The sequence below is a fragment of the Citrobacter sp. BIDMC107 genome (assembly GCF_001037575.1).
In the GTDB taxonomy this organism is placed as follows: domain Bacteria; phylum Pseudomonadota; class Gammaproteobacteria; order Enterobacterales; family Enterobacteriaceae; genus Citrobacter; species Citrobacter freundii.
This window is the reverse complement of sequence record NZ_KQ089848.1, coordinates 3581091-3638761: the sequence shown is the minus strand read 5'-3', so window position 1 is coordinate 3638761 and position 57671 is coordinate 3581091. Positions and strand designations below refer to the sequence as shown.

The following is a 57671-nucleotide window of genomic DNA, read 5'->3' as shown; positions in this document are numbered from 1 at the left end:
GTAATGCCTCCACAGGTTTGTTAACGCTAGTGGTTTTTCAGACTTAACCACCAATCCCAGATACCTACGTGAAAATTTTGGAACACATCAATACCTAACGCGGATTTGATCATATACAGCGTCAACAATACGCAGCAGGTGACGAACAGCACGGCAATCAGCAGCAAAAAAGTGAGCAACATTCTCGACAGGGTCGATTCCTGGCGGTGCTGGCGGCGTAAATCTCTGCCAAACAAAAAAACCAGATAATAACGCTTACTGAAAAAGGGGAAGCTTCTGCGAATATCGATCTGATGCCGCGAAGCCAGCGTCGAGGCCAGGATCGCATTTTCCACCCCTTCTTTTTGTTCAGGGGTCAACCCCTGCGCAATCGTCTCATCAAGATGAGTATAAAATCGTTCGATGACGGGGGGACGATTTTGAGGACTGGTCAAAATTAACCTATATCTTTATCAATTGAGTGATAGACGTTAACCGTCTTTTTGGCGATTTCATGCCAATTGTAGTTTTGCAAATATACACGATAGTCCACGCTATTTGCTGTTACCCCTTGGCCTAATTTTTCGGCCAGACCGGTTACATCTCCCACCTTAAAATAGGTCTCGGCAGGCAGTTGAACTTCAAGGTTAGCAGGAATATCACTGACGACGGCCGGAAGAGAAAATGACATTGCCTCCAGCAGCGCAATGGGCAATCCTTCATGGTATGAAGGCATCACAAATAGCCTGGCCTGCGAAAACACCGCCTGCAGCTCATCACCACGTAAGAAACCGGTCATCACGACACCAGGCGTGTCGGCGGCAAGCTTTTTGAGGCGAATGCTGTATTCGGTTGGATGATCCGCATCACCAATTAACACTAACGGCATGGTCAAACCACTGTGTTGATAGGCGGCAATGGCATCATGCATCCCTTTTTCTTCCACAAACCGCCCAACCACAACGAGATAATTTTTCGGCTGCAGCCCAAAGCGGGAGAGCGTATTGTCGATGGTGAGCTCTGATAACAACCGCGGCTCATTTACGCCATTGTGAATTAAATGCGCATCATAGCGACCATGTTTTTTCTGGATCAGTTGATTAATAACTTCAGAAATCACAATCACCTCGTTGGCATATCTCACCGCCCAACGTTCGCCCAGCAGCAATATTTTTTTTGCAACGAAACCCCATTTCTGACGATCGTAATCAGGTCCGTGGTGGGTGAAAACCACCTTCTTACCCATCACGCGTAAGAGTGGGATCACAAGACCAGGGCCGATAGCATGGACATGCACAATATCCGAATGGTCGATACGTGTCCTAAACGCCGCTAAAACGGAATGGACAATAGCTTCCAGCGAGCGCTTTTTGGGTGCCCACAGCGCGTAGGTTTCGACTTTTTTATAGACCGATCGTTTGTAATTTACATATGGCGAGCGAGCAATCACGCAAATATCCGCGTCGAACTGCTGCTTAATGGCAGGATAAAGATTCTGACAGTGTGTCTCCACACCGCCCAATACATCGGGAATACCACGCGTTCCAAAAACCGTTATTTTTTTACTCATACTATGGCCTGCTCAGCAGTTCTTTATACAGCGCCTGTAAGGTATCCATATGTTTACTGAGCGCATATTTTTCACTCAACCGCGCACGGCCATGTAAGCCCATATTCCGCGCCTTCTCTTGCGAGTCAGTCAGGGCGTCCATCGCATTTGCCAACTCCTGCGCATTGCCTGGTCCGAATAAAATCCCTTCGATACCGTCACGAATTTGTTCCGGGATGCCGCCAATGCGCGACCCAATAACCGGCTTGCCTAAAGACATCGCTTCCAATATCGCCATAGAACAGTTTTCATAGCATTCAGAAGGAAGGATCACCGCTCGCGCATGCTTAATAAGCTTGTCGAGGGCTTCTCCTTGTTGCACATAACCTAAAAATTCAACATCAGGGTATTTGGCGGCTAATTCATCATGCAACGGACCGTGCCCCACAACTTTCAGCGGCGCGCTGTTCTGCATTTTTTTATGCGCTTCCAACAACGTTGCCACGCCCTTTTCACGGCTCAGACGGCCAAAGTACAGCATATAGCCCTCATCGCTTACTTCGGCCAGGGGACGACTGTCATCAACGCCATTGACGATGACATCAATGCGCGAATTTGGCAGCGTACGCAGCAGGATACCTCGTAAAAAAACACTCGGTGAAATAATCACATCCAGCGCCTGATAGTTTTGTGCAATGTACTGCCAGGTTGCCTCCAGGGAGAGCAGTAAGCTTTTTGAGGCTGAACCTTCCTGGCAACGATACCTGAAGGCATTGAAAACCGTCCCGGTAATACAGGAATCGCACACTTTGCCGTCGCGCAGCATGGAATACGAGGGGCACACAATCTTATAGTCATGCGCAGTCAGCACCGTTTTGCTGCCAAAATTACGCGCAACTTTAATCAACGCCGGTGTTAACTGATGGTAGATGTTGTGAAAGTGGACAATATCCGGGCGCTCTTTTTCTAATAGCGCCAGCATTTTTTTGCAGGCCTGCGAATTATGAATAAAGTTAACCGCCGTTTTGATACCGCCCAGCAGATTGCTCTCTTTGTGGTAGTCCACATTGCTGACGAAATAATCCGCATAGTCCGAGGGGAGATTATTATCATGATGCATAGAGAAATCAATAACCTGCACTCCGGCCTGTTTCAGCATATCGCGCTCTTGAAAATAAACCGTTTCCGCGCCGCCTTTAATGAAAAAAAACTTGTTAACTAATAATACTTTCATGGCGCCTGCCCCGGTTATTCATGAATGATTTTACTGTTGGGTGGAGTCAACGGATCGCGTACTGGTTTAGTCAACCCTTTAACCAGCCCGGCAGAAAGCACGGCCAGGTTCATTACGCTTTGCAGGCCGTTTAATAACGATCGATTCTGTACGGTTTTCAGGGCAATAAATGCAAGTAAGGGCAGAAATGCAATGTCGAAAAGTTCAAGATTGAAGGTCACCGCCGCAATGAACAAGCCAATCAAGTAAACAGAAAAAATCGCCTCGTTCCTGACCATTTTTAACGCTTTGCCGAAATAAGGTTTTCCCCAGGCACAACGTAAAAGCTCGCCAGGGGCCTGATAGTATCCGCTTTTCCAACGGTGCTTGAGCATCTGAAAGGTCGGCATGGTATGCGAAGTATGAATAAAATAAGGAATATCCAGACGCCGCAGTTTATAGCCCGCTTCGATTAAACGCAGACCCAGCTCAGCCTCTTCATACGCGTGCAAATTACGATTAGTCAGATAACCAACTTTCTCAATCGCAGAGCGACGATATAATCCACCACCGCCTAAATGGTCGCTATCCCCGAGCGGATAGATTTTATTAATGCGTTGCTTACGAGACTTAAATTCATAGTTAACGGCATCATCCATTTCAACGGTTCCCGCAACGCCTGCATATTCTGGTTCAGCCTGCAAAAAGGCGACTGCCTGATCCACAAATCCTTCTTCCAGCTCCATGTCGCCGTCCATCAACAACAGATATTCCCCTTCACTATACAGATAACCTAACTGGTGCCCGACGCCACAGCAGCGATCGCCAGGGTCAGTTAAGGACACTACGGTCACCCCTTTATCGATCGCAAGCTGTTGGGTGTTATCCGTTGAGAGACTATCTGCCACAATAATTTTATGTGGATAGTCAATAAGCTGCTTACGGATGCTGTCAATCGTCTTCTCAATACATTCAGATTCATTGAGTGTTTTAATACTCACTGAAATAAACGGTTTATTGTCCATACAATTACCCTACGCAGCGAAGGACGGTTCGACGAATCACTAAACTTGCACCTAGTGATAAATAGAACAGGTATTGTAACATCGGTGTAATCATCAGTATCTGGCTGTAAGGTAAGCTAATTAAGCAACTGATAGCAAAAGCGTTAAACGCCGGTGCAAAACTCAGCAACTGGAGATCCTGCTGGTCCAGTTGTTCAAGTCTCAGTAATGGCTTTGGCTGACAAACTTTCAGGATATAAATGAATAAGCTAACAAAGAGTAATGTACCAATCGCCCCCACTTCCCACAGCAGCATACTCAGGGAAGTCGAGTCGAGAATTAAGTTGTAGATAATATTCAAAAATCCCGGCGACACCGTACTACCACTGTTAGTGGCGTTGAGTCCGTAGCCAAATAACGTTCCTGAAAGCCCCCACAGATCGTTATTTTTCAACCAGAACAGGAACGTCGTAAAGCGCCCTAATTCACCGGTAGACATAATGTAGTTTGGATCAAAGATATAGCTTAAGGAGTCGATAAAAATACTTAACGAGCTTTTCGATGGATCGCCACCGAACGCCGTAGAATAATAGTACGCTAGGATCACAATCGACAGGCTAATGAGCAACAGCATTCCCGCCACAATAACCAATAACGTCTTCAGATTAACCTTACTAACGTCTTTGACGTAGCTCGGTGAGAGCCACACCCACGCCAGGAATATTGGCGATAGCAGGATGACAAACTTCACTTCACCAATTATGCATAACCCGATACCGAGAACAATATGCAGCGCCATGGATTTGAACGTGGTGAGCCCATGCTTATATTCGGAGACTTTTAACAACATAATTAACAGGCAAAACAGCCCCATTGCGGCAGTATTCCCGCCCCCCATGGGGTCACCGCCAAACGTGCCAACCACGGAGTCCCATTTTTCATCTTCGCCGCGCACCGCGACGCGCTGGGGAACGACCAGTAAAACCTGATAAATCATTACCGGGATCTGCGCATAAAAAACCCAGTACAGATAGCGTGTTACACGATAAATCTGCGACTCCCGGCAAAACCCTAGCAGCAAACAGATCATCACCAGCGACAATGCAATTTCGTTTTTGAATGCCACAATCGCGACGGTGATCCCGCCCTGAATCAGCGTCGATGTCCCAGCCAGTACCAGGAACGAGAAATACAACGCCAGAACAATCGTCTCTTGCGCATCCAGTTGCAGCGAGCCATCACGCGTCTGCATCACCAATAATCCCACCATCAATAAGGTGAGGAAAAAAGGTATCCACAGCACTGACTGCATACCGGTAAAGTATTGCACCAAGCCACACAGGATCAGCGTGACAAAAGTATAAACCTGTAAATAGTATCCGGTATTCAGTGTCATATTATCACCGGCTTGTCTTTCAGGAGATTGGCTCGCTTATTCATTTTCAGATAAATGAAGGCGTAGCGAATAAATGTCAGTGAAGAAAACAAGATGACCGACGTTGCATAATCTTTATAAAAATAGGGCGTCACGACAAAAGCGAATAGTACAATCGCCAGCTGTTCCAGTTGGATACGCAGAAAATAGCGATGGGAACCAAAAATAAGTTCTATCACCGTCAGAGGGCTTATCGCCAGCGCAGGGAATAAATAGGGCAACATGTAGCGCGACGTCTCAATGGAGTTAATCCAGTCTTCGCTAAAACCGAGGCGCATCACAATCGGATAGAAAATAAAAACCCCAAGGGTACAGATAACCCCTAGTACCAGCAATAGCATACGTACCCTGGTATATTCCTGATAGTTAAAGGTATTATTTCTGAAGTCGATAGACCACTTGGAGAAAATAGTATTGCGTACCGCGTTGCCGATGATCACCACCGGTGCCAGGCAAAAGCGGCTAACCACGGAAAAATAACCCGCCGTCAGCGCCGAGAACCAAAAGTTAATCAGCATAATCGGCAAATTGCTGCTGGCCATCGCCAGCACTTCCGCACTGCCCACTTTGGTAATGTGATGAATATTCTGTTTGAAAAAATGCCAATTACTGGCGGGTCGCAGATGTCTGGCTGCCACCGAACGAATATCAAACGAATGCAAAATACAGCTTATGGTCAGCGCCATCGTCGCGCAGGCCCACGACCAATAAAACAGCTGTACATAATGCGTAATCAGAACCGAAAGTAATACCACCACTGAAACAGAAATACGCTGGAAAATCAGAAAACGAAAGTTGGCCGTGCGTAGCGACAGGTTTTCCGAGATCAAAACCCACGCCGTTGCCAACGTCAGCAAATAGAGAAACAGGATGTTCTGGTGAAACAGCCACGCGGTGAGCACGGCGTAAGGTAAGGCAATGATCGTGCTTTGGATCAGGCAAAACACAACATTCTGTACCAGTTCGTCATCCTGCTGTTTAGGAATTAACAGCTGTGATGCAAAGGTACACACCTGAGCGCCCACCACGGCGATGCTGTAGTTGAGTGCATAAAGCCCCACCTCAGCCATATCGTACTTGTGTGAAATCAACCAAATAGACAGTGCACCAATCAACTGCGAGATGACTGATGAACCGGCTATTGTGGAAGCGCTCTTCAGTAGACTCATACGCGGCCTGGCGTGGTCATCAGTTGATCGGTACTGAAGTTCAGTGAACGCAGACCTTCTTGCGTCTCAAGATCTTTTTCTTCAACCGCATTGAGTACCGCGCCAATTACCACGCCGTTATTTTCTTCCAGCTTATCCAGCGCGTTGGCGATTTGCCCGGCGGACCCCGTCCCGGCTTTCACGATGAAAATCACCCCATCAACGGCGCGTTTAATCAGTTGAACATCCTGACTCTGATTCACAGCAGCGACATCAATAATAATGCGCTGATAGTGCGATTTCAGTTCGCGCATTAAGGGCTCAACGTGCCCCGACGACAGCATTAGTAGAGAAGAGATGGTTGTCTTGCCGTGCGGAATAAAATCGAGATGATCACTGAGCGTAATCCGCGCCTGTTCAAGCTGAACCTCCCCGCGCAACAGTTCTGCCAAACCTGCGGATGTTGCCGACGCCAGTTCAGAAGAGAGCCCGTCAGTGTTAAAGAAATCCGCATCAATAAGCAGTGTTTTCTGGTCGAAACTAAAAGAGTTAGCTAACAGATTCGCCAACAAAGAACGCCCATCGCCGTGCTCCGTCGACGCCACCGCAAGCGTCTGTAAAGGTCGATTATCCAGCATAATCCGGGTACGGATACCGTGCACAATATCGGCATTCAGCGGGTTCTTCATGATCATGTCCCGCACCTGCGCGCGCCCTGAGGTTCCGCTAAAACGACGGATTTCACCCAGCGGAGCAACATTGAGCCGTTTTTTCATGCGACTGAGAGTACCGATTGAGTTATCCATTGCCGCTTTAACAATGAAATACATGATACTGAACACCACCACCAGCATGACCACCATCAGCAACAGCAAAGATTTATTCGGTTTCGCCGGTTTTAAGGCGGGTACCGCAGGGTCGTATAACACCGCATCAGCATTCACGCCGGACAGAGACAGCTCTTGAGTACGTTGATAAAGCGATTTATACAGGTCTTCCATTTTATCTAACGACAGCTTTTGACTGTTCCAGGCATCCCGTTTTGACGCCATTTTCTGGAAGATCTCTTTCTGCTCAGTCACCTGCTGTTGATAGTTTTTTTCGTCCGCCAGCGCCGCCAGATATTGCTGGCGTAAACCGACTTTCAGCTCACCCAACACTCGTCCAGTCTGGTTTTGGATCGACTGAACATCGGCCTCCGCTTTTAAAATGGCGGGATTTTTTGGCCCGTAGACTTTACGCTGTTCGGACAACGTTCGTTGCGCCTGAATCAACGCAATGCGCAAATCCTGGATCTGAGCATGATTAGAGACCGAAGGCAGCGAGATAACGCTCTCAATGGACTTACCTCCCCCGTTCACCTCGTTATAGACAGATTCAGCGGCAACCCGACGCTGAGTTGCATCGGCCAGGCGATTGGTTACGATACTTAACTGCTCGGTTTCAAAACCATCGATTCCACGGAAGGTCAGCAGCCCGGCATTTTTCAGATAGTTGTCCATCTCGTCTTTTTGCTTAGCTATCGATTTCTGAATCTCTTCCATTTTTTCAAAATTCAGTTCGCGAGCTTTCTCCACCTTCAGACGCTTCTGCTCCACCGTGTAGTTGATGAAAGCCTGCGCGACGCCATTCGCAATGTCAGCCGCAACCTGTGGGGACGTTGATTCATAGGTAATAGACGCCAGGTTCGTCGTACGAATACCAATGACATTCAGATTTTTCGCCAGCGTTTTCAGCGCTTGTTCCATTCTCAGTTGCCGACTTTCATTGCTATCAGCCCCCCGAGCACCGGCTTTTTCCCCGGTAAACTCCGGGTTTTCATCCAGCTTCATATCACGTATGGCTTTCTCCAGCACAATACGTGAATGCATCAACGCATATTGTGTTTCGTAGTAACCACTACGCGTTGAATCGAAACCATCAACCTGTGGAAACGGAGAAACGTTATCAGCTTGCGCCTTAATCAGCACCGTCGCCGTTGAAACATACTTTGAGGACATCATGCTGATTAATGGATACGCGACGACCCCGGCAACGATACCGGCCAGTGCGATTTTCCAGGCGTTCTTTTTCAACTCTTTGGCAAAGCGGGAGAATTCGACACTGCTTTCTCGTTTTTTGCCGTTTTCCACTATAGATAGTTTCATCGTTAGAAGAACCCCATGCCAATAATCACGACATCCCCTGGATGAACAGAGTGCGTTAAATCGACATTCTCAAGCAGCTGATTGCTACCCGACAGACGAATGTTGATATCTTGACGGTCCGCACGGTCTGTAAACCCACCCGCCTGCGCAATAGATTTCTCGACGGTAAGCCCTGGCTCATAGGCGAAGCCATTTGGACTTTTCACCTCGCCTGAAACATAGTATTTGCGGAACTCGGCAATGCTCACCGTCACCATCGGAGTGGTAAAATAATCTCCGGTCAGGCGTTGAGTTAATTCTTTTGTCACTTGATCAACGGTTTTATCTTGTAATTTAAGAGCACCAACAAACGGGAAATTAATTTCCCCACTCTTATCCAAAATAAACCGCATCGTCATATCGGGTTGACCATGAACAGCGATATTGACCGTATCCCCCGCCCCAAGTCGGTAATCCTGCTGAACAGTAGCAGGATCGTCCATTAATCGCGGGCTGGACGTTGTGCATCCGACCAACAGGATACTGAAAAGCAAAACCGCGCACAGTTCTATTATTTTCATTTTAGATCTGAACCTTAGCTTTAAGCATAATCATAGAATTATCATAACCCAACGTTCTAATAACTTCCTGATTGTCGTTGGGACCGATATAAAACGAGTCAGTATCCCTATTCGAATTTAATGTATCTATCTGATATTTAATCTCAAAATTAACCGACGGCGTATAGTCATAGCTCATGGTTACGCTAAACACACCATCTTTATCATGTCGATCCTTGTTCTGTTTTTTATAGTCTTCCGAAGTGAATGAGTAGTCCAATAAAGTAGAAAAACGAGTGCCTAACCAGAAATGCTGGTAAGAAAGGCCATACTGGGTCACTAAAATATATCCCCCAACTTCCGATGGGTCTTTAATGCTTTGCGCAGAGTGGGCCGTGAAAACTGATTGTTGTAATGGCTTCCACTCCGCTTTTATGTCCCAGTTTAGACCATTAAAATCATGCGAGTTTGCGTTGTTTTCAAATGTTTTATACAGCCATGAAATATTCATGTCGACATTGGTTTTCCCCGTCAACTGCGACTTCAGGCCATACAGCAAATAGTACTCATTAGTGTCTTTTTCTGAGTTGTTATCATAGCGACGCTGGTTAGTAATAAAACTATAGCGAAAGCGCGTTCTGGATGTGTACTGGTCAAAAATTTCTGCCACCAAGCTATTTTCGTGCCATTCCTGTTCCTGAATATAATTGTAGAAGTCTTCACTGCTGTCCCGTACATCAGACGTGTTGCCGAAAGTGAGTTTTTTATACAACAACGCCAGTTCCGCTTTCCCACGCCCATCAGGTGCGCCGTAACTGTAACGCAATTCACTGTTGATAAAATTCGTCGTCAGTGGAGATGTAATCCCATACTGCTCGAATTGGCCCGGGAGAAAACCCTCGGTAATACCGCGACCACGGGATTCATGCCCAAGCGTATCCTCCAGATTGAGGGTTAGACCATGCTTGAGCCCGTACCGCCAGGCACCGTTAAAACGGAAAAAATGATCGTTATAGTTATCAGCGGAATCACTGGAGTAGTTACGATAATCTCCGGAATACATCAGTAAATACTTATCCTGACCACGCTCTCCGATCATACTCAGTACAGGCGCTGCGCTCTGAAACGAGGAACCAATAGCATCGCTGCTATGTGGCTGATAAGAAACGTTATCATTATAACCATAATCCACAGCGACCTTGCCCTGGAAGTCGATTCCCGCAAAGCCAATGTGTGATTTCGGGGTTAAATCAGCCCATGCGGGCTGCGATATCACGATTCCGGTAATCACTATCAATTTAGTATGCATTCTTACCGACAAATCCTTTGAAAATAGTTTTAATGATGATTTTTATATCCAGCCATAACGACCAGTTTTGAATGTACTCAATATCGTACTGAACCCGTTTTTCCATCTTATAAAGCGCATCGATTTCCCCGCGGAAACCGTTGATCTGTGCAAGCCCAGTGATCCCAGGCTTCACTTTATGGCGGATCATGTAATTTTCGACCTGTTTGCGGTACTGCTCATTATGCGTTACCGCATGAGGTCTGGGACCGACAATCGACATACTTCCCTGCAAAACGTTAATAAATTGCGGAAGTTCATCCAGCGAAGTGCGGCGTAAAAAGCTCCCGAATTTGGTTACCCGCGGATCGTTTTTCGTGGCCTGAATAACCGTATCGGAATTCTCCATGACGCGCATAGAACGAAACTTCCAGACCTTAATTTTTTGCCCGCTAAGACCATAGCGGTCCTGTTTGAAAAACACCGGCCCGCGGGACGTGAGTTTGATACCAATGGCAATAGCCAGCATCAGCGAGGAAATCATCACCATAATGATGCTGCCAAGAACCAGATCTTCCGCCCGCTTAATAAACGACCCCGCCCCTTCAAACGGTGAACTGAAGATACCGATAGTTTGCAGGTTGTGGATGGAGCGTAACTTGGACATGTTGTTACTATAGGTATAAAAGTCAGGGACAATATAGGTATCTACGGTGGTGTCAGACATCATCGCTAAAAAATGACGAATTCGGTGTAAAGCAACCATCGGTAAAGCGATGTAGATTTCGTCTATATTTCCCTGCCTGGCTTCCTCAACTAAATTGCTCACCGAGCCGCGAAAGGGACTTTTTATTTTCTCCACCATATCGCCGCAACGGGATGGACTGCGTTCATCATAAAATGCCAAGTCTAATTTGATATTGGCATATTCAGTGGTCAATGCGTTTTCCGCCGCCAGACCGTTCTCAGTAAGCCCAATCACAGCAACGCGAATATTTTTTCTGGCGGTGTATTTGAAAAGAAAAAAGCGGATATAGTATAGAAAAGGTAATGGAATGAAGTACCAGTAAATAATGGCTGAATAAAACGGTGAAGGCAGTCTGTCTAAGTAGCCGAGTGATTCAGGCTCAGCCACCGTCATACTGACCAGTTCGTTAAAAAAAATCGCCAGCAGCGTACAAAAAACCAAGCGTTTTTGATTACGCAAACCGATCGTCTTAATCTTTTGCTGGTACATTTTAATGTATTCAGCAAACAGTAAGAAAAAGATCGAGAAGAGAAGACTCAAAATCGCAATGGTGTTAAAGGGCACCAAACCCAGCAGATGGGCGCTAAAAATTAACACCACATTGATAACAATGAAATCGACCAGTTTTAAAAAGACTGGATATCCTTGACTGCTAATTTTTAGCGAATTTTTAAGCATATCTCAACCTATTATCGATTGATCTTTAATTGTTTTTTTCTTATTTCATGAAGTTAATTATATCACAAGCTTAAAAAACACAAGGGTAGATTGTCAGCAAATGTAAAAAGAAAGATGATAAGTTGTGACAAGCACCTCACAAGATATCAGCATCAATATGATTTTATTGACTATTAAAATCAAGCTCGATTTATTTTCCACATTAGAAAATATAATTACCTGCAACAAAAATCGCATTGACAGATAACAGTTCATGAACTAATAGCAAGTGTAATCGTATGATGAATACCCGGGTCACTTACTGGGGTAGGCTCATCGGGAGCCTCTCACTTGCCGCCTTCCCACAACGAGAAATCCGTAGCATATATAAGCGTATATAATATCCTTTAGAAAAATAACACGGGAATATATTAACAAGAAAATGATTAGCAAGCTTATTGTGAGCGTAATGCTTACTGATTGGACCTTAGAATTATCGTCATTCTGATGTACAAAAATGAAGAACAATCAAATTCAGCACAAAAATTTAGTTTAAATAATTGTAGCAACTCCGATGACTGGAGATGACCAACATGACTTTACAGGTATAAAAAACACACTGTAACTGATCAACCCAAAAATGAATATCACATCTCGCTAATATCAACATTCTGCGAATTTATACATCTAACAACAGCAATTTCAACACAGATCAACCCGTTCATTCAAAACACCCAAAAAGAATAAATGACAACATTGATATTTTGTTAAATGTACCACAACGATAATCCCATACGTTATTTATAATCATGTATACACCGTGTTAAAAAACCTGAAAAGATTACTGAAACACCCTTTCATCACACATAAAAAATTATGTTTACTTATTTTTCGCAAATAAATAATATCCGCAGCGGATGACTTGTTGAGCAATTTACAAACGTTAATCGTTTCTTTCAAATGAAGTCCTGCATCATTTTTTGACATTGATGTACTCCGGCTGAATCTGCGCCTCTGACAAGTACTCTTCTGGGTAAATAATAAATTTAACGGAGTTATGATGAAGAAAATTACACTCACCTGCACCGCGCTGGTTGCTTTGTTTGCGGCTAATGTTGGCGCGGCAGGAAGTACTAATTACGCCACCACCGCGGGAGCAGGTTCTAAAGCCACCGCGACGGTCCATTTTACCGGTGAAATTGTTGCCAGCACCTGCGTGGTGAACACCGCCAATCCAACAAATACAAACGTCGTATTACCGCAAGTCACCAACCAGTTATTTGGCGGCGCGGGCTCTACCACCGGCGATACTCAGTTTACGTTGCAATTTACCGGCTGTAGTGGCGCAACGGGAGCACACAGCTATGTGGTGGTCTTTACCGGTAAAAATCCTGGCAGTAATACCACATTGTTGGAAGCAACTCGTACAACAGGAGCAGCCACCGATGTCGGCATTGAAGTGGACAATAAAGGTAACTCAGGTAAAGCCCTCGATTTCTCCGCTAGTCAGAATGAAGTGTCATTGACACCGGACCAAAACGGCGATGCACATATTGATTTGGTCGCCAAATATCAGCAAATAGGCGCAACGCTGCCTGCGGCAGGCACAATTACTGCGGATATGAATTATACCGTCATTTATAAATAACGGACGTTGATTGCTATGGATGGCACTGTTCCCTGAATCTGGAAAGTGCACCTGATGAATAAAGTCTTCTTTTATCTGTTGCTGTGCGTGGTTAGCACCGCACACAGCGCGATTAATTTGGGTCAAACACGCGTTATTTATAATGAGAACGATAAAGCAGCGATGTTTGACGTCAACAATAATACAGACAAGCCATATATGGTACAGACATGGCTGGATAAGGGTAATCCAGATGAGACGCCGGCCAATCTACCAATGATAATTACCCCGCCGATCCTGAAACTCGACGGCCATAAATCCGCCGGGCTACGGGCTATTTACCAGGGCAACGGGTTTCCCCAGGATGTTGAATCAGTATTGTGGATTAACGTGCAGGAAATCCCCACCATTGAAAACGAGGAAAATACCTTACAACTGGCGCAACGAATTCGCATCAAACTCTTTTATCGCCCTGCGGGGTTGAATATGACGCTACCTGAAGCGGTCGAGAAATTACAGTGGCAATGTCACGGAAATACTCTGCGTGCCGTTAATCCGACACCGTTACATATTTCTCTGACGCAATTGCATATTAACGGCCAAAACGTTGATGCCGATATGGTGAATCCTCATGGCGAACGCACGTTTACGCTGTCGCAGCAAAAAGTTAGCCACATAGATTTTAACTGGGTAGATGATTACGGCGGCACTAACGCGGTCAATAACGTCCCGATATCGTGTTATTAAGTCAGGGGTTGCAATGATGATAAAAAATAAGCAACCGCAACGGTTTAAGGAAAAGGTCTTTACGCTGTCAACGTTGGTCCTGTGTATGCCTGCTTACGCCAACAGTGCGCCACAATTTAATACCCGTTTTGTGCACGGTGCGCAAAATATTACCTCCGTGGTGCAAATCGCCCGTAATGATGGGCTTAGCGAAGGGACGTTTGAATACGATATTTATATTGATCATAGCTTCGTTGAGACGCGCAATGTTGCCTTCAAAAGACGTCAGCCAGAAGGCAAGCCACAACCCTGCCTAAGCGCTGACGATCTGCGCAGATACGGGATTAAAATCCCGGATGACCGCAGCGATACCTGCATTGAGCTCACAGCGCTGATAGCAAACAGCCGCCTGACGGCAGATGCAAACTACCAGCGTATTGATATTTCAGTGCCGGAAGCTTTTCTGCTCTCGACCGCACACGATGCAGTCCCGGAGTCTGCCTATGACGATGGGGTTAATGCCGCTTTTGTCGGCTACAACGTCAATACTACCCGCCTGGCCGAACAGGGTCAGGATCATGACTCCGTTTTTGCCAGTTTTGCCAACGGCATCAACCTGGCGGGATGGCATTTCCGTAACCAGTCCACGTTCAGCTACGCCAGCGGTTCAGGCCGCCAGGGGCAGGCGGTTTCTACGTGGGTGGAGCGCAATATTGTTGCGCTACGTAGCCGCTTGCGCATCGGGCAAACCTACACGGATGACAATGTGTTCGACAGCATCCAGTTTACCGGGGCGCAGCTCACCAGCGATGAAAATATGTTGCCTGATAGCCAACGCGATTTTGCCCCGGTCGTTCGCGGCGTCGCCAACAGCAATGCCACAATCGAAATCCGGCAAAATGGCTACCTGATCTACAGTAAAAACGTCGCGCCGGGCGCGTTTGACATCGACGATATTAACCCCAGCAACCAGAGTGGCGATCTGGATGTTAGCGTTATTGAAGCCGATGGCAGCCGTCGCAATTTCAGCGTGCCTTATTCGGCGGTACCGAACATGCTGCGCGCAGGTAACAGCCGTTTTCAGTTTACGGCCGGGGAATACCGTGACGGTTACAGTGGCGGCTGGCGGCCCCGTTTTGTCCAAGGAACGTTGAGCTATGGCCTCAGCTCTGGAACCACGCTGTACGGCGGTTTACTGACGGCGGAAAGTTACAACGCGATTGCCACCGGGGTCGCTCAGGATCTGCATCAGTTTGGCGCGATCTCCTTTGATATCACCACCGCCCGAGCACAGCTTGCCAGCGGAGAAGCGTCCACGGGGCAAAGTTACCGTTTCCTGTATTCTAAATCGCTGAACCAGTACGGCACGGATTTTCGTCTGGTTGGCTACCGCTACAATACATCCGGCTATTACAGCTTTAGCGACACCATTAACGAGCATAACAGCTGGTCCTCGGGTTATTACGACATCGCCTATGACGATCCCAATCAGCAGTTGCGTTACCCTGGCGAGCAGCACAACAAAAAGCATTACTACACCAGTAACTACAATAATCGCCGCCAACGTTTTGAGGTTTCTGTTAATCAGCGTTTGTGGGATAACGCCTCGCTTTACGTCAGCGCCAGCCAGCAAAACTACTGGCACAACGGGAGTCACGACCGCACGATACAGCTGGGTTACAACGATACGCTGGGGAAAATTAACTGGAGCGTATACGTGCAGGACACCCGCAACCAGTACGACTACCAGGACCGCAGTATCAACCTGACGTTATCCATCCCATTTGATTTCATGGACAGCCACGGCTTTGTCTCTGCCAACGTGATGCATAGCCAGCAGAATGGCGACAGCTACTCCACCAGCTACAGCAACACCGCATTTGACGATCGTCTAAGCTGGGGCGTTCAAGGCAGTACCACCGATCGACAGGATTCCGCTGCCGGCGTTAACGCCGCCTGGCAAGGCGACAAGATGAACGTTCAGGGAGGCTATAGCGCCGGGCGCAACTACCAGAATATGAATATGGGCATCAGCGGCGGGGCGATGCTGCACGCAGGCGGCGTTACGCTTATGCACTCTCCGGGTGACACCATGGTGTTGGTCGAGGCTCAAAATGCCGACGGCGTCCATATCCAGCAACAAAACGGCGTGGCGATAGACGGTAACGGCTATGCGGTCCTGACTGCGGCAGATGCCTGGCATTACAACGTGGTGAGTCTGAATACCGCCGATATTGGCGCCGGTCTGGATATTCCCCAGGCACAGAAAAAAATTGTCCCGACAGAGAAAGCCATCGGCAAAGTCGTGTTTGAAACCTTCAGCGGGCGCAACTATCTGGTGAATGCCGTCATACCTGGCAACATAGCCCCGCCGGTTGGTGCGATCGTTCGGGATGCCAAAGGCCGCAATCACGGCCTGGTCGGTTTGCATGGCGCTCTGTATGCCAGCGGCGTGGAAGATAATTCGCGCCTGGAAGTGCGCTGGGGCTCACATACCAATGAACACTGCTTTATTCAAATGCCGGATAACCATCACCAGCCGGTGAAGAAAATCGGATATACACAAATTACTGCCCAGTGCGTCGGTTCGTAAGGTGCAATCAATGAATCCGTTAAAAATAGTTAAACTCGTGGCGCTGTTTTGTTTGCCGATCTTCAGTAGTACAAGCTATGCGGTTACCTGTACAGCAAACAGCGTCTCTGTACACGTTGATCCGATTAAAATTAGCCACAGCACCACCGCCGGAGACACCGTCTGGGTGTCCAATTCACAGACCGTTAGCGTCACCTGCAGCGACACGGACCATATGCCCCAGGGCGAAGCGGCCAGAATCTACATCGATCCCGACCATGAGTTTGCGCATTTTTTGCAGGGAACCAATATGAAACTGGTGGTGAGCATCGATGGTCGTTCTTACGATCAGAGCGCGCAGGCCGTCACCACGCAATATCAGGCAACGCTGCCCCGAACAGGTTCAAACGGCTACTGCAATAGTAACAGCCACAGAAATACCAGTGCCTGCCTGGCACTTCCGCAAACTTTCTCTTTCACCTTTAACCTCAGTCTGGTCGCCACCGGAAAGCTCCCGGATCCTTTGCCCGCACTGGCGGGTCGCACCATCAACAAAGTTTTCGTCGTCGACGGTATTGGCAGCATTAACTCTTGCAGTACGCATTGTTCCGCCAGCAATCCGGCAAAAAACTTTGGCCCCGCGCTGACCGGCCTGAATAACATCAGTTATATCAACTGCGAACCGATCGTCTTGATCGCCTCTGATAAGGGAACGGATACCGTCGAGTTTGGCAGGATCAGCATTACCGAAGCCAAAGCGGGCAAGGATAACAGCCACAGCAAACAGTTTGCCGTTATCGCTGCAGAAGCTGCCGGGAAGCATGAATGTCGCGGCATCAATTACGCGATAACCTTTACCGGCACCACGCACAACAGCGGCACGGTTTTTACCGGTCAGGGTACGCCGGATATCGGCGTTACGCTTCAGGATGCTGCACGGCCCGGCGCCGGGGATATTATCAGCGGCAACCGCATCGATTTTACCAGCGGCGCGTTTAACAACCAGAGCGACAGTCGGCGCAAAGAGTTCATGGCGACCCTGTTCTGGCTGAAGAACCCTCCTCAACCAGGCGCATTTAGTATCCCGGTCAATGCGACAGTGACCTTTAAATAACGGGCGCAGGACGACACCGATCGTCCTGCCTTTCTCGCTCCAGACATAAAAACCGCATCCGTACGCTTAACCCGCCTAATGCTTCACTCCGGGATAGCTGTGGGTGCGTACGATGCAGGCGAGCAATGTCGTTGACCAGCGCCAGACCGATTCCTGCCCCAGGAATATTGCCGACGTTATCCAGACGATGAAACGGGAGCAGCGCCAGATGCACCATTTGTTCATCAATGCCTGGCCCGCTATCTTCGACTACCAGCACCACAGCCTCTCCTTCTCGCCGCAGTCGGGCAGTCACCACGCCATACGGCGGCGTGTATTTCAGTGCGTTATCCAGCAGATTCCCGCACAGTTCCCCGAGCAAGACTTCGTCGCCCTCGACCCACACCGCGTCCTGATCCCCTTCATAGCCCAGATCGATCCCTTTACTACGCGCTTGCGCCAGTCGGGTAAAACAGCTGGTTTGCACCACCTCATACAGATTAACCGGCGAGAAATGCCTTTCCCCTTGCTCTTTGCGCTTCACCGCCGACAACTGTAACAGCCTTTCAGTCAGTTGAATGGTGTTATCCAGCGTGGTACTCATGGCTTGCAGACTCTCGTACCACTGCTGCGGCTGCTGACTGGCGAGAGCCACCGCCGCCTGAGTTTTCAGCACTGCCAACGGCGTTTTAAGCTGATGGGAAGCATCCGCGCTGAAGCGCTCCTGGCGAGAAATCAGGCCGCGAAGTCGGTCCAGATAGCGGTTAAACGCCACAATCAGTAGACGGGTTTCCGACCACGGCAGCAGCTCCGGCAGCGGCGTCAGTAGCCCCGGCTCACGACGCACCATCAGCGATGACAGCTGGCGCATCGGGCGCAGCACCCGGCGCAGCAGCCAGCCAACCAGCACCAGAGTCAGTAGTACCAGCAGCCCTTGCGAAACCCACGAGGAAAACAACAGCTGTCGCGCCAGATAACGCCGCGATTGCAGCGTTTCGGCAACATAAATCTCCGCCATGCCAACAATGCCACCTTCGTTGACAGGCTGCAGCAGACGCGCCACACGGATTGCCTCACCGCGATATTCAGTGTGATAAAACCATGCCAGCGCCGGATAAAGCCGCGTGCGCGAAGTTGCAGGTGGCATCGCCGGTAAATCGTCATAACCAGAGATAACCTTCCCCGCCGGATCAACCACTTTGTAATACAGTCGGTCGTTCATATTCAATTCAAAGCTGTCCAGCACCACCCATGGCACATTCACTTCTAACTGTTTATTGCGCACCACCAGCCGCTCGGAGACGGTCCTGGCGGATGAAAGCAGCGTGCGGTCATACGCCTGGGTCGCCGCCTGTAGCGCACTGACATAGCTGTTAAATGCTGACAGGCCCCACAGCAACATTAGCGGCAGGCCCAAAAACATCAGCAGTTGCAGGTATAACGATTGGGGTTTAACCCACTTCATCGCTACGCTCCAGCACATAGCCCAGACCACGCAACGTGGCGATGCGCACATCACTTCCCTGTAGCTTTTTGCGCAAACGATGGATATACAGCTCAATGCTTTCAGGACTGACCTCATCACTCAGGCTGAAGACCTGCTCAAACAACTGCTGGCGTGAAACCGGTCGCAACCGACGGTACATCAGCACCGTCAACAGCGCCTGTTCGCGCGGCGTGAGCGCCAACGGCTGCCCCTGCAACAGAAAATAGCCTTCATCGTGAAACGCCAGTTCCCCCAGTTGCTGGATGCCTTGTACCTGCCCCGCGCTGCGCCGTAGCAAGGCCCGCAGCCGGGCATCCAGCTCCTCGATTTCAAACGGCTTTGCCAGATAATCATCGGCCCCGACGTTCAGTCCCTTCACCCGATCGGCCACCGCGCTGCGCGCCGTAAGCAGCAGAATGGGAAGCGTCTGTCCGCGTTTACGCAGGCGCTGAACGACTTCGAGGCCGTCCAGCCCCGGCATATTGATATCCAGCACCGCCAGCGCGTACGTTTCACTATGTAAAAGGTGATCGGCCGCCAGGCCATCAAAAACGCAGTCAACGGCAAAACCGTTTTGCACCAGCGCTTTCTCCAGCCAGTGAGCTAACTCACGGTTATCTTCCGCTAATAAGAGACGCATATCACATCCTGTAAAGTTTCTGCCGCATTGAAAGGGAATTGAAAGGTTAATGTTTTAACAATCACGCAACCGAACTGCTACACATCGGCTCACATAATCACAAAAATCTTCTTCCGTACCCGAAAATCCGGTTTTCCGGCGTGAGGATAAACAATGAAAAAACAGTTACTTCGTACCCTTACTGCAAGCATTTTACTGATGAGTACCTCTGTTCTAGCCGAACAAGCGCCATCGCGCACTGAATGTATCGCCCCTGCTAAACCCGGCGGTGGTTTCGATCTCACCTGTAAGTTGATTCAGGTGAGCATGATGGAAACCGGCGCTATCGAAAAACCGATGCGCGTAACCTACATGCCCGGCGGCGTTGGTGCCGTGGCCTATAACGCTATCGTCGCTCAACGCCCGGCTGAAGCGGGAACCGTGGTGGCCTTCTCCGGCGGCTCCCTGCTGAACCTGTCTCAGGGCAAGTTTGGTCGCTACGGTGTGGATGATGTCCGCTGGCTGGCAAGTGTCGGCACCGACTACGGCATGATTGCCGTACGTCAGGATGCGCCATGGAAGACGCTGAAAGATCTGCTTACCGCAATGGAGAAAGACCCTAACAGCGTGGTCATTGGCGCAGGTGCTTCTATCGGTAGCCAGGACTGGATGAAGTCGGCGCTGCTGGCGCAAAAAGCCAATGTCGATCCGCACAAGATGCGCTATGTGGCTTTTGAAGGCGGTGGCGAACCGGTTACCGCATTGATGGGAAATCACGTACAAGTGGTTTCCGGCGATCTCAGTGAGATGGTGCCCTACCTCAGCGGCGACAAAATCCGCGTGCTCGCGGTGTTCTCCGATCAACGCCTACCGGGCCAGTTAGCCAACGTGCCAACCGCCAAAGAGCAGGGTTATGACCTCGTGTGGCCTATCATTCGTGGCTTCTACGTTGGGCCAAAAGTCAGCGACGCCGAGTATCAGTGGTGGGTTGATGCCTTTAACAAACTCCAGCAGACCGATGAGTTTAAAAAACAACGCGATCTGCGCGGTCTGTTTGAGTTCAACATGAGCGGCAAACAGCTCGACGACTACGTGAAAAAACAGGTTACGGATTATCGTGAGCAGGCGAAAGCCTTCGGTCTGGCGAAGTAAACGCAGAGGCAAAGATGATGAGCGATCGTATTTTTGCAGGTATCTGGCTGTTGCTCTGCATAGCCGGGCTGTTCGTGGCCTGGCAAATCAGCAGCGAATACAGCTATGAACCCGTAGGGCCGCGTCCCTTCCCGCTGGGCATTATCAGTCTGATGTTGGTATGCGCCGTGGCGCTGCTGTTGCGCCATCCGGATACCATCAGTTGGCCCCGTCGCCACGTGCTGCAAAAGCTGCTGACGATGGTAATTGTTCTGTTGATGTACGCCTGGGGTTTTGAGTGGCTCGGTTTTCCCATCGCCACCGCCATTCTCACTGTGGTGATTGGCATGCTGTTCGGCGCAACCATCCCGGCTGCGGGTATTTCCGGCGCGGTGCTCGGCATTCTGCTGTGGTATGCCTTTGACCGACTGCTTGACGTCACCTTACCACTCGGCGCCTGGCTGGGTTAACGGAGAAACGATGGATACCTGGATTTATCTTTCTCAGGGTTTCGCGGTGGCAATGACGCCGGAAAACCTGGTCATCGCCTTGATAGGCTGTTTTGTAGGCACCATTGTGGGTTTGCTGCCTGGCCTTGGGCCAATCAACGGCGTGGCGATCCTGCTGCCGCTGGCCTTTGCTTTGCATCTGCCCGCAGAATCCGCGCTGATCCTGCTGGCTACGGTCTACATTGGCTGTGAATATGGCGGGCGCATCTCCTCCATCCTGCTGAATGTTCCCGGCGATGCGGCGGCGATTATGACCGCGCTGGATGGTTACCCGATGGCGCAGCAAGGACGCGGCGGCGTGGCGCTCTCTATCTCGGCGGTCAGCTCTTTCTTTGGTTCGCTTATCGCCATCGGCGGCATCATTCTGTTTGCCCCGGCGTTAGCCCAATGGTCGCTGGCCTTCGGTCCGGCAGAATACTTTGCCTTAATGGTTTTCGCCATTGCCTGTCTCGGCAGCATGATGGCGCAAAATCCGCTGAAATCATTTCTGGCAGCGCTTATCGGTCTCGGACTTGCGACCGTCGGCGTAGACGCCAACACCGGGGTTTATCGCTTTACTTTTGACAGTGTCCATCTCTCCGACGGTGTGCAGTTTATCGTAGTGGTGATTGGGCTGTTCTCTGTCTCTGAAATACTGTTAATGCTGGAACATACCAGCAGTGGCCAGACGCTGGTGCGTAAAACGGGCCGCATGTTGTTCAACGCCAAAGAAGGCGCTCAGTGCGTAGGGGCCACCCTGCGTTCATCAGTGATTGGCTTTTTCGTCGGCGTTCTGCCTGGCGCTGGCGCCACCATTGCCAGTGCCATCACCTACATGACCGAGAAAAAGCTCAGCGGCAACAGCGACAGCTTTGGCAAGGGGGATATTCGTGGCGTAGCAGCACCAGAAGCCGCCAACAACGCCTCGGCCTGCGGCTCTTTCATCCCGATGCTGACGCTCGGCGTGCCGGGCTCCGGTACCACGGCGGTGATGATGGGCGCGCTGACGCTGTACAACATCACCCCGGGGCCGGCGATGTTCACTGAACAGCCGGATATCGTCTGGGGGCTGATTGCGGCGCTGCTGATCGCTAACGTAATGCTGCTGGTGATGAACATTCCACTGATCGGTTTGTTTACCCGCATGCTGACCATTCCGCTGTGGTTTTTGGTACCCGCTATTGCGGCAGTCTCCGCGGTAGGTGTGTACGCTGTCCACAGCACTACCTTCGATTTGGTGTTGATGGTCGCCCTCGGCGTGCTGGGCTACATTTTGCGTAAAATGCACTTCCCAATGTCGCCATTGATTCTGGGCTTCGTTCTCGGGGAAATGCTGGAGCAGAACCTGCGCCGGGCGTTGTCTATCAGTAACGGGAGTATGGATATTCTGTGGGCCAGCGGCGTGGCGAAAGTGCTGCTGGTGATGGCGGTACTGGTTATCGTGGTCCCGCCGGTGCTGCGCATGATCCGTAAACGCAACAGCAAACCGCAGGTGGATATCGGTTAGTAACGCGCCTTGTCCGGCCTACGATTAATCGCCACTGTAGGCCGGATAAGCGCAGCACCATCCGGCATTTTCATCTTCAGCGCAAACTTCGCATTCCTTCCAGCAGGTGTTCAACAAACCGTGTCAGCTTGGGCAACGGACGCAAATCCTGTCGCCACAGCAAATGAATCGGTCGCGGCTGTGGCGTAAATCCTTCCAGAATACGAACCAACTTGCCAGTAGCCAGCTCTTCTGCCAACAGCACCTCCGGTTGCAATAACAGCCCAGCCCCCGCTACCGCCGCCATACGCAGTCCATGACCATCGTTACAGCGCAGGATCGCATCGCGTTTCCATCTGACTTCCCCCGTCACGCCAGGCAGTATCCACTCGTTGCGGGCCGTCCACACGGTATGGGACAGACACAGATGATCCACCAGATCCGCGGGCGTCCGGGGGGTGCCATGGCGGGCAAGATATTCTGGCGAAGCACAAATTGCCATACGGTAGGGACACAGGTATTTCGCCACCACGTCAGTCTGATGGATATCGCCAATGCGGATCGCCAGATCAACACCTTCATTAACCAGATCAACCATCCGGTTGGTTAGATCCAGTTCAATGCGCACCTCTGGCCAGGTCTGTAAAAACGCAGCGGCCAGTGGCGAGATCACGCAAGCGCCAAAAGACGTGGGCGCGCTTATGCGCAGCGTCCCTGCTGGTGCCAGCCGCAGACGCTCTACCGAACGTTCAGCTATCGATACCTGCTCCAGCACGCGACGAGCTTCTTCAAAATAGACGCGTCCGGCATCGGTCAGACTCTGGCGACGCGTATTGCGCTCCAGCAAACGCGTGCCGAGCTGCGCTTCCAGTTGGGCGATATATTTTCCCACCATCACCGCAGACATCTCGAGCCTCGTCGCCGCAGAAGTAAAGCTCCCGCTCTCCACCACGGCGACAAACGTTTCCATGCCGCGTAACTTATCCATATTGCAAACCCCTGGTTAGTAATCATCTAACTTTTAGCCAGTTTATCCGATTTCATTTTCATTAAAGAATAGCGGCTCACACTATTGCGGAGGTGGTTATGAAAATCGTCATTATTGGTGCCAGTGGTACAGTGGGTCGCGCAGTCACAGAAACGTTGAGCCGTAAACATGAGGTGATCCGCGTAGGTCGCACGCAGGGGGATTACCAGGTCGATATCACCTCGCAGGAGAGTGTCGAGGCATTGTTCGAAAAAGTCGGTCGGGTAGATGCGATCGTTTCCGCCACCGGCAATCTGTTCTTTGGACCGCTGTCGACAATGACCGACCAGGACTTTAATCAGGGGCTTCAGGATAAACTGTTAGGCCAGATACGTCTGGCCTTAACCGGGCAGCATTTCCTCAATGATGGCGGTTCGATAACGTTAATTAGCGGCATTATCGCCCACGAGCCCATCGCACAAGGCGCAAATGCGGCAACGATCAATGCCGGTCTGGAAGGATTTGTGCGCGCCGCTGCCTGTGAGCTAAAGCGTGGTCAGCGTATTAACCTGATAAGCCCGACCGTGCTGAGTGAATCCGCTGCAGCCTATGACGGGTTCTTCCCCGGCTTTGAAAGCGTCCCCGCCGTCACGGTCGCCAACGCCTATCGCCGCAGCGTCGAAGGCATCCAGAGCGGGCGCATTTATAAAGTGGGTTACTGTTAACCGCTTTTTCTCGCCTCTTACGTCATCAGTAAGAGGCGAGGAGTCGCATATTTCAGGCACCCGTTTCGTTTCTGATCCGCGCATTGATGTATTCCACGGCCTGCGTGACGTCCATAATGCCGTTAATCGCATTCGTCACGCCTTGCCCGATAATAATCTCTGCCTGTCGCAGGTTAAAAGACTCACCTTTACTTCCCTGAGACTCCCGTATTCCCGTCATGCCTTTTTCATTCAGTAAATTAAACCACGGGTAGAGATTGAGAACATTTTGATCGTGACATATTCCAGACCAGGCGCTATTGCCCCCCAATAGAACCAGATGGCGCGAAATTTCATCGGAATAAAGCCAATGAAAAAACTGCTCAACCTGTTTTTTCTTCTTACTGTAGCGAGACATTCCAATAGAGCCACCGCCCAATTGTGGAAGGTGCCCCGGAACGGGAGCATAGCCAATCGTGGGGGCGATAGTCGTATGCGCAACATCGTTAAACAAATTGAGATACATAATCAGCATGGCGAGATTTCCACGCTCAAACTGTTTAACCGCATCACTCCACCACTCACCAGGGAGATTCACGGCGATAGAAAGCTGGTGCAGATATTCTTCGAGTGCAGCGGCAGCAAGCGAAGCATCAAGTTGTACCGGCTCGCCCTCACGCACCAATCGTCCACCTAACGCGTAGTAACGTAGCAAGTACTCAGTGGCGATAAGTCCTGAGCTGCCCAACGTCACCGCCGTTCCCATTGGGCGCTGTCTGTTTTCTGGCTGATGCAATTGACTAAAGAAAGCGGCAATCTCATCAAATTGTGCGAAATTTTCTGGTAGCGTTAACTCTTTGCCTGTTGATTCATAAAACATCCGTTTAATCGTCGCATCTTCAAACAGATCTCGTCGATAAAACAGAAGCTGCATACTGGCATCAAAGGGAATTGCCCATGCAGTCCCATTCACCTGGCTGAAGTGCTGCTGAATTTGCTCAGAGAAGTTATCCAGCAATAACGGGAGCTCGGGGGAGACCGACTCCAGCGGCAATAATGCTTTTTCTGCAAACCAGGGAAAACATGCCATATCGATTCGCAGTAAATCGTAATAAGGGTGCAGGTGAAGATGAGAGAGAATTTCAAAAACCTCATCATACGGATAAACCGCAAGATTAACCTTAATACCGGTCTGGCGATAAAAGTGAGGTAACAGTTTCTTCAGCGCATCGGTCGAAGGGCTGGGCAAAATTAACATATTCAGCGTCGCCTCCGTCTCATGAGGCGGAGCGTATTGCCCATTCCAGGAAAAACCGCAATTCGCCAGAATACGGTGCTTCTCTTTACTTTTGGGTTGGCGAATACATGAAGCAATAGTTGTCCCCAGGCGGGCATAATCCATCTGATAGCTGGTGATTCCATCAAAAGATGCAGGAAGATTATCACTCAGTTGTACTATCGGCGGGCAGGACTGAGAACTCCCAAACCAGGACGCTTGCGTCAACGCACGCGTCTTCTCACTGTCCTGAACAATAAACAGATCGGGTATCGCCCCCCGGAAAAAGTCAAACGCGACGGTGTTAACTTCACTGGCATGCGCAGGTATAACCGTAAGCTTTGTGTGCGGACTTAACTCCCGGCATACCTTCTGTATCGCTTGAGTAAAGCGTGCGCTGTGGGCAAATTCCAGCGGCTCGCAGAAAACACCAATATGACCCGGCAGCTGCGCCAGTGCCCTTCTTGCGGTTTCTTCCCCTGCGGTCACATAGTCAAGGCTAAAATAACAAACTGCACCGGCTGGCTGGCGATACGCAAAAAGCACATTCTCCGGGGAGAGCCTGAGCATATCGTAATAGGGCTGGCTGTTGTCCAGGCAACTCACGGTGACAACAGCCTGGTAAGACTTTGCCGCCAGTGTTTGCAAAATATCCAGTTCCAGATTGGGCAAATCATTAGTCAGGTAAAGATCAACCGGTTCGCTGAGTGAAGGTTGCCAGGCCTGGTGTAATCCCCGATAAAGTTGATAGTAACGTTCCGCATTGATGTCCGGCAGAATCAAGGCCACTCCCTGACTTTTGCTGGCTCTCAATGATTGCGCCTGCGCATTCAACTGATAGCCAACTTCTCGGGCCGCACGTTGAACCGCTTCAATCTTCTCAACGCTTACATTTCCTCTGCCATTGAGCACATTCGAGACAGTCCCATGCGATACACCGGCAATTCTTGCTATGTCTTTGATAGTTGGCATTTTTACACCCTTCCCCTGATGTTTTGATGCTAGCACGGCGCTCATCAGGAAACTATCTCCAGCAAGATAATTTGAACGTTACAATATTAAAAAGTGCATTTTATCAACACATTCTTATAACCACCTCTCAACCCCACATAGCACGAAGAAATGAACTAAAAATTTCAACACCATGAAATATAAAAATAAATTATTAAATTCTTGAAGAGGATCACTTATGCAACAAAAGATCGTTGTTGCCTTGAAGCTGCAGGATAATAATTGACACGTTCCAATTACGTTTCATTACATTTTCGTTCAAAAAACAACACTCTGTTTTGATCAAGAGGGAAACATGAATATTCATTTTCTGGGAACCGCAGCATCCGAAGGGATACCCAATCCTTTTTGCCGTTGTGAGCACTGTCAGCAAGCCCGTATTCGTAAAGGCAAAGACATACGCACGCACTCCTCAGCGATCATCGACGATGAACTGTTGATTGATGTCGCGCCTGAATTCAGCCAGCAACTGCTGCGAGATGGCCTGGACGCAACAGAGATCAAATCGCTGCTGTTCACGCATACACATCCCGATCATTTCAACGTCGGCGATCTTTTTAGCCGAATGGAAGGGTACGGATTTGAGATTACTCATCCGTTGCATATTTTTGGTAATGACCGTGCGATTAACGGCGCGGCACAAGTGTTACCAGGCTACAGCGCAGAAAGATTTGCTTTTCATTGCCTGGTTCCCTTCGTAACCGTTGAAACCCGCGGATACCGAATCACTCCACTGCTGGCGAACCATGCCAAATGGGAGCTTTGTTATACCTGGTTTATCGAAAAAGATGGTCAGTCAATTTTCTATGGACATGATTCGGGCTGGTTCCCTGAACTCACCTGGCAATGGTTGAAAGGTAAAAAGATCGATTTAACGGTGCTGGAATGTACCTACGGTTTTAATGGTGATAACCGTACAAATAACCACATGAGTCTGGAAACCGTTTTCGCCGCCAGAGACAGGCTTGCAGAACTGGGCTGCCTTGAGAAAAATAGCCAACTCATCGTCTCGCATGTCTCACACAGCGGCGGTCTACTGTACGACGATCTCGTGGCGGCGTGTGACAAAGAGAACATTCTTGTCGCCTGGGATGGGCTTAACCTGAGCATCAACCAATAAGGATATGCAATATGGACCTTAATAAAACACCACGCCTGCTGGTTATGATGTTCATACAATATTTCATGCAGGGCGCCTGGAATATGACCATGGGACTGGTATTAAGTACCTATGGTATGGCGACCATTATTGGCTCATCTTATGCTTTGCTTGGTCTGGCGACCATTCTTTCGCCACTCTTTATTGGCATGGTAGCCGACCGTTTCTTTTCGTCACAAAAAGTCATGGCGATCCTGCATTTAATTAATGCTGGCGTACTGTTGTTTGTTCCACAATTTATTGAGGCACAAAACACGGGCATGACGTTGACCATGATCTTCCTGGTCGGTCTGCTGTTTTATCCAACAACTGCGCTGGCTAACAGCATCAGTTTCAGCCACATTAACGGGGTGAAATACTTCCCCTTTATTCGTGTGTTCGGCACATTTGGCTTTATGGTCATCGGTTTTATTATTGGTGAAATGGGCTATTCTGGAAATACCATCACCTGGTATATTGCGTCAGCCTCCGGTGTCGTGCTCGGCCTTTACTGCTTTACGTTGCCAAACACCCCACCGAAAGCAAAAGGAAGCGTATTTACACTCCGCGATCTGTTATGTCTGGACGCTCTGGCACTCTTCAAGGACCGCAGTTTCTCGGTTTTGATGCTCAGTATTTTTGTCCTGATGATCCCCAAAACAGCTTATTCCGCCTATATCCCGGTCTTTTTAAAAGCGCTTGGATTCGATAACGCCGCGTCAATGATGCAGGTCGGCATCGCCTGTGAAGTCATTTTTATGTTCCTGCTCTCGTTTTTCTTACTGAAAGCCGGCTTCAAAATTACTCTCATGTTGGGCGCCGTTTGCTGGATCATCCGCACACTGTTGTTTGCTCATGCATCACTGGATGCCAACATGATGTTTGTGCTGATCGGTCTGATGTTGCAGGGATTCTGCTGGGACTTTTTCTTTACCGTGGGCGACATTTATGTTGACCGTAAAGCCGCGCCAGAGATTAAAGCACAAGCCCAAAGCTTGCGATTTATCGTCTCCAACGGCGTCGGTTTGCTGTTTGCCTCTACCGTATGCGGTCAAATCTTCAACAGCACCGTGACGGAACAAGGCCCACAGGCGTTACCGCAATGGGAAACATTCTGGCTAGTTTCAGCAGGCGTTGCCGCAGTGGTCAGCGTATTCTTCCTGATATTCTTCCGGGACGATATTTCAAAACGCAAAGCAGACCTCCCATTGAAAAAAGCAAACTCCTGATCGTTAAAGACTCTTTCATTAAGGTAATTGCATGAATAATCTGGCCGCCATCATCAATGAGCAAGGATTGTTGCCTTTAACTACGATCATCAAAATCAGCATTGCATTTATTCTGGGTGGCATTATAGGCCTGGAAAGAGAATCGAAAGGGAAACCGGTTGGCTTCAAAACTTGCGTTATTTTATCCGTAGCCAGCTGTGTGTTAACTGTCGTATCAATACAATCTGCAGAATACTATGCTGAAATTTCGATGAACATCCGTAGCGATCCTATGCGTCTGGCGGCTCAGATTATTAGTGGCGTTGGTTTTCTCGGTGCGGGAGTCATTCTGCACCGACACGACGATGCTATTTCTGGTCTCACTACTGCGGCAATTGTCTGGGCATCTGCTGGGGTGGGAATCACCTGTGGGGCCGGTTTTTATTTTCATGCTTTTTTTGCCACGGCTTTATTTTTATTGGCAATTAAATTAAGCCCGTTCATTATTTTCTTACAGACTAAAAACCAGTTCCCCGGAAAAGTAAAAGTCAGGGTTATTCTTGATGAACGCGATGCGCTCGAAAATCTGATAACCCGCATCCATCAACAGAAAAACATTATTGAAAACATCACGATCAGGGATATTAAGAAGGGTAAAATCGAGGTTAATCTCAAAATCGTAATTCGTAAGAAGATGACCTTGCCTGACTTGTACCACGATCTCACTCATGTTGAACACGTCTGCGCTATTGCTCTTGAACATTAAGATGCTTTATTTCCCTCTTTAAAATCAGGTGGTTACCACCTGATATAACCGCTCTATCCCTGTCTTCGCTTTAAATCCCTATTGTTTGCAATGTTAAATATTTGTTGCTTTTGATCACAAATAATAAACAAACAAGCTCATTATGTGCGCGTTTTTCAAAAATGTAGATATTTTTAATTTATGGCTACGAAACGAGCTGCGCCATATCTCCCTGACAATCTACTGAGAGGAACGATTTGATGAACGCACTGACTGCCGTAAAACCGAACGCTGAAGATCCAGCCCAGCACTACAGCGGTTTCACGCTGAAACCATCAGCCCAGTCCCCACGCCTGCTGGAGCTGACTTTTTCCGCTGAGACCACTGAGCAATTTCTGCAGGCCGTCGCGCAGTGGCCGGTGCAGGCGCTGGAATACAAATCCTTCTTGCGCTTCAAAGTGGGCAAGATCCTCGACGACCTGTGCGGCAATCAGTTGCAGCCTCTGCTGCTGAAAACGTTGCTCGATCGTGCCGAAGGCGCACTGCTGATCAATGCCGTTGGCGTGGATGATGTGGCGCAGGCAGAAGAGATGGTCAAGCTGGCGACGGCGGTAGCACATCTAATCGGACGCTCGAATTTTGATGCGATGAGCGGTCAATATTACGCACGTTTTGTGGTGAAAAACGTCGATAACTCAGACAGCTATCTGCGCCAGCCTCACCGAGTGATGGAATTGCACAACGACGGAACCTATCTCGAAGAAATCACCGATTACGTGCTGATGATGAAGATTGACGAGCAGAACATGACCGGCGGTAACTCGCTGCTGCTGCACCTCGACGACTGGGAACATCTGGATCAGTACTTTACCCATCCGCTGGCGCGTCGCCCTATGCGCTTTGCCGCACCGCCAAGCAAAAACGTGAGCCAGGAAGTGTTCCATCCGGTATTTGACGTTGACCAGCAGGGTCGTCCGGTGATGCGCTACATCGACCAGTTCGTCCAGCCAAAAGACTATGAAGAAGGCGTCTGGCTGAGTGACCTGTCCGACGCGCTGGAAACCAGCAAAAGTATTATTTCCGTACCGGTTTCAGTGGGTAAATTCCTGCTGATCAACAACCTGTTCTGGCTGCACGGTCGCGATCGTTTCACCTCGCATCCTGACCTGCGCCGCGAACTGATGCGCCAACGTGGTTATTTCGCTTACGCGACAAACCACTACCAGACTCATCAGTAAGCGCGAAGGAAAAAAGCGGATGTATGATTTTGTGATTATTGGCGGCGGCATTATCGGCATGTCGACCGCCATGCAGCTGATTGATGTCTATCCGGACGCCAGAATCGCGCTGTTGGAAAAAGAGTCCGGCCCGGCCTGTCACCAGACGGGCCACAACAGCGGCGTCATTCATGCCGGGGTCTATTACACTCCCGGCAGCCTGAAGGCGCAGTTTTGCCTGGCCGGAAATCGCGCCACAAAAGCCTTTTGCGACCAAAACGGCATCCGCTACGACATCTGCGGAAAAATGCTGGTTGCCACCTCCCCTCTGGAAATGGAGCGCATGCGCGCGCTATGGGATCGCACCGCCGCTAACGGTTTGGAGCGCGAATGGCTGAATGCGCAGGAGCTTCGCGAGCGTGAACCGAATATCACCGGTCTGGGCGGCATTTTTGTTCCGTCGAGCGGGATCGTCAGCTACCGTGAAGTCACCGCCGCGATGGCGAATATTTTCCAGGCCAAAGGCGGTGAGATTATTTACAACGCCGAGGTCAGCGCGCTGAAAGAGCACGCTACGGGCGTGATTGTCCATACCCGTCAGGGCCAGGAATATGAAGGCGCGACGCTGATTAGTTGTTCTGGCCTGATGGCGGACCGACTGGTGAAAATGCTCGGCGTTGAACCTGGCTTTATCATCTGCCCGTTCCGTGGCGAATATTTCCGCCTGGCGCCAGAACATAATCAGATAGTTAACCATCTGATCTACCCCATCCCCGACCCGGCAATGCCGTTTCTCGGTGTTCATCTGACCCGGATGATTGACGGCAGCGTCACGGTCGGCCCCAACGCGGTGCTGGCATTTAAACGTGAAGGCTACCGTAAGCGTGACTTCTCGCTCAGCGATACGCTGGAGATCCTCGGCTCTTCTGGTATTCGCCGCGTGCTGCAAAACAACCTGCGCTCAGGGCTTGGCGAAATGAAGAATTCTCTGTGCAAAAGCGGTTATCTGCGGCTGGTACAAAAGTACTGTCCGAGCCTGACGCTTAAGGATCTGCAACCGTGGCCTGCGGGCGTGCGGGCACAGGCGGTATCACCTGATGGCAAGCTTATCGACGATTTTCTGTTTGTCACCACGCCACGCTCAATTCACACCTGTAACGCGCCTTCTCCGGCGGCAACATCGGCAATCCCTATCGGTGCACATATTGTCAGCAAAGTTCATGCGCTGCTGGAGAACCAGAGTAATCCCGGACGCACGCTGCGTGCGGCACGTAGCGTGGAGACATTACACGCCGCATTTACCCGTTAAACCGATTAAGACAGGAAGCAATCATGCAACTTAACGATCCAACCTTATTTCGCCAGCAGGCACTGATCGACGGCAACTGGCGTGACGCTAACAGCGGCGAGACCATCGCGGTGACCAATCCCGCCAACGGTCAGCAATTGGGTAGCGTACCTAAAATGGGGGCAGATGAAACCCGCGAAGCGATTAACGCCGCAAACCGCGCTCTGCCGGCCTGGCGTGCGCTGACTGCCAAAGAGCGAGCCAATATCCTGCGCCGCTGGTTCAACCTGATGATTGAGCATCAGGACGATCTCGCCCGCTTGATGACCCTGGAACAGGGTAAACCGCTGGCGGAGGCCAAAGGCGAAATCACCTATGCCGCCTCATTTATTGAGTGGTTTGCCGAAGAGGGTAAACGCATCTATGGCGATACGATCCCTGGCCATCAGGCCGATAAGCGTCTGATCGTCATCAAGCAGCCGATCGGCGTTACCGCCGCGATTACGCCGTGGAACTTTCCCTCAGCGATGATCACCCGTAAAGCCGGTCCGGCGCTGGCAGCAGGCTGTACGATGGTGCTTAAACCCGCCAGCCAGACCCCCTACTCCGCTCTGGCGCTGGCAGAACTGGCTAATCGCGCCGGGATCCCGGCTGGCGTTTTCAGCGTGGTGACCGGTTCTGCGAGCGCGGTCGGTAACGAGCTGACCGGCAACCCGCTGGTGCGCAAACTGTCATTTACCGGCTCAACCGAAATTGGCCGTCAGTTAATGCAGCAGTGCGCCAAAGACATCAAAAAGGTATCGCTGGAACTGGGCGGCAATGCGCCGTTTATCGTCTTTGACGATGCCGATCTTGATAAAGCCGTGGAAGGTGCGCTGGCCTCGAAGTTCCGTAACGCCGGGCAAACCTGCGTCTGCGCCAACCGCCTGTACGTACAGGACGGTGTGTATGAGCGTTTTGCCGAAAAACTCCAGCATGCAGTGAGCAAACTGCATCTCGGCGATGGTCTGCAACCAGAGGTCACCACCGGACCGCTGATCGACGATAAAGCGGTTGCCAAAGTGCAGGAACACATCGCCGATGCTCTGGATAAAGGCGCGCGCATTATCGCGGGCGGTAAACCTCATGCGCTCGGCGGTAACTTCTTCCAGCCCACCATTCTGGTAGATGTGCCTGACAACGCGAAGGTCGCCAAAGAAGAGACGTTTGGCCCATTGGCTCCGCTGTTTCGTTTTAAAGACGAAGCCGACGTCATCGCTCAGGCCAACGACACCGAGTTTGGTCTGGCCGCCTATTTCTACGCCCGAGATTTAAGCCGCGTCTTCCGCGTTGGCGAAGCGCTGGAGTACGGCATCGTCGGGATTAACACCGGCATTATCTCCAACGAAGTCGCCCCGTTTGGGGGAATCAAAGCCTCCGGTCTTGGCCGTGAAGGATCAAAATACGGCATCGAAGACTACTTAGAAATCAAATATATGTGCATCGGCCTTTAATACAATAAATACTGGAGAACACCTGATGAGCACCAACAAAGAACTTATGCAACGTCGCAGCAACGCCGTTCCCCGTGGCGTAGGCCAGATCCACCCTATTTTTGCCGAGCGTGCAGAAAACTGTCGGGTCTGGGACGTTGAAGGCCGTGAATTCCTTGACTTTGCTGGCGGTATTGCAGTGTTGAACACCGGTCACCTGCACCCGCAGATCGTCTCTGCGGTAGAAGCACAGTTGAAAAAGCTGTCCCATACCTGTTTCCAGGTGCTGGCCTATGAGCCATACCTGGAGCTGTGCGAAATCATGAATAAGAAAGTGCCGGGTGATTTCGCCAAGAAAACCCTGCTGGTGACCACCGGTTCTGAAGCGGTAGAAAATGCGGTGAAAATCGCCCGCGCCGCCACCAAACGCACCGGCACAATCGCCTTCAGCGGTGCTTACCACGGCCGTACCCACTACACCTTGTCACTGACCGGGAAAGTGAACCCATACTCTGCCGGAATGGGGCTGATGCCGGGCCACGTGTATCGCGCGCTTTATCCTTGCCCACTGCACGGCATCAGTGACGACGATGCTATCGCCAGCATTCACCGCATTTTCAAAAACGATGCCGCGCCAGAAGACGTCGCCGCCATCGTAATTGAACCCGTCCAGGGCGAAGGTGGTTTTTACGCCGCTTCTCCTGCTTTTATGCAACGTCTGCGCGCTATTTGTGACGAACACGGGATCATGCTGATTGCTGATGAAGTACAGAGCGGTGCGGGCCGCACCGGTACGCTGTTTGCCATGGAGCAGATGGGCGTTGCGCCCGATCTCACCACCTTCGCCAAATCCATCGCCGGAGGCTTCCCGCTGGCAGGCGTGACCGGACGCGCCGATGTCATGGACGCTATTCCACCGGGCGGTCTGGGCGGTACCTATGCAGGTAACCCAATTGCCTGTGCCGCTGCGCTGGCGGTACTAAACATTTTCGAGCAGGAAAATCTGCTGCAAAAAGCCAACGAGCTGGGGCAAACCCTGCGTGAAGGCCTGTTGGCTATCGCGGAAACCCACCGCGAGATTGGCGACGTACGCGGGCTGGGCGCGATGATTGCTATCGAACTGTTCGAAGACGGCGATCGCACGAAGCCCGATGCCAAACTGACAGCTGAAATCGTCGCTCGTGCCCGCGATAAAGGGCTAATCCTGCTCTCCTGCGGACCTTACTACAACGTGCTGCGCATTCTTGTCCCGCTGACTATTGAAGATGCGCAAATCCGCCAGGGGCTGGACATTATCGCCCAGTGTTTTGCCGAGGCAAAGCAGGGTTAAACCCGTATCAAAACGGGGAGTTTTAAGCCGGATAAGGCGGAGCCGCCATCCGGCAAACAGGGTCAATAACAATAATACGCGTGCCCCGGCGCGGGAATGCCGGGGTGCTCTCCCAAGTGAAATACTTTCGAGAGGTTTAAAGATGGGGCAAGTGTCACAATCACATGATTTAGGGGGCGGGCTGAAATCACGCCACGTCACCATGCTGTCTATTGCCGGGGTAATCGGCGCAAGTCTGTTTGTCGGTTCAAGCGTGGCGATTGCAGAAGCCGGCCCCGCAGTATTATTAGCCTATCTGTTCGCCGGATTGCTGGTGGTGATGATTATGCGCATGTTGGCCGAAATGGCCGTCGCCACACCGGATACCGGTTCTTTTTCCACATACGCCGATAAGGCCATCGGCCCTTGGGCAGGTTACACCATCGGCTGGTTGTACTGGTGGTTCTGGGTGTTGGTTATACCGCTGGAGGCGAATATCGCCGCCATCATTCTTCACTCCTGGGTGCCTGGTATTCCTATCTGGCTGTTTTCTCTGGTTATCACGCTGGCATTAACCGGCAGTAATTTGCTGAGCGTCAAAAATTATGGTGAGTTCGAGTTCTGGCTGGCGCTGTGCAAAGTGATTGCCATTCTGGCGTTTATAACCCTCGGCGCAGCGGCGATTAGCGGTTTCTACCCTTATGCCGATGTCAGCGGGGTTTCGCGCTTGTGGGATCAGGGCGGCTTTATGCCCAACGGTTTTGGCGCCGTGATCAGCGCAATGTTAATCACCATGTTCTCCTTTATGGGCGCAGAGATAGTTACCATCGCCGCCGCCGAATCCGATACCCCGGATAAACATATCGTTCGCGCCACCAACTCGGTTATCTGGCGTATCTCCATCTTCTATCTGTGCTCTATTTTTGTGGTGGTGGCGCTGATCCCGTGGAACATGCCGGGACTGAAAGAAGTCGGTTCTTACCGCTCGGTACTGGAGCTACTGCATATCCCGCACGCGAAACTGATCATGGATTGCGTCATTTTGCTGTCGGTGACTAGCTGTCTCAACTCCGCGCTGTATACGTCCTCGCGTATGCTCTACTCCCTGAGCCGCCGTGGCGATGCCCCCGCTTTTATGGGTAAAACGAACCGCAGTAAAACGCCTTATGTGGCGGTGTTGCTGTCTACCGGTGCCGCATTCCTCACCGTCATCGTCAACTATTACGCCCCGGCCAAGGTGTTTAAATTCCTGATCGACAGTTCCGGTGCCATCGCACTGCTGGTCTATCTGGTCATTGCCGTTTCTCAACTGCGGATGCGCAAAATCCTGCTGGCGCGAGGCGGTGAAATTAAACTGAAAATGTGGCTCTATCCGTGGCTTACCTGGCTGGTCATCGCGTTTATTATCTTTGTGCTGGTGGTCATGCTGTTTCGCCCGGCACAACAGCTGGAAGTTATCTCTACCGGGTTGTTAGCCATAGGAATTATTTGCACCGTGCCCATTATGTCACGCTGGAAAAAACTGCTATCTTGGCAAAAAGCACCATTGCAAAATACGCATTAAACCTGTTCCCGGCGCAGGCCGGGAAATCCTTTCAGGAGTATGACCATGACCGCCATTCCCCAACCGACGGCCATTGATGGATACCGCTGGCTGAAGAACGACATCATCCGCGGTGTGTATCAGCCTGATGAAAAACTGCGTATGAGCCTGCTGACCTCACGCTATGAGCTTGGCGTGGGACCGCTACGCGAAGCGCTTTCGCAGTTAGTTGCCGAGCGGTTGGTGACGGTAGTAAATCAGAAAGGGTATCGTGTTGCCCCGATGTCAGAGCAGGAGTTGCTCGATATTTTCGATGCCCGCGCCAATATGGAAGCCATGCTGGTCGCGCTGGCCATTGAACGCGGCGACGACGCCTGGGAAGCTGAAATTCTGGCGCGCGCGCATATGCTTAGTAAGCTTGAAGCCATTGATGCCAGCGAACAGATGCTCGACGAGTGGGATCAGCGCCATCAGGCGTTTCACTCGGCGATTGTCGCTGGCTGTGGTTCACAATATCTGCTGCAAATGCGCGAACGACTGTTCGATTTGGCAGCGCGCTACCGGTTTATCTGGCTGCGAAAAACGGTGCTGTCGGTGGAGATGCTGGAAGACAAACACGATCAGCACCAAACGTTGACCGAAGCAATTCTGGCACGCGATGCCGCGCGCGCCAGCGAATTAATGCGCCAGCACCTGCTGACGCCGATTCCGATTATTCAACAGGCGATGTCCGGTAAATTGCTGACGGAATAAGCCTGAATAATATTACTGCTCCGGAATACGTAACACCTGCCCAGGATAGATTTTATCCGGACTTTTCAGCATGGGTTTATTCGCTTCAAATATCTGGTTATACAGGTTGGCATTACCGTAAACCTGTTTAGCAATAGCGCTCAGGGTATCCCCTGATTTCACGGTATAAAACTGGCTTTCGCTCGCGGGCGCAGAGGTTTTAACCTGATCATCTACGCTGGCAATACCGGAGATATTACCAATCGCGATCAGAATTTTTTCTTTCGCCTCCTGACTTAATCCATCACCAGAAACAGTGGCTTTGCCTTCGTTAATTTGCACGTCCACTTTATCCGCATCAGGGATGCCAGTTTTGTTCAGGTGTTCCTGCACTTTTTTTGCCAGATCGGCTGTGTCATGGTTTCCAGTGACCGCATCCCACAGTTTTTCACCCGCATCTTTTACAAAATTGAAGAGTCCCATATCCACCTCGGTAATTAACAATTAACACCCAAAAGTGTAGCAGAGGAGAAAGAGGGCCAAAGAAAACGGCGCCAAAGCGCCGTAGTTGAAAGGAATTAATTACGCGTCTGTATCCAGAAGGCATGGATCAAACCAGGGATGTAGCCCAGCAGCGTCAGAACGATATTGAGGATAAATGCCCAGCCGAACCCCTTCCCCAGCAGCACGCCAAGCGGGGGTAGAATAATAGTAAAAACGATTCTCCAGAAACCCATACACACTCCCTACAAGCAAAAAATTAATCATTGTTTAAAAAGAGATTTTATCTCTAAGAGTAGCCATTCTACCCAACTCCGCCAGCATTCCGCGGCTGTTTTACCCTCCTTTACGCTCTTTACGCTGGCGTACGTTGGTTGTTTATTTTAGAATATGCTTAATTTAGATTATGCTTAAATACATATGACTGAACTTGAACAACTCCAGGCCAGCGCTGAACAAGCTGCCGCCCTGCTAAAAGCGATGAGTAACCCGAAACGGTTGCTGATTTTGTGCATGCTCTGCGGTTCACCCGGTACCAGCGCAGGCGAGTTAGCCCGTGTTACCGGCCTTAGCCCTTCCGCCACTTCCCAGCATCTGGCGCGTATGCGTGAAGAAGGTCTGATAGAAAGCCAGCGCGATGCCCAGCGCATCCTCTACTCCATTAAAAATGCGGCAGTGAATTCGCTGATCGCCACATTAAAAACACTGTATTGCCCATAAGGAGCCATCATGACTATTGGGACGATTTCCCCGCGCAAGGCGCAGACACTGATCGCGCAAGGTGCAAAACTGATTGATATCCGCGACGCTGACGAGTATCTGCACGAGCATATTCCTGAGGCTCATCTGGCACCGTTGCCCGCGCTTGAACAGGGATCGCTGCCTGCGAATTTACGCGCCGAGCAGGTGATTTTTCACTGCCAGTCAGGCAAACGTACACAAAATGCGGCAATAAAACTGAGCGCCATTGCTGCGCCCGCGCAGGTCTGGCTGCTGGAAGGTGGAATTGACGGCTGGAAAGCCGCAGGGTTGCCGGTGGCGAAAGACAGTTCACAACCGTTACCGCTGATGCGTCAGGTGCAGATAGCCGCGGGTAGCCTTGCCTTACTCGGTGTTATTCTGGGTTACGCCGTCAGCAGTGCTTTCTTCCTGCTGAGCGGTTTTGTCGGGGCCGGGCTGATTCTCGCTGGCGTGACCGGCTTTTGCGGCATGGCGCGTCTGCTGGACAAAATGCCCTGGAACCGACGTACTCATTAAGCGGTAATCATTGAAACAGCACTGTACCCGCCGGTTGACGTGATCTATGGTGAGTTCTGCGATAAATGATAAATAAAGGAGCGCAACAATATGTTTAAACCTGGCGATCTGGTTCAACCGCGTATGGGCGGTCCAAAACTGAAGGTTGTTGAAGTCAATGACGATCAAATTGTGGCGGTACAAGCCAGTAATGAAAACGGTGATAAATTCACGCTGAAAGCAGCTGATGTCACGCGATATACCGAAGAGGGTGATTTCGGCGTTTGCTGAAAATAAGCGGTGAGGATCTCCTCACCGCCTTCGTAATTAGATCAAAAAGTCATCAAGAGATTTACCGGTAGCCAGCGCCTGGGCAATTGGCTTCGGTGTGCGACCTTGCCCAGTCCATGTTTTCGTTTCACCATTGAGATCGATAAAACGATATTTCGCCGGGCGCGGTTGGCGTTTTTTAACTGAACGTGTCGTAGCAGGTGTTATGCTCAGCAGCTCCTCCGGGCTGATCCCGTCTGCCTGCATCTGCGCCAGCAAGGCATTAATTTTTGCCTGCTGTTCTGCGCGTTGGCGCTGTAGCTGTTCTTCTTCATCGCGCCGTTCTTTGGTCACTACCCTGAATTTTTCAAGCATATCTTCCAGTACATCAACGGAAAATTCACGAGCCATTGCACGCAGCGAGCGGATATTATTTAAGTTTTTTAACATTGAACTCATATTAACAAAACCTCTTTAACGTAAAACATAAAAATGGTATTACGCTAAATATTGTATGCAACTGATTATTATATTTCCAGTCTAATTTATTCGCAGGTCATTAAACAAATAGCCAACTCTGATATTTATAGCATCCATTCTGCTATCGCTCAGACAATATATTCTATGACCCTGATTGCAGCTTTGAATATACCTGCAAGGTATCTCAGTGCGTCACTTAAGAAACAGGCCATAGCATCGCGTGGAACCAACGAGTATACATATTGCACATCAGTCAACATTCAGAAAAGGCGCGCAAAAAATTCAGAAAAACAAGCAAAAATAACTCTTTGATCTAAAAGAATTTTAATTAACACAGCAACGAAAACACCAAAACGAACAAAAAACAAACCATTGCAGAGCATTTTATCGACAAAAAGGCAATAAATAAAAATTTTAAGCTAGTTGCTAGTTATTATCCAGGCAGATATCCTATTAAAACGCGAAAGCATCAAGACAAATCACTAGCAGTTAAGGTATTCAAAACCTTTTTCCCCCTTTTTACAAGGAGCATTAACATGTTCTCTCCGCAGTCACGCTTGCGTCATGCAGTAGCAGACACGTTCGCGATGGTTGTTTATTGTTCTGTCGTGAACATGTTGATCGAAATATTCCTTTCTGGAATGAGCTTCGAACAGTCGCTGTATTCCAGATTAGTCGCTATCCCTGTCAACATACTGATCGCGTGGCCATACGGCATGTACCGTGATTTGTTCATGCGCGCGGCGCGTAAAGCCACGCAGGCAGGATGGGCAAAAAATCTGGCGGATGTGCTGGCTTATGTCACCTTCCAGTCGCCGGTGTATGTGATTATTCTGCTGACGGTTGGCGCGGACTGGCACCAGATTACGGCTGCAGTAAGTTCGAACATCGTGGTATCAATGCTGATGGGCGCTGTCTATGGCTACTTTCTTGATTATTGCCGCCGCTTGTTTAAGGTCAGCAGCTATCATCAGGCTAAAGCCTGACACGCTTCTTTGCGACTGGCACTGCCAGTCGCGTTATTAGTTAGAATTAACGTCGCCAAACAACCCGCTCAGATAACGCTCAAGCGCAATACGCGAGCTAAAGCCATGCGGAATACCATAATGCTCATGAGTATCTCCGGCTAAATACAGCGGGAATTGCTGATAATGATCGCAGGTTTTAATATCCGTCGCCGGTTCTGCCAGCGAAGAGCTGCGCTCTTTTAGCGTGGGATGGATAATTAATGCGGTACGTCCCATGCGTGCTTCACGGTTAACGTACACATAATTTTCGCCACGACGATAGCCGTACGTTTTCTGCGTCACTACATCAACGGTAAAGCCCACTTTTTCAAGTACGCGCGCCACCTCATCAGGTCGTAAATACATATTATTTTCCTCGTTATCTTTTACTGCGGGCTTACCTTACCTGATTCAGCATTAGCAACGCTTTCAGAAAAGTCCATAAACGGGTGGCGATGGTGGGACGCATATCGTAAGAACCTTATATACCCTAAATAATTCGAGTTGCAGGAAGGCGGCAAGGGAGCGAATCCCCAGGAGCTTACTAAAGTAAGTGACTGGGGTGAACGAACGCAGCCAACGCACATGCAACTTGAAGTATGACGGGTATAGATTTATGTCAGCGCCATCCGCAGTTGGTACGCCGCCTGTTGCGCCATTTCCGCCGAGCTGATATTGGTAAATGACAGCAATATTCCCCCCTTTCCTTCTGACGTTATTCGCCAGCGGCTTAACGCCTGAACAGCTAACCCGGCCTGATTCGCTTTACGCACCAGCGCAACATCATCTCCGTCCACACTCATCACCAGTTGAATCCCACCTTCCTGAGGAATGACGCTAAATCCTTGTTCGGTCAGGGCGTTTTCCATCCATTGTCGTCGTTCGGCATAATGTTGTCGCATACGTTTTAAGTGTCGCCAGAAGTGGCCGTCTCGCATAAAATCCGCCAGCGTTTGCTGCCATAGAACCGGGACGCTACAGGCCGTTAGCGCCGCTTGTTGGCGAAAGTGTTCAACCTGGGTCAGGGGCACCACCAGCCATGCCGTACGCAAAGCCGGAAACATCGATTTGCTGAACGTTCCGGCATAAATCACCCGCTGGGGCGCATCCAGACTTTTTAGCGGCGGCAACGGCTTACCGTGGTAACGAAATTCACTGTCATAGTCATCTTCGATTACCCACGCCTGCGCACGAGTCGCCCACTCCAGCAACTGGTGGCGACGGTCTAAAGACAGTGCTACTCCCAGTGGGCTTTGATGTGCGGGAGTGAGCAGTACAAAACGCGCCTGCGGGTAGTCGCGAATCCCGGCGCTGACATCCAGACCATCGGCATCCACCGCTACCGGCTTCAACTCAATGCGTTCTTGAGCCACCACGGGCCGAATCAGCGGAAAGCCGGGATCTTCGACCCACATTCCCTCTCCGGGATGCGCCAGAGCGCGCAGGATTAACGTCATTGATGCCGCATAACCTGAAGTGATAAAAATCTGCTCTGGCTGGCATTCAATGCTGCGTGAGACCCGCAGGTAATCCACAATCGCCTGACGTAACGCCCGCTCGCCACACACATCGCCCACCGCCAGATCAAAACGCGTTTGGGTGCGCAAACGCCGTCCCATCACCCGCGCCCAGACTTCGCGCGGAAAAAGATCGAGTGCGGGTAATCCCATCTGAAAAGTTTGCGGTCTGGGATTTTCTCCGGCAAAGATGGCAGGAGATGCAGACGCCCTTTCTGGTTGCAGTTGCTCACTGACAAACGTTCCTGCCTGTCCACGCCGCGCGAGCCAGCCCTGCGCCACCAGCTCTGCATAGGCATTTTCCACCGTCGAGCGTGATACTCCCAGCTCCTGGGCCCAGGTCCGACTGGAGGGCAATCTGGTACCGGGCTTGAGTTCACCTTTCTCAATTGCGTTTTTTAACTGACGGGCGATTTGCTGATAGCGCGGCATTTATGGTCTGCTTTTTTGGTAACAATATGGCTCTCTGTAGCAGTCCATTATAGTGCTACATTGCGGCTCATCCAAACGAGGAGAAATACCATGACCATGTTACGCCAGCCCTATTATGAACTCAGCCCCGAAATCTATAACGCTCTGGTTCAGGCAAGCAAAGCGCTGGAGAACTGCGCGCTGGAACCTACGCTGACGGAACTGATTTACCTGCGGGTCTCGCAAATCAACGGCTGCGCCTTTTGTCTGGAAATGCACAGTAAAGCACTGCGCAAATCCGGAGTTGCGCAGGCCAAACTGGATGCGCTGGCAGGCTGGCGGGTGAGTCACCACTTCAGCGAGCAGGAACGTGCGGCGCTGGCGTGGGCCGAATCGGTCACTCAAATTGCCACTACTCACGCCGAAGATGACGTTTATCTGCCGCTGCTCGACCATTTCAGCGCGAAAGAGATTAGCGACCTGACATTTGCCATTAGCCTGATGAACTGCTTTAACCGCCTGGCGGTGGGGATGCGCATGTGATTCTGCGCTTCCGGATGGCGGCATAAACGCCTTATCCGGCCTGGGAAGTGCTTTCCTGTAGGCCGGATTAGACGCGACGCGCGCCATCCGGCAACCTGCGATGGTACATATCACTTCCCCTGCCATGCCCATCACCCAGCCCATCATCAATCTAAAATTCCCATATCTTGTATGGTTGAATCTTTTTAAAACCACATCTAGTATCTTTCCTATCAGGACACACACAACCCGACGCCCTCTATCGCGCCGATCTTTTATTTTTAAATGGAAATACGAATCATGCGTATTATTATTTACACTCGCAATAACTGTGTTCAGTGCCATGCCACCAAACGGGCAATGGAAAGTCGTGGTTTTGACTTTGAGATGGTAAACGTCGATTTACAGCCCGATTTGGCTGATAACCTGCGCGATCAAGGGTTTCGCCAGTTACCGGTCGTAGTCGCGGGTGAAACCAGTTGGTCAGGGTTTCGCCCGGACATGATCAACCGTCTGCATCCGGAACACCGTGTGGCCAGCGCATGAGTCAGCTCGTCTACTTCTCCAGCAGCTCCGAAAATACGCACCGCTTTATGCAGCGTCTGGGGCTGCCTGCCATCCGCATTCCGCTTAACGAACGCGAGCCGATCCGGGTAGACGAACCTTACATATTAATCGTGCCGTCCTACGGCGGCGGCGGCACTGCTGGCGCGGTCCCAAGACAGGTGATCCGCTTTTTAAACGATACGCACAACCGGGCGTTAATCCGTGGAGTGATCGCCTCCGGCAATCGTAATTTCGGTGACGCCTACGGTCGCGCGGGTGATGTCATCTCACAAAAATGCGGCGTGCCGTGGCTCTATCGCTTTGAGCTGATGGGCACCCAAAGCGATATCGACAACGTTCGAAAAGGAGTGAGCGAATTTTGGCAACGACAACCGCAGAACGTGTAATGCAGCCAACGCTGGATTATCACGCCCTGAACGCCATGCTGAATCTGTATGATAAAGCCGGGCGCATTCAGTTCGACAAAGACCATCAGGCGGTGGAGGCCTTCTTTGCCGCACACGTCCGCCCCAACTCGGTGGCGTTTGCCAGCCAGCAGGAGCGCCTGGAAACGTTGGTGGATGAAGGCTATTACGATGCCAGCGTGTTAGCCCGCTACGATCGCGCGTTCGTGCTGAAGCTATTCGCCCACGCCCACGCCAGCGGATTCCGTTTCCAGACGTTCCTCGGCGCATGGAAGTTCTACACCAGCTATACGTTGAAAACGTTCGACGGTAAGCGCTATCTCGAAGACTTTGAGGATCGGGTAACGATGGTGGCACTCACGCTGGCGCAGGGCGATGAAGCACTCGCGATGCAACTGACCGATGAAATGCTCTCCGGGCGCTTTCAGCCCGCCACACCAACCTTTTTAAACTGCGGTAAACAGCAACGCGGCGAGCTGGTCTCCTGCTTCCTGTTGCGTATTGAAGACAACATGGAGTCTATTGGTCGGGCGGTCAACTCCGCACTTCAGCTCTCCAAACGCGGCGGCGGCGTGGCATTTTTGCTCTCCAACCTGCGCGAGGCAGGTGCGCCCATTAAACGCATTGAGAACCAGTCCTCTGGGGTGATCCCGGTAATGAAAATGCTGGAAGATGCGTTTTCTTATGCGAATCAACTCGGAGCACGTCAGGGCGCAGGCGCGGTGTATCTGCACGCACACCATCCGGATATTTTACGTTTTCTCGATACCAAGCGCGAAAACGCCGACGAGAAAATCCGCATCAAAACGCTCTCGCTTGGCGTGGTGATCCCCGACGTCACCTTCCGGCTAGCGAAAGAAAATGCCCGGATGGCGCTGTTCTCACCGTATGACGTGGAACGGATTTACGGCAAACCGTTCGGTGATATCGCCGTGAGTGAGCGGTATGACGAACTGGTGGCCGACGAACGCGTGCGCAAAAAATACATTAACGCCCGCGAATTCTTCCAGCGGCTGGCCGAGATCCAGTTTGAGTCTGGTTATCCTTACATCATGTTTGAAGATACGGTGAATCGCGCCAATCCGATTGCCGGTCGGATCAATATGAGCAACCTGTGCTCGGAGATTTTGCAAGTTAACAGTGCCTCCACCTACGATGAAAATCTCAATTACGAGCAGATCGGGCACGATATCTCCTGCAATCTCGGCTCCTTGAACATTGCCCATACCATGGATTCACCCGATTTTGGTCGTACCGTGGAAACGGCGGTTCGCGGCTTAACCGCCGTTTCGGACATGAGCCACATCCGCAGCGTGCCTTCGATCGACGCCGGGAACAGCGCGTCGCACGCGATTGGTCTTGGGCAGATGAATCTGCACGGGTATCTGGCGCGGGAAGGGATCGCCTACGGCTCGCCGGAAGGGCTGGATTTCACCAATCTCTATTTCTACACCATCACATGGCATGCGCTGAATACGTCAATGAAGATCGCTCGCGAGCGGGGTCAAACCTTTGCCGGATTCAAACAGTCACGCTACGCCAGCGGCGAGTATTTTAACCAGTATCTGCAGAGCGACTGGCAGCCAAAAACCGACAAGGTCCGCACACTGTTTGCCGCCAGCGGCATTACGCTACCGACGCGCGAGATGTGGTCACAGCTGCGTAAAGATGTGATGCGCTACGGCATTTATAATCAGAATTTACAGGCGGTTCCGCCCACCGGTTCTATCTCCTACATCAACCATGCCACGTCAAGCATTCACCCGATCGTGTCGAAAGTAGAGATTCGTAAAGAGGGCAAAACCGGGCGCGTTTACTACCCTGCCCCGTTTATGACCAATGAGAATCTGGCCTTGTATCAGGATGCCTACGAGATCGGTCCACAAAAAATCATTGATACCTACGCTGAAGCAACGCGGCATGTCGACCAAGGGCTTTCACTGACGCTCTTTTTCCCCGATACCGCCACCACGCGCGATATCAACAAAGCGCAGATTTACGCCTGGCGTAAGGGCATCAAATCCCTGTACTACATCCGACTACGCCAGCTGGCGCTGGAAGGCACCGAAATCGAAGGCTGCGTGTCATGCGCGCTGTAAGGAGGAGAAAATGACATTATCCCGCGTGAGCGCCATCAACTGGAACAAGATTGAGGATGATAAAGATCTTGAGGTATGGAACCGTCTGACCAGTAACTTCTGGCTCCCGGAAAAGGTCCCGCTCTCCAATGACATTCCGGCCTGGCAAACGTTGAACGCAGCCGAACAGCAGCTAACAATCCGCGTTTTTACCGGGCTGACGCTGCTCGACACCATTCAGAATGTTGCCGGAGCACCAGCGTTAATGACTGATTCGTTAACGCCGCATGAAGAGGCGGTGCTGTCGAATATCAGCTTTATGGAGGCGGTGCACGCCCGTTCCTATAGCTCTATTTTCTCCACCCTTTGCCAGACCAAAGATGTGGATGCAGCTTACGCCTGGAGTGAAGAAAATACCCCACTCCAGCGCAAGGCGCAGATCGTTTTGGCACATTACGCCAGCGACGAACCGCTGAAGAAAAAAATAGCCAGCGTGTTTCTGGAATCCTTCCTGTTCTATTCTGGCTTCTGGTTACCGATGTATTTCTCCAGTCGCGGTAAACTGACCAATACCGCCGATCTCATTCGTCTGATCATTCGTGATGAAGCGGTTCATGGGTATTACATTGGTTATAAATATCAAAAAGGTCTGGAGCATATTTCCGAATCAGCACGCGAAGAGTTAAAGCATTTTGCCTTTGACCTGTTGATGGAATTGTATGATAACGAAGCGCGTTATACGGAAGAATTGTATGCAGAGACCGGCTGGGTGGATGACGTCAAAGCCTTCCTTTGTTACAACGCCAATAAGGCATTAATGAATTTGGGATATGAGGCGCTATTTCCGCCTGAAATGGCGGAGGTTAACCCGGCAATCCTTGCCGCGCTGTCGCCCAACGCTGACGAAAACCACGATTTCTTCTCGGGTTCCGGTTCATCCTATGTGATGGGAAAAGCGGTCGAAACCGAAGATGACGACTGGAATTTCTAGCACTCATTTTCACGGGAAATACCGTACATTTTTCGCGGAAATATTTTAACAGGATCACACTTTTGTCGTGCAAATATAATTGTGTGATCTACACTCAATATCAGACGCATTATTCGCCTGCATTCCAGCAATTCAGGCGACTTTTCATTGCCATTTACAAAAAATATTAAGCCGCTCACATTCGCGCTCAGCCCTTATATCACGGGAAGTCCCGCCACCTGGCCTTTGGCAATATTCATGCCACAACCAAATTCAGGGTTGTCTCAGATTCTCAGTATGTTAGGGTAGAAAAAGGTCACTATTTCCATCAGGTAATATATCGATATAAACAAATAACAGGAATCATTCTATTGCATGGCAATTAAATTAGAAGTTAAAAATCTCTATAAGATATTTGGAGAGCATCCGCAGAGAGCCTTCAAATATATTGAAAAAGGACTTTCAAAAGAGCAGATTCTGGATAAAACGGGGCTATCGCTTGGCGTTAAGAACGCCAGTCTGGCCATTGAAGAAGGCGAGATATTTGTCATCATGGGATTATCCGGTTCGGGTAAATCCACAATGGTACGCCTTCTCAATCGCCTGATTGAACCCACCCGCGGGCAGGTATTGATTGACGGCGTAGACATCGCCCGGATATCCGATGCTGAGCTTCGCGAGGTGCGCAGAAAAAAGATTGCGATGGTGTTCCAGTCCTTTGCCCTGATGCCGCACATGACGGTGCTGGACAATACGGCGTTCGGCATGGAATTAGCCGGTGTTGGTGCGGATGAACGTCGTGAAAAAGCGTTAGATGCGCTACGTCAGGTTGGTCTGGAGAATTATGCTCACGGATACCCGGATGAACTTTCCGGGGGTATGCGCCAGCGTGTAGGCCTCGCCCGCGCATTAGCCATTAACCCTGATATCTTATTAATGGATGAGGCCTTCTCAGCCCTCGATCCATTAATTCGTACTGAGATGCAGGATGAACTGGTAAAACTACAGGCGAAGCATCAACGCACCGTGGTCTTTATATCGCATGATCTCGACGAAGCTATGCGTATTGGCGACAGAATTGCCATTATGCAAAACGGTGAAGTGGTCCAGGTCGGCACGCCGGATGAAATCCTGAATAATCCAGCCAATGATTATGTACGCACCTTCTTCCGCGGCGTTGATATTAGCCAGGTCTTCAGTGCGAAAGATATTTCACGCCGTAGCCCCGAAGGTTTAATTCGTAAAACGCCCGGGGTGGGCCCACGTTCGGCGCTGCAATTATTGCAGGACAAAGATCGCGAATATGGTTACGTGATCGAACGCGGCAATAAATTCGTTGGCGTTGTTTCAATCGACTCCTTAAAAACAGCGTTAAGTCAGGCGCAAGGTATTGAAGCGGCATTGATCGATGAGCCGTTAGCCGTAGATGCACAAACTCCTCTCAGCGAGTTGCTTTCTCATGTCGGCCAGGCCCCGTGCGCGGTGCCGGTTGTTGATGAGGAACAGCAGTATGTGGGCGTCATTTCAAAACGCATGCTGTTACAGGCTTTAGATCGTGAGGGGGTAAACAATGGCTGATCAAACTAATCCGTGGGATACCACACCAGCGGCCGACAGCGCCGCACAAACTGCCGATGCCTGGAGCACGCCATCCGGTGCGCCCACTGATGGCGGTGGCGCGGACTGGCTGACCAGCGCCCCCGCGCCGGCACCAGAGCATTTCAATATTATGGATCCGTTCCATAAAACGCTGATCCCGCTGGACAGCTGGGTCACAGAGGGGATCGACTGGGTCGTTACCCATTTCCGTCCAGTCTTCCAGGGCATTCGTGTCCCGGTGGATTACATTCTCAACGGTTTTCAACAGCTGCTGTTAGGTATGCCAGCCCCGGTGGCGATTATCCTGTTCGCGCTGATTGCCTGGCAAATTTCCGGCGTTGGGATGGGCGTTGCTACGCTGATTTCCTTGATTGCCATCGGTGCCATCGGCGCGTGGTCGCAGGCCATGATAACCCTGGCGCTGGTGTTGACCGCGTTGCTGTTCTGCGTGGTGATCGGTCTGCCGATGGGGATCTGGTTGGCGCGCAGTCCACGGGCCGCAAAAATTGTTCGCCCGCTGCTGGACGCCATGCAAACCACACCCGCGTTTGTCTATCTGGTGCCGATTGTCATGTTGTTCGGTATTGGTAACGTCCCGGGCGTAGTGGTGACGATTATCTTCGCCCTGCCGCCAATCGTACGTCTGACTATTCTGGGAATTAACCAGGTGCCAGCCGATCTGATTGAAGCCTCGCGTTCGTTTGGTGCCAGCCCGCGTCAGATGCTGTTTAAAGTGCAGCTCCCGCTGGCAATGCCCACCATTATGGCCGGGGTTAACCAGACGCTGATGCTGGCGCTCTCAATGGTCGTCATCGCGTCGATGATTGCCGTTGGCGGGCTGGGTCAGATGGTTCTGCGCGGAATTGGTCGTCTGGATATGGGGCTTGCCACCGTCGGCGGAGTTGGGATTGTGATCCTCGCCATCATTCTGGATCGCCTGACGCAGGCCGTTGGTCGCGATTCGCGTAGCCGTGGCAACCGTCGCTGGTACACCACTGGTCCCGTTGGGCTTATCACTCGCCCTTTCACGAAGTAATTCACCCGTTGCCCGGTGGCGCATTGCTTACCGGGCCTACACGTCCCTCCAATAATTAAGGAACAACGATGCGACAGAAAGCAATTATTGCCACAGCGTTTGCCACCCTTGTCTCCACCAGCACTTTCGCTGCCGACCTGCCGGGCAAAGGCATTACCGTACAGCCAATCCAGAGCACTATCTCTGAAGAATCCTTCCAGACGCAGTTAGTCGCTCGTGCGCTGGAGAAACTGGGTTACACCGTTAACAAAACCAGCGAAGTTGACTACAACGTCGGCTATACCTCCATTGCCTCTGGCGATGCAACTTTTACCGCCGTGAACTGGCAGCCGCTGCATGATGATATGTACGCCGCGGCGGGCGGAGACAAAAAGTTTTATCGCGAGGGGGTATTCGTTACGGGTGCCGCACAGGGTTATCTGATCGACAAAAAAACCGCTGAGCAGTACAAAATCACCAATATCGCCCAGTTAAAAGATCCGAAGATCGCCAAAATCTTTGACACCAACGGTGACGGAAAAGCCGATATGATGGGCTGTTCACCGGGCTGGGGTTGTGAAGCAGTAATCAACCACCAGAACAAAGCCTTTGATCTGGAAAAAACCGTCGAGGTCAGCCACGGTAACTATGCAGCGATGATGGCTGACACCATTACCCGTTTCAAAGAAGGTAAACCCATTCTTTACTACACCTGGACACCGTACTGGGTCAGCGACGTAATGAAGCCGGGTAAAGATGTGGTCTGGCTGCAGGTGCCGTTCTCTTCCCTGCCAGGCGAGCAGAAAGATATTGATACCAAGCTGCCAAACGGTGCCAACTACGGCTTCCCGGTGAACACGATGCATATTGTCGCCAATAAAGCCTGGGCGGAGAAAAACCCGGCTGCGGCGAAACTGTTTGCCATCATGAAGCTGCCGCTGGCGGATATCAACGCGCAGAACGCAATGATGCACGACGGGAAAGCGTCTGAAGCCGACGTGCAGGGTCACGTTGACGGCTGGATCAAAGCCCACCAGCAGCAGTTTGACGGCTGGGTGAACGAAGCGCTGGCCGCGCAGAAATAACCCACTCGTAGGCCTGATGAGCGTAGCGTCATCAGGCACAATAACCATACCAATGCCGGATGGTGGCGCGATGCGCCTTATCCGGCCTATCTACCCTCCTCCAATCGCACAATCCATCACTCAACAAATCAGCAACATTTAATCACTTCCGTTATGATTGTTTTCTGCAATCCATTATTCAGTTGAAAACCATGACGAAAACAACTCAGGGACTTAGCCCTTCGCTAATCCTGTTAATGTCTATCGCCACCGGCCTCGCCGTCGCCAGTAACTATTATGCGCAGCCGCTGCTCGACACCATCGCGCGCAACTTTTCGCTCTCTGCCAGTACCGCAGGGTTTATCGTCACCGCGGCCCAGCTCGGCTACGCCGCCGGCCTGCTATTCTTAGTGCCGCTCGGCGATATGTTTGAACGCCGGATGCTGATTGTCTCCATGACGCTGTTAGCGGCTGGTGGCATGCTGATCACCGCCAGCAGCCAGTCGCTGGGTATGCTGATCCTTGGTACTGCCCTGACCGGGCTGTTCTCGGTCGTGGCACAGATTTTGGTTCCGCTGGCGGCAACACTTGCCACACCGGACAAGCGCGGTAAGGTCGTCGGCACGATTATGAGCGGCCTGCTGCTAGGTATTCTACTGGCGCGCACCGTGGCGGGATTACTGGCGAATCTTGGCGGCTGGCGCACTGTATTTTGGGTCGCATCAGTATTAATGGCGCTGATGGCGGTTGCACTGTGGCGCGGCCTGCCGAAGATGAAATCCGATACCCATCTCAACTATCCGCAGCTGTTAGGCTCCGTATTCAGCCTGTTTATTAACGATAAATTGCTGCGTACCCGCGCGATGCTGGGCTGCCTGACTTTTGCCAATTTCAGTATTCTGTGGACCTCGATGGCATTTTTGCTCGCCGCGCCGCCGTTTAACTATTCGGAAGGAATGATTGGTCTGTTCGGTCTGGCGGGTGCCGCAGGGGCGTTAGGCGCACGTCCGGCGGGCGGTTTTGCCGATAAAGGTAAATCCCACCTGACCACAACCATGGGGCTGCTGTTACTACTGCTCTCCTGGCTTGCTATTTGGTTTGGGCATGCTTCAGTCCCCATGCTGATTATCGGTATTCTGGTGTTGGACCTCACCGTTCAGGGAGTGCACATCACCAACCAGACGGTTATCTATCGCATTCATCCTGACGCGCGTAATCGCCTGACCGCCGGATACATGACCAGCTATTTTATTGGCGGAGCGGCAGGTTCGCTGATTTCAGCCTCTGCCTGGCAGCATGCCGGGTGGGCTGGCGTTTGTCTGGCAGGTACGACCGTTGCCATACTCAACCTGTTGGTCTGGTGGCGAGGTTTTCACCGTCAGGAAGCCGTAAATTAAGCGTATAACGCATGTTTACCGCTGATTGGGCTCCACAGGGTGTTAAGGAGCCCATCAGTCTGCTAAGGTTATAACTCATTGAACCAAGTTATATTAATTTCGGTAATGAAACCTATAACCCTATGGAAAGCCCTGTACCCCAGTCTGAATCCAGTTCGGCAACGTTAACGGAAGGATTCAAAGACAGCCTGCCAATAGTTATCAGCTATATTCCGGTCGCTTTTGCATTTGGTCTCAATGCCACTCGCCTTGGCTTTACGCCGGTTGAAAGCGTCTTTTTCTCCTGCATTATCTATGCGGGAGCCAGCCAGTTTGTCATTACCACCATGCTCGCCGCAGGCAGTTCGCTGTGGGTCGCCGCGCTGACCGTCATGGCCATGGATGTCCGTCATGTTTTGTACGGCCCTTCCCTGCGTAGTCGGATCGCCCAGCGACTGAGTAAACCCAAAAGCGCGCTGTGGGCTTTTGGCCTTACCGATGAAGTCTTTGCCGCTGCAACGGCGAAACTGGTACGGGATAACCGGCGCTGGAGTGAAAACTGGATGATCGGCATTGCGCTATGCTCCTGGGCCTCCTGGGTGTTTGGTACGGTGCTCGGCGCGTTTTCCGGCAGTGGTTTACTCAAAGATTACCCGGCGGTTGAAGCGGCACTGGGCTTCATGCTCCCGGCGCTGTTTATGAGCTTCCTGCTCGCGTCATTCCAACGAAAACAGGCGCTTTGCGTGACTGCGGCCCTGGCCGGGGCGCTGGCTGGCGTCATGCTGTTTTCCATCCCTGCCGCTATCCTTGCAGGTATTGTCTGTGGATGCCTGACGGCGCTCATCCAGTCATTTTGGCAAGGAGGTCCTGATGAGCTATGAAGTTCTGCTACTTGGCCTGTTGGTCGGCTGCGTAAATTACTGTTTTCGCTATTTGCCGCTCCGTCTTGGGGTCGGCAATGTTCGCCCGACGAAGCGCGGCGCGACGGGCATATTACTCGACACTATTGGCATTACATCAATTTGCGCCCTGCTGGTGGTGTCTACCGCGCCAGAAGTGATGCACGACGCTCGTCGGTTCGTGCCTACTCTGGTGGGGTTTGTCATACTGGGTGCAAGCTTCTATAAGACCCGCAGCATCATCATTCCAACGTTACTGAGTGCTCTGGGCTATGGATTAGCCTGGAAAATGCTGGTTGTCTTATAGATAAAAACAATCATTTTAAATTAATAATACATTTACTTTATTTGTCACTGTCGTTACTATATCGGCTGAAATTAATGAGGTTATACCCAAATGGATAGTTCGTTTACGCCCATTGAACAAATGCTAAAATTTCGCGCCAGCCGCTACGAAGAGTTCCCTTATCAGGAAGTGCTTCTGACTCGTCTATGCATGCACATGCAGGGCAAGCTGCTGGAAAATCGCAATAAGATGCTGAAAGCTCAAGGGATTAACGAGACGTTGTTTATGGCGTTGATTACGCTGGAGTCTCAGGAAAACCACAGTATTCAGCCTTCTGAACTGAGTTGTGCGCTTGGCTCGTCACGTACTAACGCTACCCGCATCGCGGATGAGTTAGAAAAACGTGGCTGGATCGAACGTCGCGAAAGCGATAACGATCGCCGCTGTCTGCATCTGCAATTGACCGAGAAAGGCCATGCATTTTTGCAAGAGGTGTTACCGCCTCAGCATAATTGCCTGCACCAGCTCTGGTCGTCTCTTAGCACCACCGAAAAAGATCAGCTTGAGCAAATTACCCGTAAACTTCTGACCCGTCTTGATCAGATGGAGCAGGATGGCGCGGTGTTAGAAGCGCTGCGCTAAGGCGTCGACTCGCTCAGAAATCCAGATTTATAAATGAAAAAACCGACAGGCCAGCACGCATACTGCTGGCCTGTCTGACAAACAGGTCGGCTCAGCCGATGTGAATAAAAAGAAGATCGTGGAGAACAACATGAGCGCAAATGCGGAGACTCAAACCCCGCAGCAACCGGTCAAGAAGAATGGCAAACGTAAAAGTCTGCTTCTCCTTCTGACCTTGCTCTTTATTATCATTGCCGTGGCATATGGGATTTATTGGTTTTTAGTACTGCGTCATTACGAAGATACAGACGATGCGTACGTGGCAGGGAACCAAGTTCAAATCATGGCGCAGGTATCAGGCAGCGTGACGAAAGTCTGGGCTGATAACACTGACTTTGTAAAACAAGGCGATGTGCTGGTCACCCTCGACCAGACAGATGCCAAACAGGCATTTGAAAAAGCCAAAACTGCGCTGGCCTCCAGCGTGCGTCAGACGCACCAGTTGATGATCAACAGCAAGCAGTTACAGGCCAACATTGAAGTGCAGAAAACAGCTCTGACGCAGGCACAAAGCGATTTTAATCGCCGTGTCCCGCTGGGCAATGCCAACCTGATTGGCCGCGAAGAGCTGCAACATGCGCGTGATGCCGTCGCCAGCGCTCAGGCTCAGCTTGATGTCGCAATCCAACAATATAATGCTAACCAGGCAATGATTCTCGGCAGCAAGCTGGAAGATCAACCCGCCGTACAACAGGCCGCCACCGAAGTGCGCGATGCCTGGCTGGCGCTGGAACGTACCAGAATTGTCAGCCCAATGACCGGTTATGTATCCCGTCGCGCCGTACAGCCTGGTGCGCAGATTAGCCCAACCACGCCGTTAATGGCGGTTGTTCCGGCCACCAACCTGTGGGTGGATGCCAACTTCAAAGAAACACAGCTCACCCACATTCGTATTGGCCAACCCGCGACGGTTGTCAGCGATATTTATGGCGATGACGTGAAATATACCGGTAAAGTTGTCGGCCTCGATATGGGAACGGGCAGCGCCTTCTCCTTGCTGCCAGCACAAAACGCGACCGGTAACTGGATCAAAGTCGTCCAGCGTCTGCCGGTGCGTATCGAACTGGATGCGCAGCAACTGGCACAGCATCCTTTGCGGATCGGTTTGTCTACGCTGGTTACAGTCGATACCTCCAATCGTGACGGACAAATTCTGGCAAGCCAGGTCCGCACCACGCCAGTATCAGAAAGTAATGCACGTGAAATCGACCTTGCTCCGGTCAATAAGATGATCGAAGAGATCGTGCGGGCCAACGCGGGCTAATTCAAAGGTGCGTGTGATGCAACAGCAAAAACCGCTGGAAGGCGCGCAGCTCGTCATAATGACGATCGCGCTGTCCCTGGCGACATTCATGCAGGTGCTGGACTCCACCATTGCTAACGTGGCGATCCCCACTATCGCCGGGAACCTCGGCTCTTCATTGAGCCAGGGAACCTGGGTGATCACCTCATTCGGGGTAGCGAACGCTATCTCTATTCCAATCACCGGCTGGCTGGCAAAACGCTTTGGCGAAGTAAGACTCTTTATGTGGTCAACTATCGCCTTCGTCATTGCGTCATGGGCATGCGGGATGTCCACCAGCCTGAACATGCTGATTTTCTTCCGCGTAATCCAGGGTATTGTCGCCGGTCCATTAATTCCGCTGTCACAGAGCCTGTTGCTGAATAACTATCCACCCGCCAAGCGTTCCATCGCCCTCGCGCTATGGTCGATGACGGTGATTGTTGCCCCGATATGTGGTCCTATTCTGGGGGGCTATATCAGCGACAACTATCACTGGGGCTGGATATTTTTTATCAACGTGCCAATCGGGGCTGCGGTGGTATTGATGACCCTGCAAACCCTGCGCGGTCGGGAAACCAAAACCGAGCAGCGGCGCATTGACGCCATTGGTCTGGCACTGCTGGTCATCGGTATCGGCAGTTTGCAGATTATGCTCGACCGCGGCAAAGAGCTGGACTGGTTCGCCTCGCAGGAGATTATCATCCTGACGGTGGTCGCCGTGGTTGCTATCAGCTTCCTGATCGTCTGGGAGCTTACCGACGAGCACCCGATTGTCGATCTCTCGCTGTTTAAGTCGCGCAACTTTACCATCGGCTGCCTGTGTATTAGCCTGGCCTATATGCTCTACTTCGGCGCCATCGTCCTGCTGCCGCAGCTATTGCAGGAGGTTTACGGCTATACGGCAACCTGGGCTGGTCTGGCGTCCGCGCCGGTTGGGATTATTCCGGTGATCCTGTCGCCAATAATCGGTCGCTTTGCGCACAAGCTGGATATGCGTCGGCTGGTGACATTCAGTTTTATTATGTACGCCGTCTGTTTCTACTGGCGTGCGTGGACGTTCGAGCCGGGTATGGACTTTGGCGCATCGGCCTGGCCGCAGTTTATTCAGGGGTTCGCAGTAGCCTGCTTCTTTATGCCGCTGACGACCATTACGCTGTCCGGTTTACCACCTGAGCGTCTGGCGGCTGCATCGAGCTTGTCTAACTTTACGCGAACGCTGGCCGGCTCTATTGGTACATCGATTACAACAACGATGTGGACTAACCGTGAGTCGCTGCACCATGCGCAATTGACGGAATCCGTTAACCCCTACAACCCAAATGCTCAGGCAATGTACGACAAGCTGCAGGATTTAGGGATGACGCACCAGCAGGCGTCAGGGTGGATAGCTCAGCAGATCACTAATCAGGGTCTGATTATTTCCGCCAACGAAATCTTCTGGATGTCGGCGGGGATCTTCCTGGTTTTGCTTGGTCTGGTATGGTTCGCTAAACCGCCCTTCGGCGCGGGCGGCGGCGGCGGTGGAGCGCACTAACTATCTGATAAAAGGGATCTGCGGATCCCTTTTTTATTGTGGCCAGCATCAGAAATAATATTTGAATCTCAGGCGTCCGCCGTAACGTGCATCTTCGCTGTTGTCGCCATTGTTCGGATCGGCCTCAACCCATGAGGCATAAGCACCGAGATAGATATTAAAGTTTCTCATATTCATTACGTTAGGGAATAAGTATGAGGCATGGATGGTGTGAATATCATAGCTGCCCGGATCGGTGATCCAGCAGTCTTCCTCGCAAACGGCTTCCAGGTTAGTGGCATTGAAAGCGTCAATGTTGTTATGCGCATAGATATAGCCCAGTTCTAATCGATGCCACAACGCGTTTACCCCAGCGGTAAAATCGGTCTCATCGGTCGCGTCCATATAAGCAGTATTCAGGTTAATCACCGCGCCGTCTTCCGCA

The 57671-nt window shown here is 51.0% G+C and carries 55 protein-coding genes (1 of these 55 only partly in view); 35 read left to right on the top strand and 20 right to left on the bottom strand.

Annotated features, from left to right (window positions below; genetic code table 11):
• Positions 1-26 precede the first annotated feature (26 nt).
• From SK39_RS17030 to SK39_RS16985, 10 genes are read right to left on the bottom strand one after another with little or no spacing between them, the layout of a single operon-like run.
• Positions 27-434, bottom strand: a complete 408-nt coding sequence (locus tag SK39_RS17030; RefSeq protein ID WP_032938074.1) for a hypothetical protein — start codon at positions 432-434, stop codon at positions 27-29.
• A gap of 2 nt (positions 435-436) precedes the next feature.
• Complete coding sequence (locus tag SK39_RS17025; RefSeq protein ID WP_032938077.1) at positions 437-1549, bottom strand: glycosyltransferase family 4 protein; 1113 nt, start codon at positions 1547-1549, stop codon at positions 437-439.
• 1 nt (position 1550) lies between these two features.
• Positions 1551-2762, bottom strand: coding sequence for a glycosyltransferase family 4 protein (locus tag SK39_RS17020; protein ID WP_048217226.1), 1212 nt, complete (start codon positions 2760-2762; stop codon positions 1551-1553).
• Positions 2763-2776: 14 nt separating this feature from the next.
• Positions 2777-3766 (bottom strand): glycosyltransferase family 2 protein, encoded by a 990-nt coding sequence (locus tag SK39_RS17015; protein ID WP_032938081.1) that lies wholly within the window; start codon positions 3764-3766, stop codon positions 2777-2779.
• Between the two features lie 4 nt (positions 3767-3770).
• Positions 3771-5141, bottom strand: a complete 1371-nt coding sequence (locus tag SK39_RS17010; protein WP_048217225.1) for a hypothetical protein — start codon at positions 5139-5141, stop codon at positions 3771-3773.
• Positions 5138-6349, bottom strand: a complete 1212-nt coding sequence (locus SK39_RS17005; RefSeq protein WP_032938083.1) for a lipopolysaccharide biosynthesis protein — start codon at positions 6347-6349, stop codon at positions 5138-5140. The genes SK39_RS17010 and SK39_RS17005 overlap by 4 nt, the downstream gene beginning before the upstream one ends.
• Entirely contained in the window at positions 6346-8475 is a 2130-nt protein-coding gene (locus SK39_RS17000) for a GumC family protein (RefSeq protein ID WP_032938085.1), read from the bottom strand. Before SK39_RS17000 ends, SK39_RS17005 begins: the two co-directional genes overlap by 4 nt.
• 2 nt (positions 8476-8477) lie before the next feature.
• The gene (locus SK39_RS16995; RefSeq protein WP_003037180.1) at positions 8478-9035 is read right to left on the bottom strand and encodes a polysaccharide biosynthesis/export family protein; all 558 of its coding nucleotides are present in this window, start codon (positions 9033-9035) and stop codon (positions 8478-8480) included.
• A 1-nt stretch (position 9036) separates the two neighbouring features.
• The gene (locus SK39_RS16990) at positions 9037-10323 is read right to left on the bottom strand and encodes an outer membrane beta-barrel protein (protein WP_003839728.1); all 1287 of its coding nucleotides are present in this window, start codon (positions 10321-10323) and stop codon (positions 9037-9039) included.
• Complete coding sequence (locus SK39_RS16985; protein WP_048217224.1) at positions 10313-11728, bottom strand: undecaprenyl-phosphate glucose phosphotransferase; 1416 nt, start codon at positions 11726-11728, stop codon at positions 10313-10315. Before SK39_RS16985 ends, SK39_RS16990 begins: the two co-directional genes overlap by 11 nt.
• A 1039-nt stretch (positions 11729-12767) precedes the next feature.
• Here SK39_RS16985 and SK39_RS16980 point away from each other — a divergent pair.
• From SK39_RS16980 to SK39_RS16965, 4 genes are read left to right on the top strand one after another with little or no spacing between them, the layout of a single operon-like run.
• Complete coding sequence (locus SK39_RS16980) at positions 12768-13355, top strand: fimbrial protein (RefSeq protein WP_048217223.1); 588 nt, start codon at positions 12768-12770, stop codon at positions 13353-13355.
• A gap of 54 nt (positions 13356-13409) precedes the next feature.
• Positions 13410-14081 (top strand): fimbrial biogenesis chaperone, encoded by a 672-nt coding sequence (locus tag SK39_RS16975; RefSeq protein ID WP_044699645.1) that lies wholly within the window; start codon positions 13410-13412, stop codon positions 14079-14081.
• A 13-nt stretch (positions 14082-14094) separates the two neighbouring features.
• Entirely contained in the window at positions 14095-16653 is a 2559-nt protein-coding gene (locus SK39_RS16970) for a fimbria/pilus outer membrane usher protein (protein ID WP_048217222.1), read from the top strand.
• Positions 16654-16663: 10 nt separating this feature from the next.
• Positions 16664-17746, top strand: a complete 1083-nt coding sequence (locus tag SK39_RS16965) for a fimbrial protein (RefSeq protein WP_032938094.1) — start codon at positions 16664-16666, stop codon at positions 17744-17746.
• On the opposite strand, the gene SK39_RS16960 is transcribed toward SK39_RS16965, so the two are convergent.
• Positions 17739-19190 carry a sensor histidine kinase gene (locus SK39_RS16960; protein WP_032938095.1) on the bottom strand — a complete coding sequence of 484 codons (1452 nt, stop codon included), beginning with the start codon at positions 19188-19190 and terminating at the stop codon, positions 17739-17741. The two genes, SK39_RS16965 and SK39_RS16960, sit on opposite strands and share 8 nt — an antisense overlap.
• Positions 19177-19851: a transcriptional regulator TctD gene (tctD, locus tag SK39_RS16955; RefSeq protein WP_048217221.1), complete on the bottom strand. Its 675-nt coding sequence runs from the start codon at positions 19849-19851 to the stop codon at positions 19177-19179. Before tctD ends, SK39_RS16960 begins: the two co-directional genes overlap by 14 nt.
• 153 nt (positions 19852-20004) lie before the next feature.
• Here tctD and SK39_RS16950 point away from each other — a divergent pair, with 153 nt between their 5' ends.
• The 3 genes from SK39_RS16950 to SK39_RS16940 are packed head-to-tail and all read left to right on the top strand — an operon-like array spanning position 20005 to position 22956.
• On the top strand, positions 20005-20982 hold the full coding sequence (locus SK39_RS16950; protein ID WP_003846007.1) for a Bug family tripartite tricarboxylate transporter substrate binding protein: 978 nt from the start codon (positions 20005-20007) through the stop codon (positions 20980-20982).
• A 14-nt stretch (positions 20983-20996) separates the two neighbouring features.
• Positions 20997-21431, top strand: coding sequence for a tripartite tricarboxylate transporter TctB family protein (locus SK39_RS16945; protein WP_008321484.1), 435 nt, complete (start codon positions 20997-20999; stop codon positions 21429-21431).
• Between the two features lie 10 nt (positions 21432-21441).
• A complete protein-coding gene (locus SK39_RS16940) occupies positions 21442-22956 on the top strand; it encodes a tripartite tricarboxylate transporter permease (RefSeq protein WP_003826025.1) in 1515 nt (504 codons plus the stop codon).
• 76 nt (positions 22957-23032) lie between these two features.
• Here SK39_RS16940 and SK39_RS16935 read toward each other — a convergent pair whose 3' ends face one another.
• Positions 23033-23923, bottom strand: coding sequence for a LysR family transcriptional regulator (locus SK39_RS16935; RefSeq protein WP_003839711.1), 891 nt, complete (start codon positions 23921-23923; stop codon positions 23033-23035).
• Positions 23924-24021: 98 nt separating this feature from the next.
• On the opposite strand from SK39_RS16935, the gene SK39_RS16930 reads away from it, so the two are divergent.
• A complete protein-coding gene (locus tag SK39_RS16930; RefSeq protein WP_048217220.1) occupies positions 24022-24627 on the top strand; it encodes a short chain dehydrogenase in 606 nt (201 codons plus the stop codon).
• A gap of 52 nt (positions 24628-24679) precedes the next feature.
• On the opposite strand, the gene SK39_RS16925 is transcribed toward SK39_RS16930, so the two are convergent.
• Entirely contained in the window at positions 24680-26854 is a 2175-nt protein-coding gene (locus SK39_RS16925) for an extracellular solute-binding protein (protein WP_048217424.1), read from the bottom strand.
• A gap of 334 nt (positions 26855-27188) precedes the next feature.
• Between SK39_RS16925 and SK39_RS16920 the strand changes: the two genes are divergently transcribed.
• From SK39_RS16920 to csiR, 9 genes are all read left to right on the top strand, one after another.
• Positions 27189-28013 carry an MBL fold metallo-hydrolase gene (locus tag SK39_RS16920; RefSeq protein ID WP_048217219.1) on the top strand — a complete coding sequence of 275 codons (825 nt, stop codon included), beginning with the start codon at positions 27189-27191 and terminating at the stop codon, positions 28011-28013.
• 11 nt (positions 28014-28024) lie between these two features.
• Positions 28025-29260 (top strand): MFS transporter, encoded by a 1236-nt coding sequence (locus tag SK39_RS16915; RefSeq protein ID WP_003037215.1) that lies wholly within the window; start codon positions 28025-28027, stop codon positions 29258-29260.
• Positions 29261-29291: 31 nt separating this feature from the next.
• Positions 29292-30005, top strand: coding sequence for an MgtC/SapB family protein (locus SK39_RS16910; RefSeq protein ID WP_003037218.1), 714 nt, complete (start codon positions 29292-29294; stop codon positions 30003-30005).
• 239 nt (positions 30006-30244) lie between these two features.
• On the top strand, positions 30245-31222 hold the full coding sequence (gene glaH / locus SK39_RS16905; protein WP_003839704.1) for a glutarate dioxygenase GlaH: 978 nt from the start codon (positions 30245-30247) through the stop codon (positions 31220-31222).
• A 19-nt stretch (positions 31223-31241) separates the two neighbouring features.
• Positions 31242-32510, top strand: coding sequence for an L-2-hydroxyglutarate oxidase (gene lhgO / locus SK39_RS16900; protein ID WP_048217218.1), 1269 nt, complete (start codon positions 31242-31244; stop codon positions 32508-32510).
• Positions 32511-32533: 23 nt separating this feature from the next.
• Positions 32534-33982 (top strand): NADP-dependent succinate-semialdehyde dehydrogenase, encoded by a 1449-nt coding sequence (gene gabD, locus SK39_RS16895; RefSeq protein ID WP_003037227.1) that lies wholly within the window; start codon positions 32534-32536, stop codon positions 33980-33982.
• 25 nt (positions 33983-34007) lie between these two features.
• Complete coding sequence (gabT, locus tag SK39_RS16890; protein ID WP_003839700.1) at positions 34008-35291, top strand: 4-aminobutyrate--2-oxoglutarate transaminase; 1284 nt, start codon at positions 34008-34010, stop codon at positions 35289-35291.
• A 142-nt stretch (positions 35292-35433) separates the two neighbouring features.
• Entirely contained in the window at positions 35434-36834 is a 1401-nt protein-coding gene (gene gabP / locus SK39_RS16885) for a GABA permease (protein ID WP_003839698.1), read from the top strand.
• A 45-nt stretch (positions 36835-36879) separates the two neighbouring features.
• Positions 36880-37566, top strand: a complete 687-nt coding sequence (gene csiR / locus SK39_RS16880; RefSeq protein ID WP_003037236.1) for a DNA-binding transcriptional regulator CsiR — start codon at positions 36880-36882, stop codon at positions 37564-37566.
• A gap of 12 nt (positions 37567-37578) precedes the next feature.
• On the opposite strand, the gene lysM is transcribed toward csiR, so the two are convergent.
• A complete protein-coding gene (lysM, locus tag SK39_RS16875; protein WP_003037241.1) occupies positions 37579-38028 on the bottom strand; it encodes a peptidoglycan-binding protein LysM in 450 nt (149 codons plus the stop codon).
• A 95-nt stretch (positions 38029-38123) separates the two neighbouring features.
• Complete coding sequence (locus tag SK39_RS26095) at positions 38124-38282, bottom strand: YqaE/Pmp3 family membrane protein (protein WP_003037242.1); 159 nt, start codon at positions 38280-38282, stop codon at positions 38124-38126.
• 184 nt (positions 38283-38466) lie between these two features.
• Between SK39_RS26095 and SK39_RS16865 the strand changes: the two genes are divergently transcribed.
• From SK39_RS16865 to SK39_RS16855, 3 genes are all read left to right on the top strand, one after another.
• A complete protein-coding gene (locus SK39_RS16865) occupies positions 38467-38766 on the top strand; it encodes an ArsR/SmtB family transcription factor (protein WP_003037247.1) in 300 nt (99 codons plus the stop codon).
• 9 nt (positions 38767-38775) lie between these two features.
• Positions 38776-39303 carry a rhodanese family protein gene (locus tag SK39_RS16860; protein ID WP_048217217.1) on the top strand — a complete coding sequence of 176 codons (528 nt, stop codon included), beginning with the start codon at positions 38776-38778 and terminating at the stop codon, positions 39301-39303.
• A gap of 90 nt (positions 39304-39393) precedes the next feature.
• The gene (locus SK39_RS16855) at positions 39394-39573 is read left to right on the top strand and encodes a hypothetical protein (protein ID WP_003037253.1); all 180 of its coding nucleotides are present in this window, start codon (positions 39394-39396) and stop codon (positions 39571-39573) included.
• Positions 39574-39609: 36 nt separating this feature from the next.
• On the opposite strand, the gene stpA is transcribed toward SK39_RS16855, so the two are convergent.
• The gene (gene stpA, locus SK39_RS16850) at positions 39610-40011 is read right to left on the bottom strand and encodes a DNA-binding protein StpA (RefSeq protein ID WP_003839690.1); all 402 of its coding nucleotides are present in this window, start codon (positions 40009-40011) and stop codon (positions 39610-39612) included.
• 557 nt (positions 40012-40568) lie between these two features.
• On the opposite strand from stpA, the gene alaE reads away from it, so the two are divergent.
• Entirely contained in the window at positions 40569-41018 is a 450-nt protein-coding gene (gene alaE, locus SK39_RS16845; RefSeq protein WP_003037259.1) for an L-alanine exporter AlaE, read from the top strand.
• 36 nt (positions 41019-41054) lie between these two features.
• Here the strand turns inward: alaE and SK39_RS16840 are convergent, their stop codons facing one another.
• A complete protein-coding gene (locus tag SK39_RS16840) occupies positions 41055-41405 on the bottom strand; it encodes a DUF2002 family protein (RefSeq protein ID WP_044699663.1) in 351 nt (116 codons plus the stop codon).
• Between the two features lie 248 nt (positions 41406-41653).
• Positions 41654-42988 (bottom strand): MocR-like pyridoxine biosynthesis transcription factor PdxR, encoded by a 1335-nt coding sequence (gene pdxR / locus SK39_RS16835; RefSeq protein WP_048217216.1) that lies wholly within the window; start codon positions 42986-42988, stop codon positions 41654-41656.
• A gap of 90 nt (positions 42989-43078) precedes the next feature.
• On the opposite strand from pdxR, the gene SK39_RS16830 reads away from it, so the two are divergent.
• The 14 genes from SK39_RS16830 to emrB all read left to right on the top strand — a co-directional run bounded on the left by SK39_RS16830 (position 43079) and on the right by emrB (position 57247).
• Positions 43079-43510 carry a carboxymuconolactone decarboxylase family protein gene (locus SK39_RS16830; RefSeq protein ID WP_003839686.1) on the top strand — a complete coding sequence of 144 codons (432 nt, stop codon included), beginning with the start codon at positions 43079-43081 and terminating at the stop codon, positions 43508-43510.
• A gap of 279 nt (positions 43511-43789) precedes the next feature.
• Positions 43790-44035, top strand: coding sequence for a glutaredoxin-like protein NrdH (nrdH, locus tag SK39_RS16825; RefSeq protein ID WP_003037270.1), 246 nt, complete (start codon positions 43790-43792; stop codon positions 44033-44035).
• Positions 44032-44442 carry a class Ib ribonucleoside-diphosphate reductase assembly flavoprotein NrdI gene (gene nrdI, locus SK39_RS16820; RefSeq protein WP_003037273.1) on the top strand — a complete coding sequence of 137 codons (411 nt, stop codon included), beginning with the start codon at positions 44032-44034 and terminating at the stop codon, positions 44440-44442. The genes nrdH and nrdI overlap by 4 nt, the downstream gene beginning before the upstream one ends.
• Positions 44415-46559: a class 1b ribonucleoside-diphosphate reductase subunit alpha gene (nrdE, locus tag SK39_RS16815; RefSeq protein ID WP_048217215.1), complete on the top strand. Its 2145-nt coding sequence runs from the start codon at positions 44415-44417 to the stop codon at positions 46557-46559. The genes nrdI and nrdE overlap by 28 nt, the downstream gene beginning before the upstream one ends.
• Positions 46560-46569: 10 nt before the next feature.
• Positions 46570-47529 carry a class 1b ribonucleoside-diphosphate reductase subunit beta gene (gene nrdF, locus SK39_RS16810; RefSeq protein WP_016150870.1) on the top strand — a complete coding sequence of 320 codons (960 nt, stop codon included), beginning with the start codon at positions 46570-46572 and terminating at the stop codon, positions 47527-47529.
• 354 nt (positions 47530-47883) lie between these two features.
• Positions 47884-49086 (top strand): glycine betaine/L-proline ABC transporter ATP-binding protein ProV, encoded by a 1203-nt coding sequence (gene proV / locus SK39_RS16805; protein ID WP_003037282.1) that lies wholly within the window; start codon positions 47884-47886, stop codon positions 49084-49086.
• The gene (gene proW, locus SK39_RS16800; protein ID WP_003037285.1) at positions 49079-50143 is read left to right on the top strand and encodes a glycine betaine/L-proline ABC transporter permease ProW; all 1065 of its coding nucleotides are present in this window, start codon (positions 49079-49081) and stop codon (positions 50141-50143) included. Before proV ends, proW begins: the two co-directional genes overlap by 8 nt.
• A gap of 68 nt (positions 50144-50211) precedes the next feature.
• On the top strand, positions 50212-51207 hold the full coding sequence (gene proX, locus SK39_RS16795) for a glycine betaine/L-proline ABC transporter substrate-binding protein ProX (RefSeq protein ID WP_003037288.1): 996 nt from the start codon (positions 50212-50214) through the stop codon (positions 51205-51207).
• Between the two features lie 191 nt (positions 51208-51398).
• The gene (locus SK39_RS16790; protein ID WP_044713351.1) at positions 51399-52583 is read left to right on the top strand and encodes an MFS transporter; all 1185 of its coding nucleotides are present in this window, start codon (positions 51399-51401) and stop codon (positions 52581-52583) included.
• Positions 52584-52705: 122 nt separating this feature from the next.
• Complete coding sequence (locus SK39_RS16785) at positions 52706-53443, top strand: AzlC family ABC transporter permease (protein ID WP_003839672.1); 738 nt, start codon at positions 52706-52708, stop codon at positions 53441-53443.
• On the top strand, positions 53433-53768 hold the full coding sequence (ygaH, locus tag SK39_RS16780; RefSeq protein ID WP_003037297.1) for an L-valine transporter subunit YgaH: 336 nt from the start codon (positions 53433-53435) through the stop codon (positions 53766-53768). Before SK39_RS16785 ends, ygaH begins: the two co-directional genes overlap by 11 nt.
• 90 nt (positions 53769-53858) lie before the next feature.
• Positions 53859-54389 (top strand): multidrug efflux transporter EmrAB transcriptional repressor EmrR, encoded by a 531-nt coding sequence (gene emrR, locus SK39_RS16775; RefSeq protein ID WP_003037300.1) that lies wholly within the window; start codon positions 53859-53861, stop codon positions 54387-54389.
• A gap of 130 nt (positions 54390-54519) precedes the next feature.
• Positions 54520-55692 carry a multidrug efflux MFS transporter periplasmic adaptor subunit EmrA gene (gene emrA, locus SK39_RS16770; RefSeq protein ID WP_048217214.1) on the top strand — a complete coding sequence of 391 codons (1173 nt, stop codon included), beginning with the start codon at positions 54520-54522 and terminating at the stop codon, positions 55690-55692.
• Between the two features lie 16 nt (positions 55693-55708).
• Positions 55709-57247: a multidrug efflux MFS transporter permease subunit EmrB gene (gene emrB / locus SK39_RS16765; protein ID WP_003037306.1), complete on the top strand. Its 1539-nt coding sequence runs from the start codon at positions 55709-55711 to the stop codon at positions 57245-57247.
• A gap of 48 nt (positions 57248-57295) precedes the next feature.
• Here the strand turns inward: emrB and SK39_RS16760 are convergent, their stop codons facing one another.
• Positions 57296-57671: the 3' end of a carbohydrate porin gene (locus SK39_RS16760; protein WP_048217213.1), read on the bottom strand. 992 nt of this gene lie beyond the right edge of the window; only the last 376 of its 1368 coding nucleotides appear in the window; its start codon lies off the right edge, out of view — the gene reads right to left on this strand; it ends in the stop codon at positions 57296-57298.

What these genes read in the sequence shown, in the direction of transcription:
- SK39_RS17025 (WP_032938077.1), bottom strand. Translation starts at nt 1,549, where the DNA reads ATGAGTAAAAAAATAACGGTTTTTGGAACGCGTGGTATTCCCGATGTA.
- SK39_RS17020 (WP_048217226.1), bottom strand. Translation starts at nt 2,762, where the DNA reads ATGAAAGTATTATTAGTTAACAAGTTTTTTTTCATTAAAGGCGGCGCG.
- SK39_RS17015 (WP_032938081.1), bottom strand. Translation starts at nt 3,766, where the DNA reads ATGGACAATAAACCGTTTATTTCAGTGAGTATTAAAACACTCAATGAA.
- SK39_RS17010 (WP_048217225.1), bottom strand. Translation starts at nt 5,141, where the DNA reads ATGACACTGAATACCGGATACTATTTACAGGTTTATACTTTTGTCACG.
- SK39_RS17005 (WP_032938083.1), bottom strand. Translation starts at nt 6,349, where the DNA reads ATGAGTCTACTGAAGAGCGCTTCCACAATAGCCGGTTCATCAGTCATC.
- SK39_RS17000 (WP_032938085.1), bottom strand. Translation starts at nt 8,475, where the DNA reads ATGAAACTATCTATAGTGGAAAACGGCAAAAAACGAGAAAGCAGTGTC.
- SK39_RS16995 (WP_003037180.1), bottom strand. Translation starts at nt 9,035, where the DNA reads ATGAAAATAATAGAACTGTGCGCGGTTTTGCTTTTCAGTATCCTGTTG.
- SK39_RS16990 (WP_003839728.1), bottom strand. Translation starts at nt 10,323, where the DNA reads ATGCATACTAAATTGATAGTGATTACCGGAATCGTGATATCGCAGCCC.
- SK39_RS16985 (WP_048217224.1), bottom strand. Translation starts at nt 11,728, where the DNA reads ATGCTTAAAAATTCGCTAAAAATTAGCAGTCAAGGATATCCAGTCTTT.
- SK39_RS16980 (WP_048217223.1), top strand. Translation starts at nt 12,768, where the DNA reads ATGAAGAAAATTACACTCACCTGCACCGCGCTGGTTGCTTTGTTTGCG.
- SK39_RS16975 (WP_044699645.1), top strand. Translation starts at nt 13,410, where the DNA reads ATGAATAAAGTCTTCTTTTATCTGTTGCTGTGCGTGGTTAGCACCGCA.
- SK39_RS16970 (WP_048217222.1), top strand. Translation starts at nt 14,095, where the DNA reads ATGATGATAAAAAATAAGCAACCGCAACGGTTTAAGGAAAAGGTCTTT.
- SK39_RS16965 (WP_032938094.1), top strand. Translation starts at nt 16,664, where the DNA reads ATGAATCCGTTAAAAATAGTTAAACTCGTGGCGCTGTTTTGTTTGCCG.
- SK39_RS16960 (WP_032938095.1), bottom strand. Translation starts at nt 19,190, where the DNA reads ATGAAGTGGGTTAAACCCCAATCGTTATACCTGCAACTGCTGATGTTT.
- tctD (WP_048217221.1), bottom strand. Translation starts at nt 19,851, where the DNA reads ATGCGTCTCTTATTAGCGGAAGATAACCGTGAGTTAGCTCACTGGCTG.
- SK39_RS16950 (WP_003846007.1), top strand. Translation starts at nt 20,005, where the DNA reads ATGAAAAAACAGTTACTTCGTACCCTTACTGCAAGCATTTTACTGATG.
- SK39_RS16945 (WP_008321484.1), top strand. Translation starts at nt 20,997, where the DNA reads ATGATGAGCGATCGTATTTTTGCAGGTATCTGGCTGTTGCTCTGCATA.
- SK39_RS16940 (WP_003826025.1), top strand. Translation starts at nt 21,442, where the DNA reads ATGGATACCTGGATTTATCTTTCTCAGGGTTTCGCGGTGGCAATGACG.
- SK39_RS16935 (WP_003839711.1), bottom strand. Translation starts at nt 23,923, where the DNA reads ATGGATAAGTTACGCGGCATGGAAACGTTTGTCGCCGTGGTGGAGAGC.
- SK39_RS16930 (WP_048217220.1), top strand. Translation starts at nt 24,022, where the DNA reads ATGAAAATCGTCATTATTGGTGCCAGTGGTACAGTGGGTCGCGCAGTC.
- SK39_RS16925 (WP_048217424.1), bottom strand. Translation starts at nt 26,854, where the DNA reads ATGCCAACTATCAAAGACATAGCAAGAATTGCCGGTGTATCGCATGGG.
- SK39_RS16920 (WP_048217219.1), top strand. Translation starts at nt 27,189, where the DNA reads ATGAATATTCATTTTCTGGGAACCGCAGCATCCGAAGGGATACCCAAT.
- SK39_RS16915 (WP_003037215.1), top strand. Translation starts at nt 28,025, where the DNA reads ATGGACCTTAATAAAACACCACGCCTGCTGGTTATGATGTTCATACAA.
- SK39_RS16910 (WP_003037218.1), top strand. Translation starts at nt 29,292, where the DNA reads ATGAATAATCTGGCCGCCATCATCAATGAGCAAGGATTGTTGCCTTTA.
- glaH (WP_003839704.1), top strand. Translation starts at nt 30,245, where the DNA reads ATGAACGCACTGACTGCCGTAAAACCGAACGCTGAAGATCCAGCCCAG.
- lhgO (WP_048217218.1), top strand. Translation starts at nt 31,242, where the DNA reads ATGTATGATTTTGTGATTATTGGCGGCGGCATTATCGGCATGTCGACC.
- gabD (WP_003037227.1), top strand. Translation starts at nt 32,534, where the DNA reads ATGCAACTTAACGATCCAACCTTATTTCGCCAGCAGGCACTGATCGAC.
- gabT (WP_003839700.1), top strand. Translation starts at nt 34,008, where the DNA reads ATGAGCACCAACAAAGAACTTATGCAACGTCGCAGCAACGCCGTTCCC.
- gabP (WP_003839698.1), top strand. Translation starts at nt 35,434, where the DNA reads ATGGGGCAAGTGTCACAATCACATGATTTAGGGGGCGGGCTGAAATCA.
- csiR (WP_003037236.1), top strand. Translation starts at nt 36,880, where the DNA reads ATGACCGCCATTCCCCAACCGACGGCCATTGATGGATACCGCTGGCTG.
- lysM (WP_003037241.1), bottom strand. Translation starts at nt 38,028, where the DNA reads ATGGGACTCTTCAATTTTGTAAAAGATGCGGGTGAAAAACTGTGGGAT.
- SK39_RS26095 (WP_003037242.1), bottom strand. Translation starts at nt 38,282, where the DNA reads ATGGGTTTCTGGAGAATCGTTTTTACTATTATTCTACCCCCGCTTGGC.
- SK39_RS16865 (WP_003037247.1), top strand. Translation starts at nt 38,467, where the DNA reads ATGACTGAACTTGAACAACTCCAGGCCAGCGCTGAACAAGCTGCCGCC.
- SK39_RS16860 (WP_048217217.1), top strand. Translation starts at nt 38,776, where the DNA reads ATGACTATTGGGACGATTTCCCCGCGCAAGGCGCAGACACTGATCGCG.
- SK39_RS16855 (WP_003037253.1), top strand. Translation starts at nt 39,394, where the DNA reads ATGTTTAAACCTGGCGATCTGGTTCAACCGCGTATGGGCGGTCCAAAA.
- stpA (WP_003839690.1), bottom strand. Translation starts at nt 40,011, where the DNA reads ATGAGTTCAATGTTAAAAAACTTAAATAATATCCGCTCGCTGCGTGCA.
- alaE (WP_003037259.1), top strand. Translation starts at nt 40,569, where the DNA reads ATGTTCTCTCCGCAGTCACGCTTGCGTCATGCAGTAGCAGACACGTTC.
- SK39_RS16840 (WP_044699663.1), bottom strand. Translation starts at nt 41,405, where the DNA reads ATGTATTTACGACCTGATGAGGTGGCGCGCGTACTTGAAAAAGTGGGC.
- pdxR (WP_048217216.1), bottom strand. Translation starts at nt 42,988, where the DNA reads ATGCCGCGCTATCAGCAAATCGCCCGTCAGTTAAAAAACGCAATTGAG.
- SK39_RS16830 (WP_003839686.1), top strand. Translation starts at nt 43,079, where the DNA reads ATGACCATGTTACGCCAGCCCTATTATGAACTCAGCCCCGAAATCTAT.
- nrdH (WP_003037270.1), top strand. Translation starts at nt 43,790, where the DNA reads ATGCGTATTATTATTTACACTCGCAATAACTGTGTTCAGTGCCATGCC.
- nrdI (WP_003037273.1), top strand. Translation starts at nt 44,032, where the DNA reads ATGAGTCAGCTCGTCTACTTCTCCAGCAGCTCCGAAAATACGCACCGC.
- nrdF (WP_016150870.1), top strand. Translation starts at nt 46,570, where the DNA reads ATGACATTATCCCGCGTGAGCGCCATCAACTGGAACAAGATTGAGGAT.
- proV (WP_003037282.1), top strand. Translation starts at nt 47,884, where the DNA reads ATGGCAATTAAATTAGAAGTTAAAAATCTCTATAAGATATTTGGAGAG.
- proW (WP_003037285.1), top strand. Translation starts at nt 49,079, where the DNA reads ATGGCTGATCAAACTAATCCGTGGGATACCACACCAGCGGCCGACAGC.
- proX (WP_003037288.1), top strand. Translation starts at nt 50,212, where the DNA reads ATGCGACAGAAAGCAATTATTGCCACAGCGTTTGCCACCCTTGTCTCC.
- SK39_RS16790 (WP_044713351.1), top strand. Translation starts at nt 51,399, where the DNA reads ATGACGAAAACAACTCAGGGACTTAGCCCTTCGCTAATCCTGTTAATG.
- SK39_RS16785 (WP_003839672.1), top strand. Translation starts at nt 52,706, where the DNA reads ATGGAAAGCCCTGTACCCCAGTCTGAATCCAGTTCGGCAACGTTAACG.
- ygaH (WP_003037297.1), top strand. Translation starts at nt 53,433, where the DNA reads ATGAGCTATGAAGTTCTGCTACTTGGCCTGTTGGTCGGCTGCGTAAAT.
- emrR (WP_003037300.1), top strand. Translation starts at nt 53,859, where the DNA reads ATGGATAGTTCGTTTACGCCCATTGAACAAATGCTAAAATTTCGCGCC.
- emrA (WP_048217214.1), top strand. Translation starts at nt 54,520, where the DNA reads ATGAGCGCAAATGCGGAGACTCAAACCCCGCAGCAACCGGTCAAGAAG.
- emrB (WP_003037306.1), top strand. Translation starts at nt 55,709, where the DNA reads ATGCAACAGCAAAAACCGCTGGAAGGCGCGCAGCTCGTCATAATGACG.